Here is a 57671-nt window from a genome sequence, read left to right as displayed (position 1 = left end):
TGCTTTACCTTTACGGCGTTCAACGAAAGATGCTACCATTGCATCCATTTCTTCGTATGTAGCTGGGTCGTAAATATCAACGCCTGCTAATGTTAAATTCATGCTAGCAGCTTTTGCGCTAATTTCTTCCTTATTACCAACTAAGATTGGTTTTACTAACTCTTCTTTTGCTAAACGCTCTGCAGCGCCTAAAATTCTTTCATCAGTTCCTTCAGGAAGTACGATAGAAATGCCTTTTCCTTGAACTTTTTCTTTTACTGTTGTAAATAAGTTGCTCACGAATAACCCCTCCTACATATGTTAAAAAACTCTATCTTTAAGAATACTGCTTTTCTTCTATATTTTAAACTTATAGCTCCCAAAAAATAGATAAAATAAAAATGATTATATTTTCATAAAATTCAGACGTTAAATTCACCTCGCTTAAACACTTAAATGTGACAATTTTATGCGCCAAGGTTTTATATAGATGATTTTAAAACTATATATGCTATAGTTAACGTGTAAAACTATCATTAACTGAGGTGAATAGAATGAGTGAAGCAACAACAACGTTAGATGGCTGGTATTGTTTACATGATTTACGTTCTATTGATTGGGCTGCATGGAAAACATTATCTAGCGACGAACGCGGACAAGCAGTGTCTGAATTTTTAAATGTCGTTGAAAAATGGAACGAAGTAGCTACTGCGAAAAAAGGTAGTCACGCAATGTATACAGTTGTTGGTCAAAAAGCTGATATTATGCTTATGATTTTACGTCCAACAATGGAAGAGTTAAATGAAATTGAGACAGAATTGAATAAAACAACATTAGCTGAATATATGGTTCCTGCATATTCTTACGTATCTGTTGTTGAACTAAGCAACTACCTTCCAGCTGATGAGGATCCATATCAAAATCCACAAATTTTAGCTCGCTTATATCCTGAATTACCGAAAGCAAATCATATTTGCTTCTATCCAATGGATAAGCGTCGCCAAGGTGATGACAACTGGTACATGCTTCCTATGGAAGAGCGTAAAAAAATGATGTACAGTCACAGCAAGATTGGTCGCCAATACGCAGGGAAAGTACGCCAAGTTATTTCAGGATCTGTTGGATTCGATGATTTCGAGTGGGGCGTAACATTATTCGCTGACGATGTTCTTCAATTTAAGAAACTTATATATGAAATGCGATTTGATGAAGTAAGTGCTCGTTATGGTGAATTCGGAACATTCTTCGTTGGAAACATCTTACCAGACGAAAAAGTAGAGAAATTTTTACACATATAATATTGAAAAAGGGACGAAATTCGTTCCTTTTTTTATTTCCCTCTATATTTCTCCTCAAAAAACTCCTTTTTCCCGCAAATTCGAACAAAAACCGACAAATCCCTTACAAAATTGTAACTTTTCTATATCCAAATTCATGCTAAAATGGTACGAGCTATATGCTAATAACGATGCGAAGGTGATAATTTATATGAAGAAAATCTTGTCTATTTTACTAGCGCTTCTATTGTCAATTTTTTCCTTAGGAGTAACAACATCCCATGCGGAAGAAAAAATACAAATAGAAGCTGCTGCTGCACTTCTATTTGATGCAGATACAGGGAAAATACTGCATGAACAAAACCCAGACGAACTGCTAGCTATTGCTAGTATGTCAAAATTAATTGTTGTTTACGCTGGTTTAGAAGCAATTAAAGAAGGGAAAATTACTTGGGATACGAAAGTAAATATTTCCGATTACGCTTATGAAGTCTCACGTAATAATGAATTCTCTAACGTACCATTTGAGAAAGGACGTCAATATACTGTAAAAGAATTATATCATTCTATTGTTATCTTCTCTGCAAACGGGTCTAGTATTGCTTTAGCAGAGCTACTTGCAGGAAGTGAGAAAAACTTCTTAAATCTTGCAAATGAACATGCAAAAAAACTAGGGTTAAAGAAATATAAATTTGTAAACGCTACTGGTTTAAATAACGCTGACTTAAAAGGGAAACATCCCGAGGGTACTGATCCAAATGCAGAAAACTCTATGTCAGCTCGCGATATGGGTATACTTTCAAAAGTAATGATTACAAAGTATCCAGAAATGCTAGAGGATACAAAACAAAGATTTAGAAACTTCCCAGACAATCATCCAAAACCAATTCGTATGGAAAACTGGAACTGGATGTTACCAGGAGCTGCCTTCGCTTATGAAGGTACTGATGGTTTAAAAACAGGAAGTTCTGATACAGCTGGATATGGATTTACTATTACTGCGAAACGCGGTGATTTACGTCTTATCTCGGTTATTATTAAAACGAAATCAATGGACGAGCGCTTCACAGAATCTCGTGAATTAATCGAATATGGATTTAATAACTTCGAAAAACAAAAGCTCAAGGTTGATAAAAATAACACAATCTCTGTAGTAAAAGGGAAAGAAGATCAAGTAACGGTTGCACCTGAAAAAGAAATAACAGTAATTGCGAAAAAAGGTAGCAAAGATCCTTATAAAATTGGGACTGAATTAGATAAATCTCTTGCTGAAGATGGACATTTAGTTGCTCCTGTTAAGAAAGATGCTAAAGTAGGCTCAATTACTTTAGCATCAACTGATAAATATGGTTTCTTAGACGGTAGTAAAAGTATGAAAGTTACTGCAAAAACAACAGAGGAAGTTGAAAAAGCAAATTGGTTTGTGCTAACAATGCGCTCTATTGGAGATTTCTTCTCAAACTTATGGTCTAAAGTATTTTAATGATGAAAAGCTAGCTCACGCTAGCTTTTTTTATTTTCCTCTCTCAATGTAAAACTTCGTTTGGTTGTCATATCTGAGTCCTTTTTCTCATACGTATGAACTAGTAATTGTTCCACACTTCATCTAGAAATAAACCTCTTTCCAAAAGGTATTACAAAAAGAGAGGTGACACATAATGGGTGTTATTGCTTATAACGAAGCAGATGTAAAGTTGTTAGCTAGACTGATGCGTGCTGAAGCCGAAGGAGAAGGGCAACAAGGAATGTTAATGGTCGGAAACGTTGGGGTAAATCGTGTCCGCGGAAATTGTTTAGACTTTAAAAGTATTCGTAATTTACGTCAAATGGTGTATCAAAATCCTGGTGGTTTTGAGGCAACACAAAAAGGATATTTTTATCAAAGAGCCCGTGAACAAGATATCGCCTTAGCAAGGCGAACTATTCAAGGACAACGTTTTTGGCCCGCTAACTTTGCCTTATGGTTCTTTAGACCTGAAGGTCCTTGTCCACCAACTTGGTATAACCAACAAAACTCTGGTCGCTTCAAAAAGCACTGCTTCTTCCAACCATCTGGTGAAGACTGTCCTAGCGTATATTAAGAGATGAAAATGAGGAGGGATTTTTGAATGGCACAGCAACAAAATCCGTACTATGGAACAGGTTTTTATCAACCATCTGGAACTTATGTCCAACCACAACAAATGACTCAACAACAACAGCAAGCAATGCAACAACAAACAGCTCAAGCTGCGCAAGCTCAATATGCAATTTCTCAAGGCATGTTACCTCTAGAGCAATCCTATATTGAAAATATCCTTCGTTTAAACAAAGGTAAGCAAGCTACAGTTGTAATGACTTATGAACGTGGCAGTTCCCTTGGTACACAATCTTATACAGGTATTATTGAAGCAGCCGGCCGTGACCATATCGTTATTAGTGAACCGCAATCAGGAAAACGCTATTTACTATTAATGATCTACTTAGATTACGTAGAATTTCCAGAAGAAATTACGTATTTACCTAGTCAACAAGCAACTTATACTCCAAGACCATAAAAAAAGCTGGCAAATGCCAGCTTTTGTTTTTTATAATCCTTTTACAACTGCAGTCCCTACTAGAATCCACGCCACAATAAACGCTACACCACCAAGAGGTGTAATTGGGCCAAAGAACTTAATGCCTGTCGTACTTAATGCATACAAACTACCTGAGAACATAATAATCCCAGCTACCATTAGCCAACCAGCAGTAGTTAAAAGTGATGATTGAACCTTATCCATCAATAAAGCAACTACGAATAATCCACCTGCATGAAACATCTGATATGTAACGCCTGTTTTCCAAACTTCTAACATTTTCGCAGAAATTTTATTTTCTAAACCATGTGCTCCAAAGGCCCCTAACGCAACAGATAGCCCCGCTGCAATACAACCTAGTAAAAAGAAAATTTTCATCTTAATTCCCCTTTTTTACCTTTATCATAAGCAATTTTTTCATATAAGCCAAACGATTTAATTCTTAAAAATCAAATAAAGAATTACCATTTGCACCTTCTTCTTTTATATACACAGGCTCTCCAGAAACTGGTATAACTGGTTGAACTGTTGTTATAGGCTGTGATCCAATTACTTGCGATTGAATTTGCGGCTCCCTATACGTAGAAGATTCAACCTGTTCATCTAATAGTAAATCGCATAAAGCACGCACAACTAATAAATGTTCTTTTGACTTTTGTCCTTCGCTACTTTTTGCCTTCGCAATTTCATTCGCCATTTTATTTAAAATCTTGTCACTAGATATTTGCATTCCTTATCACCTCGTACTTTGTAATTCTTTCTCAAATTGTCCCAGTTTCTCTACTGAACCAAATACTATTATCATATCATGTTCTTGTAGTTTTTCCTGCCCTGTTGGATTATGTATAATATTCCCATTTCTTGAAATCGCTAATATCGTTACATCAAACTGATTCCTTACATTACTCTCTAGTAACGATTTACCGACTAGTATTGAATCTTTGCCAACTAGAATTTCTTCAATGACAAATGACTGTTCTACTCCATACAACACTGTATCAATATAATGAACGGTTAATGGATTTGCAATACCTTTTGCTATATGAATACCTGCCATACTAGATGGATTAATAACCTTATTTGCACCAGCACGCCTTAATTTCTCTTCAGTTTCTGGCTTTTCAGATCTCGCCACAATTTTAATCGTATCGTTTAATCCTCTTGCTGTTAATGTAATAAATACATTTTCGGCATCATTTGCAACAATAGCAACTAAACCAGCTGCTTTTAAAATTCCGGCATTATGTAATACTTGATCTTCCGTTGCATCTCCATGTACAAATAAAAGCTTTTCCTGCTCCAATATACTTTCATCTTTATCAACAACGACAAATGGAATGTTCTTTTCTTGCAATTCATGTACAACTTGAAGCCCCACTCTACCGCAACCACATACTATAATATGATTTTTCAACTGCGCTATTTGTTTATCCATCTTCTTCCTCCGTACTGCATGAAATAAATTCCCTTCAATAATCATAGCTGCCACTACCCCAATTGCATACGTAACAATACCTACACCAACAGGAATAATAAGGAGCGCAAATACTTTCCCTGCTTGCGTTACAGGAACAGCATCTCCGTATCCAACAGTCAATACAGTAATCATCGTCATCCAAAATGCTTGAAACAAACTAATCTCTTCAATTGTCATAAATCCTATCGTTCCTAGAATTACAACAAAAGTCATACATATAACTGCTATCCATAATTGCTTACGTGCATTCATACCGTGTTTCAACTCTTTTCTCTATCTACAATCTTTGCCAGTGGAAATAAAATACGTATATACTAGATACGGAATCTATGAAAGAGGTTGATATAATGAAGACATTTCTTTCCGCCTTACAATGGGCACTATTTATTTTAGCTGGAAGCCTTATTGTACCAATTAGTGTCGCAACTAGTTATGGTCTTGCTGGCGCTGAAGCCATTGCATTCGTACAAAGAACATTATTTGTTCTAGGCTTTGCAGGTCTCTTGCAAGCTATATTTGGGCATAAACTTCCTATTCAAGAAGGTCCTGCTGGCCTTTGGTGGGGAATTTTCTCCCTTTACGCAAGTTTAGGCGTCGTATTATTTGGATCAAGCAATGAGACACTTAAAGTTCTTCAATATGCTTTCTTATTAAGCGGTATTATTTGTATTATTCTTAGCGTTTTTGGACTTATTGATAAACTCGTTCGCTATTTTACACCGACAGTCATTGGAACGTATTTATTTCTTCTTGTCGCGCAACTCAGTGGCTCCTTCTTAAAGGGAATGTTTGGCCTTGATGGAAAACATACAGAAGTACAACCTAACGTATTTATTCTTTCACTCATTGTTATTTTACTATCCTTTTTCATCATGAAGCTACCTATTATTGGACAATATTCCGTTCTTTTCAGTATCATATGCGGCTGGATATTATTCGCATGCTTCGGATTATCTAATCCAATAACACCAGTGACAGACATAATCCGTTTTCCGTCCTTATTTGTTTTCGGCATGCCTCGTGTTGAATGGAATATGGTAATTACGGTCATATTTGTTACACTCTTACTTCTAACAAATATGTTAGCAAGTATTCGCGTTGTACAAAAGGTTGTCTCTAAATATGAAGAAAATGCTGCATCAGATCGTTTTAAACAAGCCGGCATTATAACAGGAATCAACCAATTGCTAGGTGGCCTGTTTTCAGCTATTGGGCCTGTCGCTATTTCTGGATCAGCAGGTTTTATTGCAACGACTAATATTTATAAACGTCTCCCTTTTATATTAGGATCAAGCTTTATTATTGTCGTTAGTATATTCCCAAAGATCACTTCATTCTTTGCAGCAATCCCTGTTGCAGTTGGTTATGCCGCTATTTATCCTGTATTCGCAAGCATGATTGGCCTCGCCTTTCGAGAATACGAAACTGTCCAGGATAAAGAACAATTATTTAAAGTAGCCGGTCTTTCAATCTTCACAGGAGTCGGAGTTATGTTTGTTCCAGCAGGAGCATATTCCACACTTCCACCATTTCTAGCATCGTTTTTAAGTAACGGTCTCGTTCTTGGATCTGTAATGGCCATTTTGCTAGAAATACTATTTTCTCGTTCCACAGCAAAACAAATATCGTAAATTGGAAAACTTCCATTATTGCACTCTACCTTTAGAGTTGTTACGATAAAATCAAACTTGAATCATTGGGGTTTTATCCATCCCCAATGATTATTAACCGATATTATGAGCAACACACTCATAATGATTTATCTACTTCTTTTCAAAGAGGTTTGATGTCTTACTATTATTCCTCAACATCTTCATGAACATGTATTTTGATTTCAATTAAAGAAAGGAATTTTCTATATGACTTATAAAATGATTGTTTTAGATTTAGATGATACTTTATTACGTGATGACCATACTATTTCACCTCGTACGAAAGAAGCGTTAATGACTGCACAAGAGCAAGGGGTAAAGGTTGTACTTGCTTCTGGACGTCCAACGTTTGGTATGCGCAATGTAGCCAAAGAACTTCGCTTAGAAGAATACGGCAGTTTCATTCTATCTTTTAATGGCGCAAAAATTATTAACTGTAAAACAAACGAAGAAATCTTTAGTAGTACACTATCTCCTGAAATCGTTCACAACCTATTTGAAATTAGTAAAACTGAAGATGTATGGATTCATACTTATATGGGCGATGATATCGTAACGGAAGAAAATAATCCTTATACTGAAATTGAGGGCGATATTACTGGTATGCCAATTGTTGTAGTAGATGACTTTAAAGCCGCAGTTAAAGAGCCTGTAGTAAAAGTATTAATGAATAAAGAAGCTGAACGCCTTGTTGAAGTTGAAAAGAAACTACAAAAACAACTAGAAGGCCAATTAAGTGTGATGCGTTCGAAACCATTCTTCTTAGAATTTACTGAAGCCGGTGTTACAAAAGGAACGAGCTTAAACAAACTGATTCAAAAGCTTGGCATTAAGCGTGAAGAAGTTATCGCAATGGGCGATAGCTATAACGACCAAGCAATGATTGAATTTGCTGGTCTTGGTGTTGCAATGGGCAATGCACCTGATGATATTAAAGAAATTGCAAACTACGTAACAGATACAAATATGAATGATGGTGTCGCAAAAGTTGTAGAGAAATTCGTTTTAAAAACGGATGTACTTGTTTAATATTTTCATTCACAAAACCTATTTGAAGTCAAATACTTCAAATAGGTTTTTATTTAAATTCTCATGCTTTTGTGACTATATTTTGAACTTTGCACTATTCTCGTAGTGTAAACTTTCTTTTTGTATATAATGAAACAAAATAGACTATTTTATTTTGAAAAAGAATACAAATTTACTATATACAAGCATACGTTAAAGGAGGCTACTTTATGTTATCTACACCAATCGGACGATTAAGAGCAATTGGACTAGTTGAGGGTATTTCTTTCCTATTACTATTATTTGTAGCAATGCCATTGAAATATTTCGCAGGATTTGCAACAGCTGTTAAAATTACAGGAATGGCTCATGGTGTTCTGTTTATTCTATTCATCTTTGCAGTAATTCAAGTAACAATCGTACACCGTAAATCAATTTTATGGGCACTTGGAGCATTTGTTTCATCAGTTATCCCATTTGGTACTTTTGTACTAGATGCAAAATTAAAGAACGAACAACAATAATAAAAAGGTAGTTAACGACTGTTAACTACCTTTTCTATTTATAAATTTGGAATTTCCCAATCAATTTCTCTTTCTCCCATATTAGCTAAAATCGTATTTACTTTAGAGTATGGCTTACTACCAAAGAAACCACGTCTTGCCGATAATGGGCTTGGATGTACAGATTCGATAATATGATGATTCGGATTCGTAATTAACTTCTTCTTCGCCTGCGCATGGCGCCCCCACAATATGAAAACAACTGGCTTTGCACGTTCGTTCAACAGTTCAATCACACGATCTGTGAAGTGCTCCCATCCTTTTCCCTTATGAGAATTTGCTTCGCCTTGACGAACTGTTAATACAGTATTTAGTAGTAATACTCCTTGTTCCGCCCATTTTACTAAATAACCGTTATTCGGGATTTCATAACCATATTCATCTCGAAGTTCTTTGTACATATTTAACAATGATGGTGGTGTTTTAACATCAGGTTGTACAGAAAAACTTAAACCATGCGCTTGATTCGGTCCATGATATGGATCTTGTCCTAAAATAACAACCTTTGTATTTTCATAACTTGTATACTGAAGAGCGTTAAAAATATCTTCTACCTTCGGATAAACAACATGCGTGCTGTACTCTTCTGTCAAAAAACTGGATAGAGTACGATAATACTCTTTCTCAAATTCTGGTGCCAATAATGGTCCCCAATCATTCTTTAAAACATTTTCCATACTGTCACTTCCTGTCTAATTAATTCAACATATCCTGTTTTGTAAATACTAAGAACGAAATAATAAGGGAAACAACTGCCCAAACAGTTAAATTCATCAAAGAAAATCCCATTGATAAGCCTTGTAATGCAGGTAATTTTCCTGATAAATAATCCGTTAATGATAAGTTCACGCTAAAAATATATTTCGCACCTTCCCAAGATGTTGCGAATGAGCTTAAGATACCGCCTGCAATTAATGCAGCTAGCATAACGCCCATACCAGCTGGTGTATTACGAATTAAAACAGAGACCATAAATGATATAGTTCCGACAACGATAGCAACAAACCAGGCTAGTCCATACGCCATTAAGATGTATTGCCACTGCGGAATAAGATGCACAAAGTTCGTATTTAACGTTTCCTTATCAATGACGAATCCTGTTAAAACAGGTAAATTCCATCCCGAGTATCCAAATACAAGCCCTGATAATATGTAAGCAAACAAACCTACAAGAAACAGTATGAGCGAAATGAAAAATAACATCGTCACGTATTTACTAAGGAGTATTTTCCAGCGCCGAATCGGCCGCGTAAGTAACATCTTCATTGTCCCATCACTTCGTTCTCCTGAAACGATATCAATAGCGACAATCATTACGAGAAGCGGAATAAACAATGTAATTCCTTGTTCAATAAATGCTCTGACAAAAGTCGGTGCACCCGGTGCCATCGGGTTAATATCATGATCTAAATAATATTGTTGTTGCTCAACTCTTACCTTTAACCAATCACGCCATTCTTCTGGCAACCTAGAATTGTTCAACCGGTTCTGAGAATCAACAATTTGCTGTTGCAATGAAACCTTCCAATCAGTTGTACCGAGTCTTTTTTGTGTCGTTTCTATTTCACGATACTGCGCGTACACAAAAAGCGGGATCAAGATTGCTAAAATAAGCATCACAACAAAAATACGTTTCTTACGGTAAATCTTTTCTGATTCATTTAAAACTAGATTCGCAAATTCACGCATGCTGCTCACCCCTTGTGAGTTCAATAAATAAATCTTCTAGCGTAAATACAAGCTCCTTAACGCTATGTACATCTATTTCATTTTCTACAAATTTTTTATTCCAACTACTTATAGATGCAATATCCATGCGGCATAGTAATCGCTCGCCTTTTACACTCACTTCTCTTATTTCCTCGGCCGCTTCTAGCATATCTTTCGCCTTAGAAATTGGTGTAACAATCCATTCTACACGATCACTTGCTGTTTTAATTAATTCTTCAACCTTGGCAACTGTTATCATCTTTCCTTTATGAATAATAGCAACGCGATCGCATATCATTTGCACTTCACTTAGCAAGTGACTTGAAATAAACACGCTCATATTTTCTTCTTTCACAAGCTTATGTATAAATTCCCTAAGTTCTCTAATCCCTGCTGGATCTAAACCATTCGTTGGCTCATCTAATATAAGCAATTTAGGATTCCCAAGGAGCGCCTGTGCAATTCCAAGGCGTTGTTTCATACCAAGTGAGTACGTTTTTACCTTGTCATGAATTCTTTCATCTAAATGAACCATTTCAGCAATTTCAATAATACGTTCATCTGATATATCACCTAACATACGAGCAAATTGCTTTAAATTTTCCCATCCTGTTAAATATGTATACAACTCTGGGTTTTCAACGATACTCCCAATTTGACGCATCGCTTCTCTGAAATTTTCCTTAATCGAATAACCACCGATAGAAATCTTACCTTCTGTCGCCTTAATCAATCCGACTAACATTCGAATGGTAGTCGTCTTTCCAGCACCGTTTGGTCCTAGGAACCCGAACACTTCTCCTTGCTTTACATCAAAGGAAATATTCTCTACAAGAGTCTTGTTTCCAATTACCTTCTTCAAGTCTCGTACGGAAAGTATCGTCGTCATTTTACCCCTCCTTGTTCTAGTTTTAATTTACTTACAACATTTTGAACTAAACGTTCTGCCATATACGTATAACCTACTTCATTCGGATGAAAATGATCAGAGTATAATAAATCTTTCCCGCGGTTTTGGAATAAATCAAATGTCGGTGTAATATACACATTTTTATCGTTTAGCGCTAACTTCTCTAAAGATGCATTCCAGTCCACAACAATGTTTGAAGACCCTTTTAAATCTTCTACATCTTCAAAAGGATTGTATAAACCAAGCCAAAAAATCGGACTATCTGTATTTAATTTACGAATTTCTTCTATAATTTTCTTTGCTTCATTTTGAAACGTTTCTGTATCAGGACGATACGTCTCTAAATCTATTTTCCCGAGCGATTCCCAGCCTGGGAACAAATCATTCCCGCCAATCGTTAACACGATTACATCTGCTTGCTTAATTGAATATTGAGCGCCACTACTCTCAATTTGTTTTAATAAATCGGGCATTTTTGCACCACTAACTGCTAAATTTGTTAATGCAATTTTTTGCTTATAATCTTTTTGTAAATCCTCTTTCATTCGCCCAACATAGCCAATTCCTTCTTTATCACCAACGCCACGCGTTAATGAATCACCTAAACTAACGATTTGTAACGTTCCCGTTTTCTTTTTCTCTTTTGCCACTACATCGGTCTTTTTAATTAAATTTGAAGCTTTCGGATTTAATACATCATTTACACCTGAAACAAAGCCATATGCAAATAAACAGAAAGATGCAATTGTAATGAGTAGAATTACTTTTACTACTTTTGATCTCATATCAAAACCCCTTTTAGCCCTCATAGATTGTCCATAATTATACCAAACGAAATTTTGAAAAGCGATTTTCACACCTTCTCAATTATGTCGTTTCTCTATCTACTAACTCTGGTAATAACTCTATATGCTTCACATCTAATTTCTCTTCATTAATCTTTTCATATAATAATTCGAACGCTTTCACTCCAACGTTTTTACTAGAATGCGAAATCGTCGTTATACCCAATATATCTGCCACCTCTTGATCATCACACCCGATAATCGTAATATCCTCTGGAATACGAACTCCTTGTTTTTTTGCTTCTGTAACCATCCCCGCTGCAATATGGTTACAAGATACAAGGAACGCCGTCGGTTTTACTGACATATGAGCCCATTCTCTAATTACATTGCGTCCATCTTCCACTGTAAAACATCCCTCAAATTTCCAGGTCTCTAACGATGTTACGATACTCTGTTGAAGCGAATCTTCGTACGCCTTCTTTCGTCTTTGGCTATTAACGCTATTACTTCTTCCAATACAATATCCAATACGTGTATGACCGGCATCTATTAAGCTTTTCATCCCACGTGAAAATACTTTGTAGTAATCGATATGGACACTTGAAATATACTTCGAATCTATTTCTTCACACATAACAATTGGGCCGAATTTCGTATATTCTTCAAGCTTCTCCTTATTATTTGTCCGAGAACAAATAATAACCCCATCAAGCTTTTTCATTTTTAACATATTTAAAATTTCTAGTTCTCTTTCTTCGCTATAATTTGTCTGGCAAAGCATCATATTATAATTATTCTTTGCTGTTTCTTTTGATATCCCCTCGATAATAGCACTATAATATTGATCATTTACGTGTGGCAATAAAACGCCAATTACATTCGTTTTTCCTTTCACTAAATGAATTGCATTCACGTTTTGCGTGTAATTTAATTCTTCTATAATTGCTAAAATTTCTTTTCGTTTCTGTTCATTTACGTACGGATGATTATTTAGTACACGTGAAACAGTTGAAACAGATACTCCAGCAAGTTCAGCAATCTTTCTTATATTTGTCATCTCATTTTCCCCTTCTCACAAAAATTCTCCCTTGACCTGGTAAGCTTTCCACAATATATCCTTTCCTAGCAAATACATTTAGAAAGGATATACAACTATGCTTCGATTCAAATTAAAATATATATTTTTCATTGGCGGTTTACTCATTCTTGCCATCGGTATTAATATGATGACAACAATTACTTCCTTTGGACTTAGTCCTTATGATTCCTTCTTTATTGCACTATATCAAAATTTTGGGATAAGTATTGGTTTTTGGATTTTCATGATTAACTTTGCCTTTACACTTATCGTACTCTTTTGGAATAAAAAACAAATTACAATCGGTACAATTGTAACGATGATTCTTATTTCTCTTTTTGTTGATTGGATTGGTTCCATTACAACTATTATGGACGCTATCCGCTCTCTTCCAAAATATATAACACTTATTTGCGGAAATCTATTCGTTGGAGCTGGAATTGGTCTTTACGTCTCTACAAACCTTTGCGCAGCGCCTCAAGAAGCTTTCGTTTTAACGGTTGCTGAAAAGAAAAAATGGACGTTTAGAAGAACAGAGATTTCATTAGCCTTTTTATTTTTAACGTTAAGCTTTTTATTAGATGGACCTATCTATTTTGGAACAATCATCTTATCCTTTACAACAGGCTGGATTATCCAAGCATTTATTCAAGTTGGTACGCAGATTTTAAATAGAAAAGAGCCTATTAAGCAAGCTGCTTAATAGGCTCTTTCTGTTTTATGGTAAGAGATACTACTTAGCATCCCCTTCAATTCGATAGTTCGCTTTCAAACAATCGATTTCTTCATACCCTTGCAACGTATGTAGAATATAATCATAATCAGCAAGAGACGCACGATGCGTTACAATTACAATTTCAGCCTTTCCTTTCTCTTCAAGCGGCATTTGAATAATCTTTTCAAAGCTAACGCCACGCTCAGAGAACAGTGAAGTAATTTTTGCAAATACACCAATTTCGTCTTTTACATGAAGTCTTAAAAACTTTTTCACGACAATTTCGTCTGGCTCTTTTAATACTTTTTGATATTGTGGGACTACTGCACTATTTCCTGTTACCCCTAATCTAATATTTTGCATTACAGCAACTAAATCCGAAACAACAGCTGTCGCTGTCGGTAAACTTCCTGCGCCTGGTCCATAAAACATCGTTTCTCCAACTGCTTCACCGTACACATACACAGCGTTATATTCATTTTGTACTGCCGCAAGAGGATGTGTATTTGGAAGTAAAGTTGGTTCAACTGTAACCTCCAATTTTTCACCATCTCGTTTTGCAAGACCGATTAATTTAATTGTATAACCTAAGCTCTTACTGTATTCAATATCTTCCTCTGTAATAGAGGTAATCCCTTTTACTTTCACATCTCCAAGCTCTACATTTGTAGAGAAACCGAGAGTAGCTAAAATCGTCATTTTTCTTGCTGCATCTAAACCTTCTACGTCTGATGTTGGATCTGCTTCTGCAAATCCAAGTTGTTGGGCTTCTTTTAACACGTCGTTATATGCTCTCCCTTCGTCTGACATTTTCGTCAAAATAAAATTTGTCGTTCCATTTACAATTCCCATTACTTTCGTAATAAGATCTGAAGAAAGTCCTTCTACGATACTGCGTAAAATTGGAATTCCTCCTGCCACACTCGCCTCATAGAATAAATCAGCCTTATTATCTTTTGCTGTCGCTAATAATTCAGCTCCATGTAATGCCATTAAGTCTTTATTTGCAGTTACAACATGCTTTCCGCTTTTTAAAGCTTGTAAAATATATGATTTTGCATCATCAATGCCACCCATCACTTCGATGACAACATCAATATTTGGATTATCTAAAATTTCATTTGCATCTTGTGTTAATAGAGTAGAAGGTACCTCTACCTCTCTCTCTTTCTCAATGTTTTGCACTAATACTTTCGTTACCTTAACTGGACAACCTACTTGGTGTATGAGTCGTTCTTGATGATCCGTAATAATACGAACCACACCACTGCCAACTGTCCCAAGACCTAATAACCCAACTTGAATTTCTTTCATAGTACTGTCCACCCCTCAAAAATTGTGTTTAGATGAAATTATATGAGTAAAAAATCTGAAAAACAATGTATTTTGAACATTCGGAAAAATATAAGTTAATCTTTACAAGGAAAACGTTGCCACGTGTTACACAATCTTTCTTTACAATATATAAGGGGTTTCTTGATACACGTAATAATTCAACCAATTAGAAAACAATAAATTACCATGACTCCTCCACCTAACAAGCGGCTTTTCATCTGGATTATTATGTTTAAAATAGTTTTTTGGCACATCAATATTTAATCCCTTGTCACGATCTCGTTCGTATTCTTGTTTTAACGTCTCACAACTATATTCGCTATGTCCAAGGGCAAAAACTTGCCTTCCTTCTGGCCCAATAACAAGGTGAACACCTGCTTCTTCAGAGTTTGCTAACAATGTTAATTCTTTCACTTCTCTAATATCATTCTCTCGTACTTCTGTATGACGAGAATGCGGAGCAAAAAACAATTCATCAAATCCTTGTAACAATTTCACATGTTGCTCGCAAACCTCATGTTCAAATACACCGAACATTTTTTCCTTAAGGGGATACTTTGGAACACCATAATGATAGTACAAACCAGCCTGTGCCCCCCAGCAAATATGGAGCGTAGATGTTACATTCGTTTTTGAATACTCCATAATACGTTTAAGCTCTTCCCAATAATCTACTTCTTCAAAAGAAAGAGTTTCAACTGGTGCTCCTGTAATAATGAGCCCATCAAATTTTTCATTTTCAATATCACGAAACGTTTTATAAAAGCTCGTTAAATGGTTCTGCGCTACATTACGAGACAGATGTGATTCCATATGAAGTAAATGAACATCTAATTGCAACGGTGTGTTTCCAATTAAGCGAAGTAATTGTGCCTCTGTATCTTGCTTCGTTGGCATTAAATTTAATATAGCAATTTTCAAAGCGCGTATATCTTGTGTTTCTGCTCGCTCCTTCGTCATTACAAAAATATTTTCTTTTTGCAACACTTTGCGAGCCGGTAAATCTTTATCAATTATGATCGGCATGTGTTTTGCCTCCAACTAGAGCTGCTTCCAAATCTGCAATAATATCAGAAACATCTTCTATACCAACCGATAAACGAATTAAATCAGATGTAACACCAGCTAAACGCTGATCTTCAGCATTTAATTGTCTATGCGTCGTACTAGCGGGATGTATAACGCAAGTTCGTGCATCAGCTACGTGCGTTACAAGAGTTGCTAGTTTTACATTTGCGATAAATTCTTTTGCTGCTTCTAATCCCCCTTTAATACCAAATGTTAAAACCCCACTAGCACCTTTTTTCAAATACTTTTGTGCTAACGAGTAATTTTCATTACTATCTAATCCCGGATAATTCACCCATTCAATACGTTCATGATTAGCAAGCCACTTAGCAACTGCCAGAGCATTTTCGCTATGACGCTCCATTCGTAAATGCAAAGTCTCTAAGCCAATATTGCTAATATATGCATTGAATGGGCTCATACAATTTCCATAATCTCTTAATAGTTGAACACGTGCTTTCACAATATATGCTGCTGCACCAAAGTTTTGAACGTAACTTACACCGTGATAACTTGGATCTGGTTCAACAAGCTCAGGATATTTTCCATTTGTCCAATCAAAGTTTCCACCGTCAATTACAATACCGCCTAAAGAGCTCGCATGCCCATCGATATATTTAGTCGTAGAATGAACAATAATATTTGCCCCATATTCAAACGCTTGGCATAAATAAGGAGTTGCTAATGTATTATCAACGATAAAAGGTACCTCTAATTCTTTAGCGGCAGCTGAAAATTCTTTGAAATTTAAAACATTCATCGCTGGATTTCCTAATGATTCTGCATAGATAAGTTTCGTCTTATCGTTAGCAAGTGCCGTAATTTCATCTGCCGTTAAATTTGGATTAAAGAACGTAACATCAATGCCAAGCTTACGTAAACTCACCCCAAATAAATTAAACGTTCCCCCGTAAACAGTTGAAGAGCAAAGTAAATGATCCCCACTACTACAAATATTTAAAACTGCGAGCATAATAGCTGCTTGCCCAGAAGCCGTTGCAACAGCTCCTACACCGCCTTCTAAATCTGATAACTTCTGCTCAAATGCGGCTAGAGTAGGGTTTCCAATACGCGTATAAATATATCCTTCTGCCTCTAAGTTAAATAGAGCTGCTAAATCATCCGAAGTATCGTATTTATACGTTGTGCTTTGATAAAGTGGTAAAACACGTGGTTCACCATTCTTTGGCGTATAGCCACCTTGCACACAAATCGTTCCTTTTCCCCATGATTCTCCCATCTCTCATTCTCCTTTCTTTTATACAAAATAAAAAACTGCCCCCTTCCTGAAAACAAGAAAGGAGCAGTTTGAAAACACGCTCTAAAGGCTCTTTCTTATCTCTCAGGATTACTACCTGCAGGATTTGGCACAATTCCGTTATACGGCTGTTGCCAAGGTTTCATCGGGCCTGTCCCTCCACCTTTTCTTGATAAGACTATGCAATTACCGTTGATTTTATAGCAATAATTTCCTAATGTCAAACAGTTTTTCTGAATGTTCTAAAATAAATGTTAACAGTTTCATATAAAGCAACAAAAGAAATATATTCTAGTCTATTTCAAAAAAGACCTTTAAAAAACTCAAATCAGTCTATAAAATTAAATAAGTAATTTAACCTATAAATTCAAATTCTCTAAAATTCAGCCTATATGTTGAATAGGCGGTCCTCTCAAAAAGATACTATATATATTCAATCCATTTTCCACTAGTATATTTCACTTTTTCCCTACTGAGATTTACATAACGGAGGTATAACATGACAAATAAAAAAGATATGCAGTACATACTTGCTCTATATGGCATTCTTCTAGGATCTATAGTAGGAGCTACAGTCTGGTTATTTTTAGTCACAATAAATATTGGAATCCACTTTATTTGGAGATACCTGCCTGAAGTTCTCTCTTATCCCTCTTATTACACCCTTTGCGTAACAATAATTGGCGGGGTCCTCGTTGGTCTATCACAAAAATATTTCGGTATATATCCACGCCTTATGCCTGAAGTGATGACTGAATATAAAAAAACTGGTCGAATCGAATATCGCTTTGTCCATCAGGCTACTTTAACAGCGATTATTGTTTTAATTTTCGGAGCTAGTCTTGGTCCAGAAGCCGCACTAGTTGGAATTATAGGCGGACTGTGCACATGGGTAGGGGATCGCTTTAAATTTGCCTTAAAGGGTATGAATGAGCTAACCGAGATTGGAATTGGCGCTACTTTAAGTGTCATTTTTAACGCACCATTATTCGGTTATTTAGCACCGAATGAAAATGAGGGGGAACAAATTGCTGCTTTTTCTAAAGGAAAAAAGGCAATTGTATACTTAGCTACTACTTTCGCAGGTTTTTCTGTTTATTTACTACTGAGTAAACTCGATAATCGTGGATCCTTTATTGTTGATTTCGGGGAAGGTGCACTTTCTTTCAATGAATGGATCGCATTTCTTCCACTTGCTAGTATAGGTGCTATAGTTGGTTTCTTTTATTTCAAGTTAGAATTCACATTAGAGAAGTTAATTCACCCTTTTAGGGAATACAAGCTGACACTCGGAATTATCGGTGGCATTTTATTAGGAATTGCAGGAACTTTTCTTCCGTACACATTATTTTCAGGGGAACATCAATTAAAAGAGTTAGTTGTTGAATGGAGCCATTTATCTTTTTGGATACTACTTCTTTCAGGGATTTTAAAGTTGTGTATTACTGCCGTTTGTTTGAACACAGGGTGGCGGGGTGGACATATATTCCCAATTATATTTTCCGGATCAAGTATTGGATACGCTATAGCATCTATTCTTCCTATAGATCCAGTAGCATCCGTTGCTATCGTAACGACAGCAATTTCGAGCTATGCGTTACGAAAGCCAATAGCTATAACATTACTATTACTTATGTTTTTCCCGCTTAATTTACTATTGCCAATGCTTGGTGCAGCTGCTATCGGGAATGCCTTTCCACTCCCAAAACATAACGAAAATACAAATTAACAAAAATAGACATTGGAGACGAAAGCTCCACTGTCTATTTTTTTATTACACATGCTGCTTTAATAACGCTTCTAACTCCTCAAAATTATGCACTTCATATGTCGGTATAATCCCACTATCATTTAACTTCCTTTCTGGATTAAACCAACAAGTATCAATTCCCGCTACATATCCACCTTTAATATCCGCGCTTAATGAATCCCCAATAATCAGCCCTTCTTCAGGTGCAAAGTTAGGAATCCGTTCAAAAACATAATCAAAATACTCTTTCATCGGCTTTTGAAAACCTGTATCTTCCGAAACAAAAACATCTTTAAACAATGAATGTAACCCTGCATTACGCAAACGTTTATCTTGCGTCTTAGAAACACCATTTGTCACTATATACAACTCATACTCCCCTTGAATTTGATTTATAAATTCAAACGCACCTTGCATGAGTTGATTTCCTTCTTCTAAGTAGTTACGGTAATTATTTTCGAATAATATTCCATCTACTTCTTCTCCATACTCTTTAAACAACAGAGAGAATCGTGTATTTACAACTTCATTGCGTGATAGTTCCCCTTTTTCAAAAGCATCCCAAAGACCTTTATTTATTTTTTTATAACGAGCCTCTATCTCGTCTGTTAAAGGGATTCCCTTCTCTTCAAAAAGCACCCGTAAAGCCACTTTTTCAGCCTTTTGGAAATCTAATAATGTATCATCTACATCAAATAGCAATGTTTTATATTTTTTCATAAACTCATCACACTCTCTTTTCTACAAAAACAAATTTACATAAATCGTATCATTCCTTCTTGTAAAGATAATAGGAGATATCTCATACTATAAATAGAGGTGAAAATATGAAAATCAGCAAAAATGAGGAAGAAATTTATCAATACATGCAAATCCATCAATTCCATACCCTATTTTCATTTCATGTCTTGCCATATGTAGAGCTACATTCTTTTCAAACGAAAGAGATGATATGTAGCGAAGGAAATACTCTCCCTTATCTCTATTACTTAATTTCTGGGAAGGCAAAAATATATATGAGTCATAAAAACGGGAAGGTTTCATTAATTAATTTTATTCAAGCACCATCTTTTATAGGGGAATTAGGATTAATAGGAGTAGAAAATATTACTAAGTCCGTTGAAGTACTAGAAGATTGTGTTTGTTTGGCACTTCCTCTTAAAGATTGTCAGCAACTTTTATTACAAGATGCAACGTTTTTACAGCACTTATGCAAATTTATTGGAGAAAAGACAATTACTCGCACTGAAAATTACGCAAAAAACTATAGTTATCCTTTTGAAAATCGATTAGCTGCTTTTATTTTATTAACAGAACAAAATAATTGTTATATAGAAAAGCATACTGAGGCCTCGGAATATTTAAATATCAGCTACCGTCATCTTTTATATGTATTAAATCAGTTTTGCCAACAAAATTACTTAAAAAAAGACGGAAGAACCTATTACATACGAGATCGAATTCAATTAAAAAAACTTGCTGATGAACTAAAAATATAAAAAAAGCAGCATTAACGTTTACATGTTAATGCTGCTTTTTCGAGTGACGATTATAATTTTAATTAAAATTTACTTGCTACTTTAGCTGCTTCTTCAAGACCTGTAGCAATGATTTCTTCTGCTTTATCTGGGAATTGGTTATGTCCTTCAATAATTACTGTTTCCATGTTTGTTGCGCCGAAGAAGCCCATCATACTTGCTACATACTTAACAGCCATTTCTACCTCAGCTGCTGGACCTTCTGAATATACGCCGCCTCGTGCATTTAATAATGCAATCTTCTTATCACCGATTAGGCCAACTGGACCCTCTGGCGTGTATTTGAACGTTTTACCAGCACGGTTTAAATAATCAATATACGTGTGTAGCACTGCTGGAATCGTTAAGTTCCATAATGGGAAGCCGAAAACAACTTTATCAGCTTCTAGGAATTGATTTAAATACTTATCAGCAACTGCTACTGCTTTTGCCTCTTCTTCTGTTAAATCAAATCCTTTACCTGCCTTGAATGTACCATTGATCATGTCTACACCTACATATGGTAATTCTTCTTTATATAAATCCAGTTCTACTACTGTATCATTTGGGTGTGCTTCTTTATAGTTTGCTAAAAATGCCTCATATAGTTTTACACTAACTGCTTGTTCCGCTGGACGGTTGTTTGCTTTAACGAATAAAACTGTTGCCATTATTTCTTCCTCCTAATACTCACTCTTATGTTGTTATATGCTTTCAAAAAAGGTATCCCTTGTAATTGTTGTTTTGTTGCTTACAAACATATTTTATCTTTATATCAAGACAATTTCGTCCTCACATAGACGTATTTTTCCATAAAAAAAGTCCACCTTCTAAAGGCGAACTAGGTCTTACGACTTTTGTCTTATAAAATTCCATTTTTCACTGCATATAACGCCGCTTGCGTACGATCGGATAAATTTAATTTACTCAAAATGCTACTTACATGCGCCTTAACCGTCTTTTCTGTAATAACTAAAACAGATGCAATTTCCTTATTGCTCATCCCTTTTGCTAATAGTTGCAACACCTCATTTTCTCTCGCTGTTAGCACATCCACTTGAATAGAATGTTCTTCTTCCTTTTCTTCTACAGGTAATGTTTGAGAGAGAAGAGCATTTGCTATATCCGGATGTAATTGAATATTACCTTTATATGCACTTCGAATAGCCTCAACAAGCTGATCCGGTTCTACATCTTTTAAAATATACCCACTTGCTCCAGCCCTTAATGCAGGTAACACATGCGCCTGATCAGAAAAGCTAGTTAATACAATTACTTTCACATTTGGATACTCTTTTTTAATATATGCCGTCGCCTCAACACCATCCATTTCAGGCATATATAAATCCATTAATATAACATCAGGATTTGTTTCTCCTACTTTCACTAACGCTTCTTTCCCATTATTCGCTTCTCCAACTAACTCTAAATCTTCCTGTGTACTTAAGAAAAATGCTAATCCTTTTAAAACGACTGTATGATCATCAACTAACAATACTTTTATTTTCACAAACTTCCCTCATTTTCACATCATAATGGTACATTTACTTTTACGCTCGTTCGTTTATTACTACTTACAATTTTAATTGTTCCACCAACTAATTCTACTCTTTCACGCATCGTAGTCATACCTAGTGATTTCTTTTCTTTTATATTCTTTTCCACAAAGCCCTTTCCTTGATCAACTATTTCTAATGATACATTTTTCTCATTCACTGTAAAATAAATCGTCGCTTCTTTTACACCTGCATGCTTACTTACATTGTTCAGTGCTTCTTGGCCAATGCGCCATAAAGCTTCTTCTACTACACGAGGTAAATCACGAACACCCGTAACTTGCTCCCTAATTTTCAGTCCCAAATTTTCACCGTACTGCTTTAGAGCTGGCAATAATCCTTTTTCTAATCCTGCTGGACGAAGCTGCCAAATTAATGTCCTCATTTCTTTCAAAGCTCCTTGTGCAAGTTCACGCATCTCATGCAAAGATTGATCTACCTTTTCATTTTTACCTTTTAAAACTGCCTCGGCGCCTTTTGTCATGAAGGTTAATGAAAATAATTTTTGCGAAACAGAATCATGTAAATCTCTTGCTAATCGGTTTCTTTCTTCCATTCGTACAAGTTCACGGCGCTGCTCGTTTAACCTCAAATTCTCTATTATTAACGAAACATGGTTTGATAGCGCTTGAATTACATCTATTGTATTAGCATCAAACTCTCCATTATTCAAGCTAACACATAAAACACCAAATATATGGTTTTGAATATGTATTGGCGTAGCAATAACAGTTTGATTTAGATGCACATTATGCCCTATTTGATGTTTTATTAGAACTGGTTCATCTTGCTCTAACGCCTTGTTGGCCGCCTCTTTCACTTCCTCTTGTAACTCTTCCTGAACGTAAGACGCTCGCAGAGATAATTCTTTTTCCTCCCTAATAAAAAGCGCTACTTGATTCCATTGAAATACTTCACCTACGTGATTTACCACCTTTTCAGGTAATACATTAAACTTATGAATCGTTTTTAAATCTTGAATGAAACGCTCTAATTTCACATAATAATGTGCTCTTCTTTTTTCATTTTCATATAATTTTGTTCGCTTTAAAGCCGTACCAATTTGGAAAGCAACCGATTGGAGTAATACTAATTCTTCTTCCGAAAAATGTGTTTTACCCGGACTTGCAACATTTAACAACCCAAATTTTTCTCCTCCAGCTTTTAAAGGAACCGTAGCATGATGAAGAATGCCCTCCGTATCTCCCCAATTATATTCAATTGCATTATTAATTCTTTTACATTCAATAATATTAACGGCTCTCTCTAATTTCCCATCTACAAAACCCCGTAAACACCAACACTCACCTTCGCACATCGGGCGTTTATTTTCATATGTAAGTGCCTCTGGTAATTGGTAATCAATCAACTTCGTATACTTCCCATTTTCATCTGCAAGAAAAATCCATCCTGTCGTTAAGCCTGTCACACTTAGTAATTTCTCTAGGACAGCTTGCAATACATGATACGTATCATTTGATGTATTTAATGTTTCTGCAATTTCCTTTAATATAACTAATTCATTTGTACGATTATCTCGAAACATACTCAGTCTCCTGCATACAAGATTTTAAATAGCTCTTAAAATAAATCATCTACTTTTCACTTTGTACTTATTCGTAACATTGATATAATGGTGAAAACATAGTTTTCATTATATCACTTGAGGGGGCTTTCATAATGACATTAAATAAAGCACTTACTATCGCTGGTTCTGACACAAGTGGCGGTGCTGGTATACAAGCAGATTTAAAAACATTCCAAGAACTTGGCGTATACGGAATGACATCTCTTACAACAATCGTAACGATGGATCCACATAACGGTTGGGCACATAACGTATTTCCAATCCCAGCTTCTACATTAAAACCACAATTAGAAACAACAATTGAAGGTGTTGGCGTAGATGCTTTAAAAACAGGTATGCTTGGATCAGTAGAAATTATTGAAATGGTTGCAGAAACAATCGAAAAGCACAATTTCAAAAATGTAGTAGTTGACCCTGTTATGGTATGTAAAGGTGCAGATGAAGCATTACATCCTGAAACGAACGATTGCTTACGTGACGTTCTTGTGCCAAAGGCATTAGTTGTAACGCCAAACTTATTTGAAGCTTACCAATTAAGCGGTGTGAAAATTAATTCTCTTGAGGACATGAAAGAAGCAGCGAAGAAAATCCACGCTTTAGGTGCCAAATACGTACTAATTAAAGGCGGAAGCAAACTTGGTACGGAAACTGCAATCGACGTCCTATATGATGGAGAAACATTCGAACTTCTAGAATCAGAAAAAATCGATACAACCAATACACACGGTGCAGGTTGTACATATTCTGCTGCAATTACAGCAGAACTTGCAAAAGGAAAACCTGTGAAAGAAGCAGTAAAAACTGCTAAAGAATTCATCACAGCCGCTATTCGTTACTCATTCAAAATTAACGAATACGTAGGTCCAACTCACCATGGTGCATATCGTAAATTCGTTGTATCAAAAGAACTTGTCTAATATATAAATAAAAACACTCACAAGGTTCATACATTGACTCTGTGAGTGTTTTTTATAAGCTTTATGTCTTCTGGTCATCTTATCTTTAAGATGCAGAACTAACCTTATTTCTACCATTTCGTTTCGAGTAGTATAACGCATCATCCGCCGCTTGAATAAATTGCTCTGATGACCCTTCATACTCTGAAACCCCTACCGAAACCGTAATTTTTATTTTTGTTCCATCTAACAATTGAAATGGGTGACTTTCAACAGCTGTACGAATTTGCTCGCCCATACAAATTCCGTAAGCTAATCCCTTATTCGGTATCAAAAGCGCAAACTCCTCTCCACCCTTTCGAAAAGCCAAATCTGGAAATTGTGAAGTTTCTCGTAAAATACATCCTACTTGTTTTAACACTTCGTCCCCTGCAGGATGCCCGTACGTATCATTTACATACTTAAAGTGATCAATATCTATAAGGAGTAAACAAAGCGAATCATTTTTCATGTTCTTATTACTAATATGACAATTCATCTCTAAATCAAACTGTCTTACGTTTCCTAAACCTGTCAATGCATCTATCGTTGCGTATTGTTTCATCTTTTGAAATAACTCATTAGATTGTAAAACATAGTTTGTACTTACGAATGTTATGTAACCTGTAGTAATACTTGAAATTAAATATAGTACAACTACAGATATATCATTAAATAATATATACATCGGTACTATCAAAATAGAAAGGCAGTATACGTGTAACCATACTAACTTTAACGTAATCGAAGTTTGTATTCTTGCAATAAAGATAACACCAATTCCACTTAGTAGAATTGTATAGCAAGCCAATTCGGCAGCTAAAGAGTACTCAGTAAAAATTAGCCGAGTAATTAAAATTATAGTAACTGTTATACTACTAGCTACCGGACCTCCAACTATAATTGCCAAAATAACGGCTAAATAACGTAAATCCAACATAATATCTTCAATGTGTACACCAAAATGCATTAACAGTACACCTAATATTCCAGTAAAAATACCGATTACACACTTCTGCAAAAAAGAGAATCCTTCTTTTAACGGCTTATCTCTTAAAAGCTGACCTCCAACAAAAATAAAGGAAATAATAATTGTTGTATTTACAAATAAGTCCCTTAACATAAAATAATCTCCCTACTTTTCCATCTATCCCCTTCCTCACTTTATTGTATACGAAATCCCTATAATTCCCAAAGTTTTTTGTTTATTTTTTTGCTGTTCCACGTGAAACAGCAAAAAAAATAAAAAGGGCGAAAACTCGCCCTTTTTCATTAACAACAGCGTGATATTTTTCCACCCTTTGCGTTAAATCTTGCTTCTTGTGCCTCAGCAAAAAACTGCTTTTGACATACAATCTCTTCTTCTGGATGATGCTTTTTCATATGCTCTACGTATATTTCATAACTTGGTACCCCAACGAGCAAACTAATAAAGCGCTTCCTTTCCCCCCATACTTGCCACAGCTTTTTAAGCATAGTTCCTCGACTCACTTTCATCTCTAGGAATATATGGTGCCTCTTTTAACGGCATTGGCTTATTTCTTAATACTTGTATCCAAATTCGAAGTGCTGAAATTAACACAGCGATTACAACTATCATAAAAATCCCACAAAGCGCTGCATCGATATAATCATTAAAAATAATTTGCTTCATTTGAGTAACATTTTTAGCTGGTGCTAACACTTTCCCTTCATCTAACGCTCCCTGAAACACCTTCGCGTGAGATAGAAATCCGATTTTAGGATTTTCATGAAATAGCTTTTGATAACCAGCTGTCATTGTTACAATAAGCAATCCCACAGTTGGAATAAGTGTTACCCAAACGTACGCCTTTTTCCCCATTTTGAACAAAATTGTCGTTCCAAGTAATAATGCAATACCTGCTAGCATTTGATTTGCAATACCGAAAAGTGGCCATAATGTATTAATTCCACCGAGCGGATCTATTACCCCTTGGTATAAGAAATATCCCCACCCTAATACACATAACGTTGTAGCTATTACATTAGCTAATGTAGAATCTGTTTTCGCAAACGGCTTATATACATGTCCTAAAATATCTTGAATCATAAATCGTCCTACACGAGTTCCTGCGTCAATCGTTGTTAAAATAAATAGGGCTTCAAAAAGAATGGCAAAATGATACCAGAATGCCATCATCGCCGTTCCACCTATTACTTGTGAGAAAATATATGCCATACCTATTGCTAACGTTGGTGCTCCACCTGTACGTGATAAAATTGTTTGCTCTCCAACATTTACAGCAAGTTCTTTTAATTCATTTGGTGTAATAGCAAATCCCCATGAAGAAATAACTTGAGCTGCCTGCGATACATCCGTACCAATAAGTGCCGCCGGACTATTAATCGCAAAATAAGTTCCTGGCGTTAATACACAAGCTGCAATCATTGCCATCGCTGCTACAAATGACTCCATTAACATTGCTCCGTAACCAATTGGCTGTGCATGTCCCTCTTGCTCAATCATTTTTGGAGTTGTACCAGATGAAACGAGAGCATGGAATCCAGAGACCGCACCACAGGCAATCGTAATAAATAAAAACGGGAATAAATTACCGGAGAAAACAGGACCAGTTCCATCAATAAATTGCGAAACTGCTGGCATTTGTAAATTGGGTGCTACAATTAAAATACCTATCGCCAATCCAACGATTGTTCCAACTTTTAAAAATGTACTTAAATAATCACGTGGTGCTAATAGCATCCAAACTGGTAATGCAGATGCAATAAATCCATATACAATAAGCATAATAGCAATTGTTTCACCACTAAATGTGAACATACTTGCAAGTGTTGGGTTTTCTGCTACATACTGTCCTCCAATAAGAGATAAAATAAGTAGGATAATACCAATTACTGACCCTTCTCCAACACGACCAGGCCTAATATAGCGCATATAAACTCCCATTAAAATAGCGATAGGAATCGTTGCTGCTATCGTAAACATTCCCCAAGGACTTCCGATCAGTGCCTTTACTACGACTAACGCTAATACTGCTAATAAAATAATCATAATTCCTAAAATACCTATCATTGCAATTAGTCCTGTAACAGGTCCAATCTCATCCTTAATCATTTCTCCTAACGATTTACCATTACGTCTCATCGAAGCAAATAAAATGACAAAATCTTGAACAGCCCCCGCAACAACTACCCCAACAATAATCCAAATGGTCCCTGGTAAATATCCCATTTGTGCTGCTAAAATCGGTCCTACTAAAGGTCCCGCCCCAGCAATCGCTGCAAAGTGATGTCCAAATAATACCCACTTATTTGTCGGAACATAGTCTTTCCCATCGCTTAATGTATGGGCTGGTGTTTGCCGATTATCATCTAAATTAAAAACCTTTCTCGCTATAAATCTACTATAAAAACGATAAGCAACTGCATATACACATACGGCAGCTACTAAGAGCCATACAGCATTAATGGTTTCACCTTGTGATAAAGCTATTACCCCAAAAGCACCTGCTCCTACTGCTGTAATAACGCCCCAAAGTAAGATCGATTTCAATGTCTTCACATACAATTCCCCCAATACTATTTCTTAGTGGAGATTGTACTAAATTTTCTGAATATTTAACTTGAATCCTCCTTATCATGAAGGATTTTCAGTTTATCATGTTAAAATACTCTCATTACCTACTATAATTCAATGTTATTTCGAAGGCGTTTTACATAATTACGACTGACTGGAATCGGTTGCTCATCATACCTATCTAAATACAAATTATACGTGCCATTATAATAAGGTTTCAGTTCTTTTACATATGACATATTAATTAAATAGCTTTTATGCACACGTAAAAAATCATATGCATTTAGCTTATTTTCTAATTCCTGAAGTGTATATGTTGAAATATACTGATTATTCGTTGTGTAAATTGAAACAGTTTTATTTTCTTTATTTTTACTTACATATACGATATCTTCTGGAAGCATATATCGTATACCTTCTTGACTTTCTATCGGTAGTTTCCGCAAATAACTCTTTGCTTTCTCACCTTGTTCTTTACCTATTTTATATAAAAGAAATTGTAAATCTTCTTCACGAAATGGTCGTAATAAATAATAAAATGCTTGGAAACGAAAAGCTGTAATAGATTCCTCTATGTTTTCACCTACAAAAATAAATTTTGTATAGCAATTTATTTCTCGTAATAAACTTGCATATTCAAAACCAGTACCATCTAGTAATTTGGAACTTAAAAAAACAAAGTCTGGTATATGTTTTTTCATCATAAATAAAGATTCTGTTCCTGTCTTTGCTTCAAAACATTCTACATTTCTCATATTTTCAGTGAAATTTTCAGCTAACTCTCTTCTCTCTTCTGCCTCTGCCATGATCAGTAAAATTTTCATTTCTTCAACCACCTAATTCTTTGTCCATATGTCCTGCTGTATACATTCGCTTTTATAAGAAATAATCCCTTTTTCTTACTATACCATTATTTATCTAAAAAAACAGAAAAAAGGAAACCCCTTCGGTTTCCTCTCCCCCTTTATCCTACATTAACTGCCTAGAAAGAGCCAAGTAGTGTAGGGTAATAAACGATCAGGCATACATTTAAAATTTCACTTTATACTAATTCTCGTTGCTTCGTTTCTTGTCCAAGTATTACTACAGCGAATACACCAATTAAAATTGATCCGCAGAAAATCGTAAATATTAATGATAGTGAAGCTTCTGAGGCAACTAAATACCCCACTAATAGTGGTCCAAGAATACCACCAATACGCCCAAACGCTGCTGCCATTCCTGCACCTGTACCACGAATAACGGTTGGATACTGCTCAGGTGTATAGGCGTATAATGCTCCCCAAGCACCTAAGTTAAAGAAGGATAGTAACATACCTGCCACGATTAATACTGTTAATGAATCCGCAACCCCAAACAAATAGGCACTGCAAGCTGTCCCGATTAAATACGTAACCAAAACAAATTTACGACCGAGACGTTCAATAAACCAAGCAGCGGTGAAATACCCTGGAAGTTGAGCTAACGTCATAATAAGTACGTATTGGAAACTTTTTATTAAACTAAACCCTTTTAGCACCATTACACTCGGTAACCAAAGGAACATTCCATAATAGGAAAAGACAACACAAAACCATAGAATCCATAGCATAATTGTTGCTTTACGATATTCCCCAGACCAAACTGATTTTATATTTTCAATAACAGATGGTCTTTTTTCAACTTTTTGGAACCTTGGGGAATCCGGTAAATTCCATCTTAAATATAAAGCATATAGTGCTGGAACTGCACTCAATACCATCGCAACTTCCCAACCATATTTCGGAATAACAAAATACGAGATAAGAGCTGCAATTAACCATCCACCTGCCCAAAAACTTTCTAATAACACAACAATTTTCCCACGCTCATGTGCTTCAACACTCTCTGATACTAGTGTAGAGGCAACCGGAAGCTCTCCGCCAAGCCCCATACCAATTACAAAGCGTAAAACGAGAAACATCGCGAGTGTCGTCGTTAACGCAGTTAAACCACTACCGATAGAAAATAATAATAATGTAATAATAAAGACTGATTTTCGCCCTATTTTATCTGATAGTATCCCAAAAATAAGCGCTCCTACTGCCATACCGATTGAGTTAATACTACCTATCCAGCCCATTTCCTGGCTCGTTAATCCCCAATCCTTTTGCAAGGCTACCATTACAAATGAAAGCATTCCAACATCCATTGCATCAAATAGCCATCCAAGCCCAGCTATACCAAGTAGTTTGCGCTTCGAAATTTCTTTTACCTTGCCCACTAGAAGTCCTCCTCACACAGGTGTCTTTACACATCATTTTACATGTGTGAATTGTATAAGTAAAATACTTTTGTGTAAAAAATTTCTCCTTCATCATTCCCAAAAAGTAAAACGTCTATCCCGATTGGTGAGGGCTAATAATCAGTAGGAATGCCTCACTGATTAAAGTTTCAATTTATTAAAAATGAACAAATAAAAAAAGCAGCGATATTTCGCTACTTTTTCGAACGCATTACTTCTTTTAAAAATTCCGCTAATACTAACTGACGACGCCAGCGTGTTGGATTACTGCATAATCTATAAAACCACTCTAAATGAATCGCTTGAATCCATTTTGGTGCACGTTTTACTTCTCCAGCCCATACGTCTAAACTTCCACCCACTCCAACAGCCATTTTCGTTTCTAAACGATGCTTATTGTTTTGGATAAAGTTCTCTTGTCTCGGGAAACCGAGTGCAACAAGTAATAAATCTGGTTTTGCTTCTTGAATGCGAGAAATAATATTCTCTTCGTCTTCTTGTTTAAAATAACCATCTTGTGTACCGGCGATGGATACAGCTGAATATGTCTTTGTTAAATGATCTGCTGCAGCTTGTACAACATGTGGCTTTGCACCTAATAAGAAAACAGATACTGGTTTACTATCTTCTGATAACTTCGCAAGTAAATTACACATTAAATCAAAACCTGCTACACGCTCTTTTAAAGGTGTACCAAGCATACCACTTGCCTTTACAACCCCAATACCATCAGGTGTAATTAAATCTGTATTCAATAATGTTTGATAGAACTTTTCATCCTTTTTTGCGCACATAACAATTTCAGGATTTGCTGTTACTACCTGAAACGTATGAGTTCGTTCCGCTTCTAGTTGTTCTTTTAAATATTGGACCGTTTCATCCATTGTCATTGTAGAAAAAGGAACGCCTAGAATATCAACTGTTTGTACTGCCATAGTTAACTATCCTCTCTATCATTACAAGTTTTTCGCTATTAATTGCTTATATGTTTCTTTTGTATCTTCATATAGTTTTTGAAGTGAGAAGTTCATAGTAGCATGCTCATAAATATGTTTACCCATTGCTGCTAATTCTCCCGTTTTCCACTTATCATACGCTTCTTCTAAAGCTAATGCTAATGTCTTTCCATCACCTGTTGGCACAATCCATCCGTAAGTTTCATCTACGATTAATGGCTCAATTTCTCCAGCCCTAGTCACAATTGATGGTACACGTTGGTTTGCCGCTTCTAATAAAACTAGTGGGAACCCTTCACTATGGGAAGTTAATAAATTTACATGTGACGACGCAAATAATTGTTTTACATCTTGACGATGTCCTAAAAACTCTACTTTATCGTTAATCCCTTTTTCAGTAGCTAATGACTTTAGATTTTCTTCTAATGGGCCATCGCCAACTAATAATACTTTAATTTTCTCTAATTTTGTTTGTTGTAACGCATCGAATAAAACTTCATGTCCTTTGACGGGATGTAATCGTGCTACTTGGATTGCCGTAAATACATCTTCATCAATATTGAACATTTCTTTTTTATTATAGCCTTCTGCTTTTTCCTGATCGTATTCAATTCCATTATAAATAACATGCATCTTGTCATTTGAAATGCCTAATGCTGCCAAGCTTTTTTTCAATCTATTTGTTACAACGAAAAATAAGTCTATATTTTTTAAGGCTTTCAAATTTAATTTCGTAAAAATCCAACCTTTTAAGCCCTGTTTAGTAAAGTCTTGAAATGGATCACTATGAATAGTCGTTACCCATTTTGCCTTTATTCTCTTTTTCATTAAAGAAACATAGAAATTAGCCCTAGGACCATGTGTATGAACTACATCAAATTTTTCTTTATTAATAAATTCACTTATATTCTTTAAAATGGATAAATCATAGCGCGATTTTTGTGAAAACACATGGACTTTTATCCCTAACTCCCTTGCTTCCTTCGCAACAATTCCATCTTCAAATACTGCTAATTCTACTTCACCAGTTGGAAACTGATCGAGAAGTGAAATAATATGTGTTTTCCCTCCCCCATCTTCTGCTCCTGCATTCATATGCAATATTCTCATATTTTTTCCTCCTTTAAATCCTCGCTACGTTTCCATCTATTTTTATTTTACTGTACTAAAAAATAAAAGCTAACAAAAGTTAGCTTTTATTTTTATCATTCAATTTCTAGGTCTACTATTAGATAAGCTAACACCACTACAAAGTAAATTCCAACTCCTGGTGCTGTTAAAATATGTCCTGCAATATAAGCAATACCTAACGCTAACAATAAGCTTGCTGAAATCATTCCATATTTTATATTAAATATGTCCTTAAATCTCGTAGCAAATGCTAGTAGAATTCTTAGCCCGTAATAAATAAATGGAATCATTAGTAATACAAAGCCAATAATCCCGAAATCGTAAAACCAATCATGGAAGTCCATTTCAATTAGTTTTGGATCTGGCTGCTTTTGTTCATTGTATTTAAAGTTACCTGCATAACCCATTCCTAATAACTTTTGTGACATTGGCGCTTCTTTAAAGAACTGCTTATGTCTTTCTTCATATACTTGACGTCCACTGAAAATAAGGTTTTCTTGATTTTCTTTCTTTTGCTCTTTCTCAAGTTCTTTCTTAACTTCCTCTTCTATCTTCGCCTTTTCTTCTGGCTTTTCAACTTTATGATGATTTTCTTCTTTTGCTTTAAGTTCTTGTTCTTTTTTCAACTTATCTTTAATTTCTTGTTCTTTTTGGCCTTGCTGAGCCACATTTTGCTCTGATAAATAATTATTATGAATGCCCATATTTTGTGCTAATGGTGTTTGTTTAAACGTCCCAACTACACCAGCTAATAGGACAATAGCAATTACTGCGTTAAGTGCAAGAGATTTTTTGTTCGGATTTTTTCTATTAAATAATAATTGTAGTACAATGATCCCGATTGCTGCTGCCAACGTAGCACCAATTGAGCCCATTCCTACTTTTGTACCAACTTGAATTAATGAGTAAATCATTAAAAGTGATGGAATCCAATATAAAATATGTTTCCAGCTCTTTGTTTTTTGAATAGAATATAGTACCACAATAGGGAAAATAATAGCTAAGATTGAACCTAGTTCATTCCCTGCATAGAACCAACCTCGAGAACCAACCTTCATCCATTCATAACTACCAAAGTCAGTAGATGTTGAAATAGAAATAACCATAATTGCGTTAATGATTAATGTAGAATATACAATACTATTTCGAACCTTATCACTAATATTAACTTTCGTTTTCAATGATTTTAAAGCTAAAATGTATGATCCCAGCATAATATATATATATAATGCTTTCGCAACGAATTTAACTTCTTCACTAAGTACAATAGGATCCTTAACTAGTTTGTTATTAATAAATCCTATCCCTAAAACGCCGGCTAATAATATAAGATAAATTAAAAACTTTCTATTTTCCTTCTCTTTTGCCTGAATTAAAATGTAAATACCACCAACAGCCATAATAAGGAATCTTACTAAAATTCCAACGGTAGCATTTGACTTTAATAAAGTGATGCTAAGAGACGTTAATAAATCTAAAACAGGCTGTAAAATAATAAAAAAGAGCAAAAAATGCTCAAATCTAACCCTAGCTTGATTTGCTAACATTCCAAGACCTCCATACAAAATCTTAACATTATCTTTTAATCATAATTTATTATCGTTAAAACACACCTAGCAATTATAACATAACTCATATTTAAATTGAGAACTTATTTTTATGCCGAAACTAACCAAATCCAGCTTAAGTAGTGCTAGAAAACATTATCCTTTAGCTATTCTTCCCTATCTCTATAAAAACTATCTAACACTCTTCCACTTATTATCAGCATTATAGTAACATTTGTTAATTTATTTATAAGTATATAAAATTTAATAATTACATACAAACACCCACTCGGCTATCCTACAACTAAAGATTAACCTTGCTTCGTTTTCTCCTAAGCATTTTCAAACGCTTTCTTTATGTATTTTATCCGTTTTTATACATGTAACGAAAAGTAATTGTTATTTCCAATACTTTAGTGTATATTTTTTCTCTGGAACATCTTTAAGAGAAAGGGATTAAGGCCATGTTATTAATCGATATATTTACGTTTCTTGGCATTATCGCCGCTGCCATTTCTGGTACATTAGTTGGTTTAAAAAAAGATTTAGATTTATTTGGTGTCCTTTGTTTAGCTGTAGCTACTGCGCTCGGCGGCGGTATTATTCGTGATATCATGATTGGTAACCTGCCCCCTGTCGCATTTGTAAAACCCATTTACTTTTTCGTAAGTGTATTATCAGCATTATTTACTTGTATGTTTTTTGAGCGTATCAATAAACTTCAAGTCGTTATTATGCTTTCTGATGCTGTTGGATTAGGCGTTTTTACAGCTATTGGTGCAAATGCGGCAATGTCACATCATGTTGACGCCTCATTTCTAGTTGTTTCAATGGGAGTCATTACAGGTATTGGAGGCGGTATTTTGCGTGACATTTGTGCTCAAGATATCCCTTACGTATTCCGAAAAGAGATTTACGCAATCGCTTCTATCTTAGGAGCAATTAGCTTCCTAATCACATACGCTATGGGGGCGCACGTATTAGCTTTCTATGTTTGTTTATTAGTAACATTCGTTATTCGTGTCGTCACTGTAATATATAATGTGCATTTCCCTGTTTTCTTTAAAACACATGCTAAAATTAATAAAGGCCATTAAGAGAATTCTATCTAGAATTCTCTTAATTTATATACTATTCAACGAACTAATATAGAGTAATTATATATAAGCATATATAATTACTCTATATTAGTTTTAAAATTGAAAACGTTTTATATACAGGGGGAAGAATGATGCTTGGGGTTTTCAGAAAAAATATTAATAAAACAAATGCCAGTATAATCGAATTAAGTAAGGACCAACAAATAACTTTTAATGTACCTACTAATTCTGAATTGAAAATTCAAATGGATATGCTACATATTTCAAAAGAAGATTTACAAGTTGTAAAAGTACTACAGCCTTTTATTTATGCAGAAATTGATTGGATTACTGAAAAATTCTATGCCAACATTACAAAACAACCTAATTTAATTACTATTATTGAACGTTACAGCTCTATTCCAAAACTAAAACAAACTTTAAAAACACATATTAAAGAATTATTCAGCGGCAATATGCATGAAGATTTCATTGAACAGCGTGTTAGAATTGCCAAAAGACATGTGCAAATTGGTTTACATCGAAAATGGTATACTGCTGCTTATCAAGAATTATTCCGCTCTATCATGAAGATTTTGCAAACAAAAATAACAACAATCGATGATTTTTCCTATTCTATAAATGTCATAAATAAATTATTCACTCTTGAACAAGAACTTGTTCTTGCAGCTTATGAATCTGAATATGAAAGAATGCAAAAAGAGCATGAGAAAGAAAAAGAACTAACTGCTATGACAATTACGCATATTGCAACAGAACTAGCTGCTGTATCTGAAAAGACAAGCTCTTCTATTCAAAAGCTAACCGCTAAGTCTGAAACTATTGTAGAGATTGCTAAAACAGGTACATCATTAGCTACAACATCTGAAGAAAAAGCGAATAAAGGGAAAGAACAATTAAACCAGCAAAACAAACGAATGGGATCTATTCAAATGAATATGGAAACGATTATTACAGATACTCATGAACTTCTTGATATTTCTAACAAAATTAACGAAATCATAGATATCGTTAAATCAATCGCGGAGCAAACAAATTTACTCGCACTAAATGCTGCTATCGAGTCTGCACGTGCTGGAGAATTTGGGAAGGGGTTTTCTGTTGTTGCTGGTGAAATCCGAAAATTATCAGAGCAAACGAAAGAATCTATCTTTAACGTTACAAAGCTCGTCGAAAAAACAAATGAACAAATTATCCGTGTCTCGTCTTCCGTGAAACAAATTAGCTCTCTCGTATCAGAAGGAACCGATAGTATGTCGGCAACAGATCGATACTTCCAAGAAATTGTAAAAGATATGTCTAACTCAAAAGAACAGAATAAGAAAATTGAACATGAGCTACAAGCTATTTCACAAGTAATGAAAGGAATTCAAGATGATTCCTCACAAATGGCTCTAACAGCCGATAATTTACAACTAGAACTAAATCGATAAGATAAAGTGAAACTTTAATCAGCCCTCAACAATCGGGCTTTTACAGGCAGTCCGCCCCCACCTAACTTCTTTGCTTTCGCTGATTTTGAGGTGGGGTCTGACTGTCCGGAAAATAGCGGAATAAAATTCAGGTCCGGCATACTTTCCATTTTGCACTGACTACTAAATTTCATCTTCCATCAAAAAAAAGAATCCAGAATGGATTCTTTTTATTTTCTGAAAAATATTTTTTGACAATACACATAACTCATATAAACACCAAAGCTCTGCAAAATAAACAATGCCGGCATAATTACATTGTAATATGCCATATCTACTTGGAAAAGCCTTAACAATACGTAGCCACTAATTAAAAATAAGAACAACATATACCCTTCATTTTGTTGTTTCTTAATAAGGAAGTGCAATAGAGCTATAGTCATAAACAATGTTACGGCTATATATATCAGTTTTTCACATTTGAAAAGAATAGAATTTATCCCCTCATCTGAAAACTGATTTATCATCGGTTCTAAAAGTTTAAATCTTTCTCCCTCAATCTCTTTTAACTTTTGATCAATATGCTCTGTTACACTTTGATTTTTCGATATTTTTTCCTCATGTTTCTTTTTTCCAATTAAGACAGATTGAACATACGTCTCATTCGAAATCGTATATTGTGACAATCCCATTGCCTTAATTCCATAATTCACACCAAAATGAGTACTATAAAATAGAATAAGTATCCCTACCATCTTTAGTAACACTTTTTGTTTCGTTGCTGATTGAGACACTTCAATTAATAATACATATACAGTGATAAAAATAGGAAGAAATAATCCTATCGGGAAAATCATATTACTAAATGCAAATAAAACCGCTGAAAACACCCACATATAAGGATGATCTAACCCTTTATATAAAAGTATGTAACAAGCAAAATAAAATAAAAATATTGCAAGTGACTCAGGAGTTAATACGGAACTCAGCAATATATTTGGAATATACAGAGCATAAAATATAGAAGCAATACGACCGCATTCTTCTCCAAAAACCATTGCCGCAATACGATAAATAAAAAATGCGGTTCCTGCGCAAAATAACACATTAAATAGTTGTAAAGCGAATAATGTATCACCGAATATACGAATGATTACTGACTCATATATAATAAAAGGCAAATGAGTTACAGTCCCTATATTATTACCAATTGCAATCTGCTTTGCAGACTCATACATCACTTTCATATCACCAATTATTGGAGCATCTACAAATAACAGCATACTAAGCCTCACAACTATAGATATACTTATAAGAAAAATAAGAAATTGTTTATCTGTAAAACGGTATTGTAGAATTGATGCCACTAACAAAATAAGTATGACGAAAATTGCCAATATGATTGTTACACTTGTTGTACTTCCTCCAAAGAATTGCTTACTTGTCTCAAATGCTACCCAACAACTATAAGCGAAAAATGCGAGCATCGCACCGATCGTAATTTTATTGAAGAAAGATGAAAAATTTGTTTGTATATGATTCATATGTCCATTGCACCTCTATTTCCATTCATAACAAAATGATTCTATCATGAATGGGTACACGGCTGATAGGGAATTTCTATGACGAATACATAGTCATTACTTTTTACTTGCAATGTAAGCGAATCCTCTTTTACACTACATTTTAGATAAAATAAATTTTCTTTCAGTTACATGAATACAAATACAGAAGTTTAAATAATCCTCTTTTGGAATACACTTTACTTCATTAAATATCTAATATGAGTACTCCACTTACACATATTATTCTGATTGAAAACAGACTATAGGGGCTGAATATATGGAAAAGAAATTCATGCGAGAATCTAAAGCAATTAAGACAACACGTGTTTTTCCTAACGATTTAAATAATCACCAAACACTTTTTGGAGGGAAATTATTAGCAGAAATTGATAGTATTGCTTCAATTGCGGCTGCAAGACATAGTCGTAAACATTGCGTAACAGCATCTATTGATTCAGTTGATTTTTTAACTCCAATTCACCAAGCTGATTCTGTTTGTTATGAAGCATTTGTGTGTTATACAGGGAAATCTTCAATGGAAGTTTTCGTAAAAGTAATCGCAGAAAATTTATTAGCAGGCGAGCGTAGAATTGCTGCTACTTGCTTCATTACATTTGTGGCTATAAAAGATGGAAAACCTTCGTCCGTACCACAAGTACTACCTGAAACTCAGGAAGAACATTGGTTACACACAACCGGTTTAGAACGCGCGGAAAACCGAAAAAAGGGACGTTTAAAAAGTAAAGAGATGGCTGAAGTTTTAACTTTAAGTAAGCCTTGGAATATTTAACATAATCTTCTCATCATACATGCACAGGTCCTTCCTTGCATGTATTTTTTATTATAAAAAATACTATCGCTTGCTTCATCATAATGCGGAATGGATAGCGCTTCATTAAAAGATATATAAATAATAGTATTGGATATAAAGCAACTTGTAGGCGTAAGTACAATGCTAAAAAGTAGAAAATGTTTCGTTTTATGAGTATCAGCTAATTTTAAGCTCCAATATAATAATCCCAATGAAAAGAATAGAAACTGTCCTTCTGTTAAAGTTAAATTTTCCACAACAATCTCTGGAGGATACACCGCTAATAAGAAAGCACCTATTAATCCTGCAGCGGGATTCAATAAATAAGTACCAATCTTATAAGTTAGTAAAATAATAAGTACTCCTAATAGGATAATAATTAATTTAGCTACAAAAAGGCCTTTATTACCATTTCCAAAAAAGTAAAATACAGTAACTAAAAACACTGGAAAACCTGGCATAATATGAATAGGTGGTTTATCAAGCTCATGATATATTAACATTCCTGTTTCCAATAAAATAGTTTCCATTTTTTGATAACCTATATCATCGCTAGCTAGAGTCAAATCTGCACCATGTGTTTGTAAAGTTGCAAAACGAAGCGCAAATCGCCTTAACATTTCATATTTCCCCTTAAAATACATAATTTTCAAATTTTATTTATATATTTTCACAAGAAAATATATTCTATTATTGTACTTTGTATACAAAGTACAATAATAGAAAGTTGATTTACAAAGTTTATATGCGTTAAACTGATACAGATGTTCTTGTAATCCTCTTCCTTTCAAAAGGCTTGTATATATGGTGCAAGACATAAAAAATTTGAGGAGATAAAAATTCTATGATGGAACAAAAACAACTTGTTTCTGTTGTCATACCTCTGTATAACACAGAAAAATATATTGAAGACACAATGCAGTCAATACTGGATCAAACATATAAAAACATTGAAATTGTAATTGTAGATGATGGAAGTAAAGATCAATCACCTTCTATCGTAAAAAATCTTGCAGAAAAATATCCGGGGCAAGTAAAATACGTTCACCAAAAAAACCAAGGCGTTTCAGTAGCTCGTAATACAGGGATTGAAAATGCTAGCGGGGAATACGTCGCTTTCCTTGATAGTGATGACTTATGGCATCCAACTAAAATTGAGAAACAAATCGAGAGTATGCATAAAAACAACATGGATGCGTGCTATTGTGGTTATATGAATTTTTACGAAGAAACAGGCGAAAAGATTGAGCATACAACAAACTTTATTAAAGGTGATATGGCAAAAGCATTCTTAACACACCAAGTTGTTGCTCAAACAAGTACTTGGATTTTCAAACGCTCTATCGCAATGAATCATAATATCCGTTTTACACCAGGATGTAGCTGGGGAGAAGACTTGGAGTTTTTATTTAAACTAATGAGTGTGACAAATGTATGCTATGTGGATGAATATTTAACATATTATAGAATCTTATCCGAAGGAAATCTTTCTTCTAAATATAAAGATTACGAATTAAAAACAACTAAAGAACTGGAAGTATTCAATCGTATGAAAGACTGGGTACATAATAAATCTCAAGACTTCATTACGAAAGACCCTCAGTCACTTATTGAGATTCTTGAGACTTATTTATTCCCTTATACGGTTATCAATAATGCTTGTATATACATTAAAGAAAACTCTCAATTAAATAATGCCCAAGTTCAATTAATCAAAAAAGATATAAAGAAATATTGCCGTAAAATCTATTCAAAAAATGGAAAGCGTAGTAAAAAACTATATGCAATGCTTTGGTTTGTACGAATTAAATTTCTGTTTTCTTAAACTGAAAATATAGTACTCATCTCTCTTTCCGTAAACAAATCAAATTTACAAATAGGACAAACGAAAAAGGTCCTAAAGAATAGAAAGGTTTTTTCTCATGAAAACAAATAAGATTCTTAAAAATGCCTCCTACCTATTTGTAGGAAATATTACTGTTCGATTTGTACTTGCTATCGCGACGATTCTCTTCGCAAGATACGTTTCTCCTGGTGAGTATGGGATGTTTACAACTGCATTAGCAGTTTCCGCTGTTATTTGTTATTTCACAGATGCAGGTTTGACACATACGTTTATGCGTGAAGGAACGAGAAAGGATGCAAATATTAGCGTACTAATCAGTAGTTATTTACGCATTCGTTTCGTATTAGCTGTCGTAATTTCTGTACTCTTCGCTATTTTTGCTCAGTTCTTCTATACAGATGCCTACTTACGCGCCATGGTATATTGGGTTGTACTACCAACAATGTTTGGAGCAACTTTACAAGGTGTCGGGATGGCTTACTTCCAAGTAACAGAACGTATGCAATTTACAGCCATTATTTCTGTAATACAAGGTGTAACAGCCGCAGCTGCTCTTCTACTAGGAATGTCATTTAAATGGTCACTTATGATGGTCGCTGCCATGTACGGAATATCCAGTCTTGTAACAGGTGTCATCGCCTTTATAATGGTAATTCGCCATACGACAGTTCATAAGGGCTGGGACAAAGGGATTTTAGATCAACTGCTGATTTTCACAATCAATGGCATTATCATTATGCTCTTGCCACAGTTAGGGCCTATTATATTAGAAAAAGTCTCAACGTACGAGCAAGTTGGATTCTTTGGAGCTGCTTCTAAAATACCCGCTGTACTTTATCAAATACCCGGTGTAATTGCAGCAGCCTTTTATCCAAAGTTATTTGCTTTTGGAAATGAAAAAAATATTGATGAACATAGAAAACTATCTCTGTTTGAATTAAAGCTTATGTCTTTCTTAGGAATGGGGATTTCTATCCCATTCATCGCTAATCCAAGATTTTGGATTGTTACTTTATTAGGTGAAGAGTATGCCCCAGCTGGTGACGCTCTTGCAATTTTAGCCTTTATGGTCATTTTACAATCTATCAACTACCCACTTGCTGATAATTTAACGACAATTGGTCAACAGTGGAAGCGTGCGACAACGATGGGGATTGGATTAGCTGTTGCTGTCATAAGTTACATCGTATTAGGTAGCCAATTTGGAATGATGGGAGCAGCTGTAGCTGCTATCCTTACCGAGATTACATTATTAATCGGCTTTACTTTATTCGCTCGTAAAGGCTTTACATTACTATTCAAAGGAACAATATTCAATGCACTAGCATTTATAATCAGTTACGCTCTATATCGTACTGTGTTAATTAACTTACCACCACTAGTAGCTTTAACACTTACTGGTATATTGTACGGCATTATCGGTCTTGCAATTGACCCACAAATACGCAGGTTACTTTTAGGGTTTGCGAATAAAAAGCTAGGCAGATAAACAACAACGAAGCAAGTTTCTCTTCCAAATTATGAGGAGAAACTTGCTTTGTTTACTTATATACATTTTTTGAAATGATAGCATTATATCGAAGAATTTAGTATCATGATTCAAGACACTATTTAGAATTGAACGGAGGACATTATGAGCTTATTAACTGTTGAAAAATTAGGCCATACATTTGGTGATCGTACATTATTTAAAGATGTATCCATGCGCTTACTCGCAGGAGAACATGTTGGATTAGTTGGAGCAAACGGTGTTGGTAAATCAACATTTATGAATATAATTACTGGTGAACTTATCCATGATGAAGGCCGTGTCGAATGGACACCTGGCACAAATTATGGTTACTTAGACCAACATACAATTTTAACACCTGGCCGTACAATTCGTGACGTATTAGCAGATGCATTTTTACCTTTATTTAAAAAAGAAAAAGCTTTAAATGAAGTTACAGAAAAAATGGGAACTGCTACACCTGAAGAATTAGAAGAACTCCTTGAGCAAATGGCGGAAATACAAGATGCTCTTGAAGCAGGCGGTTTCTATTTATTAGATATGAAAATTGAGGAAGCAGCGCGCGGTCTTGGAATTGACGCAATTGGTTTAGATCGTGATGTTGCTGCATTAAGTGGTGGACAACGTACAAAAGTATTACTTGCAAAGTTACTACTTGAGCAACCAGAAGTATTACTATTAGATGAGCCTACCAACTATTTAGACGTTGAACATATTCATTGGTTAACAAATTATTTAAAAGAATATCCACACGCATTCCTATTAATTTCACATGATACGGAATTTATGAATAAATGTGTCGATGTTATTTTCCATCTAGAATTCACAAAGATGACGCGTTATACAGCGACATATGAAAAATTCCTAGAGCTAGCGGAAATTAATAAAAACCAACATATTAATGCTTATGAAAAACAAAAAGAATTTATAAAAAAACAAGAAGATTTTATTGCGAAGAATAAAGCGCGCTACTCAACGACAGGTCGTGCAAAAAGTCGTCAAAAACAACTCGATCGTATGGAACGTATCGATCGTCCTGAGACGGCGATTAAACCTGAATTCTCGTTTAAAGAAAGTCGCGCAAGTAGCCGATTCGTCTTTGAAGGAGAAAATGTAGAAATTGGATATACACACCCGTTATTACCAAAACTAACAATGACAATTGAACGCGGTGAAAAAATTGCAATCGTCGGATGTAATGGCGTAGGTAAGTCTACACTATTAAAAACGATTTTAGGTAAAATCAAACCATTAAGCGGAAAAACAAGCCTTGGTGATTTCTTAAACCCATCATACTTCGAACAAGAAGTGAAAGCTGATAATATAACACCGATTGATGATGTTTGGAACACGTTCCCTAGCCTAGACCAACATCAAATACGTGCAATGTTGGCAAAGTGCGGTTTAAAAAACGAACATATTTCTCGTCCTCTAAGCCAATTAAGTGGTGGCGAACAAGCGAAAGTCCGTTTATGTAAGCTAATGGGGGAAGAGAGCAACTGGTTACTATTTGACGAGCCAACAAATCACCTTGATGTTACAGCAAAAGAAGAATTGAAGAAAGCGATGAGAGCTTACAAAGGAACAATTCTTTTAGTGTGTCATGAACCAGACTTTTATGAAGATTGGATAACAAAAGTTTGGAATGTTGAAGAATGGTCGCAACACAATTCATAACTTTCCACTACATTTTTCTTACATATTAATTTCTATGTAAGAAAAATGTATTTTTATATTCCGTCCTAATAAAAATATAAAATACATCTCCTATATAGCCCCGGGCGTATTTTGATAAGTAAACTAATCATGGTATTCTTTTAGGTGATACTCTACATACCAAGAATAGAATATTCTCAACTACTAAAATATAATTGATTTGAAGGAGTGTATAAATTTAATGCCGATTACAGCATTTAATAGAATCAATTCTTTTTTGACTAAATCTTTATTAATACTATGTCTCATTATCTTGTCATGGATTACGTGGGAATCATATCTCACAATTAGCGATAAACTAGACGTTCCAAATTCAGTAAGTCTTCCTATTATGATTGGAATTGGGCTCGTTTTTCTTATAGTAGCGTGCTTAATAAATAAATATATGTCATCGCTAACATTCGTGATTTCACTTACTTTATTAGCTTTTATCGTTCGCTTAATTTGGATTCTACAAATACCAAGCGTACCTTTATCAGATTTTGCAATAATGTATAATAGCGCTATTCAAGCTGCCCACGGTGATTTTAGTTTTACAAATACTATATATTTCACTTCGTGGGTGTATCAACTTGGATTTACGATGTATGAAGCGCTCATTATAAAGATTTTTGGAGAAGGAATATTCGCTTTACAATTTTTAAATGTCCTATTTTGTACGGGAACTACAATATTTGTTTATAAAATCACTGCGAAAACATTTAATGAATGGTCCGGACGTATCGCTGGATTGATGTATGCATTATATATTCCAAGTATTATGCTAAGTTCTGTGTTAACAAATCAACATCTAGCTACTTTCTTCTTTTACTTTGGATTTTATTTATTAGTAACTAAAGGATTGCAAAGTGAATATATGTGGATTTTTATTGGTATCTTATTATCTTTAGGGGACATTATGCGACCACTTGGTATGTTAATTTTAATTGCTGTTGCTATTTACATCTTCCTACATGGAATGCTGGGGAAACCTAAAAAAATCATTTTCAATTCTTTTAAGAAATTATGTGGGATTTTTATTGTTTTCTACTTAGTTCACTACATGATAAGCTTTGCATTTATCTCTTCTGGAATTACACAATATCCATTATCGAATCGCGATCCTCTTTGGAAATTTGTAGTCGGTCTTAACCATGAAACAAAGGGTGGGTATTCCCATGAAGACGCAGGCCATATTATGTCTCTAGAGATTGGCGAAGAACGCACTTTAGAAGAAAAGAAAATTATTAAAGAACGATTAGCTGACAAGGACAAGGTTATATCATTATTTGAAGAGAAGTTTGCACTTATGTGGGGTGATACCGATTCTTCACCATCATGGAGCTTATATACACCTAACTTTGAAATTCTGGATGGGATGCAAGATTTAAAAGAGAATGCTATTCTATATGAGCGCTATATGTATACAGCTGCGATGTTCTTCGGAATAATAGCGATTCTTTACCTTATAGTAACAAAACAAGACAATCTTCATTACACATTATTCTTACTACTAATTGTTGGATATGTATTAATTCATCTATTAATTGAATACCAAACTAGATACAGGTATTTCATAATACCAAGTTTCAGCATAATACAAAGTTATGGGATATACGTATGTTTTCAATACGTTCGAAAATTCAAAAGAAATTAAGTGCAAAGTACCTCCTTTTCAACCTTGGAGATACTTTCTTATAAATAAATAATATGAAGTTCAAAAATATGTTATACTATCTACTGGTATCTTTTTTCCTATACCACCTAAATTTATATATTTTATAAAAATGAGGATAATATTATGGAGAAACTCTTAAAGTTTGGTTTAGTAGGAATCTTTAATACGCTCATTACAATTATTAGCTTTTGGATATTATTAAAATTTGGGATGAACTACCTTATTGCGAATACCATTGCCTATTTAATTGGTGTTGCCAATAGCTACTATTGGAATAAAAATTGGGTGTTTAAACCTAATAATAAAAGCACGTCAATGTTCTTTAAATTTCTAACTGTAAATTTAATTGTATTGGCTTTTAATACATTATGTTTATTTATATTAGTAGATAAACTTGCCTTTAATGCGCTAATTGCACAGATTTTCGCAATTGGTGTCGGAATGGTTATCAATTTTGTCCTTAATAAAATTTGGACATTCAACCAAACTGAAAAGGCTACTAATTAAACTTAAACAACTTATTAAAACTACGGAGGATACAACATGCAAAAATTAATTTCGGTTGTAGTTCCTATGTACTTCGAGGAAGAAGTAGCGCAGGAATGTTATAACCGTTTAAAGTCCGTTATGCTTCAAAATGATATTAATTACGAGTTTGTCTTTGTAAACGACGGTAGCACAGACCGTACAATGGAAATCTTATCTGAGATTGCATCAAATGATTACCGTACAAAAATCGTTAATTTCGCGCGTAACTTTGGACATCAAGTAGCCGTTACAGCTGGTATTGCTGCTGCAAAAGGTGATGCTATTGTAATTATAGATGCAGACTTACAAGATCCACCTGAAGTTATTCCTGAACTTATTGCAAAATGGGAAGAAGGATATGAAGTTGTTTATGCAAAACGTAAACAACGTAAAGGTGAAACTTGGTTTAAACTTTTAACAGCTAAGTATTTCTATAAATTCTTAAATTACATGTCCGATATCGATATCCCAAAAGATACTGGTGATTTCCGAATCATCGATCGTAAAGTAGCTGATGTTTTCAATCAAATGACTGAGCGCAATCGTTTCATTCGTGGGATGATGTCTTGGGTTGGCTTCCGCCAAACGTATGTTGAATATGAACGTGACGAGCGCTTTGCTGGTGAAACAAAATACCCATTGAAGAAAATGATTAAATTTGCATCTGATGGCATTATTGCGTTTTCAACAAAACCGTTACGTATAGTTATGACTTTAGGCTTATTATCAGTTCTCATTTCAATAATTGTCTTAGTATATACAATTACTGTGAAAATTATTGGCTCTGGTACGCAAACAGGTTGGGCATCTATTATGGTCGCTATTACATTCTTTAGCGGTATTCAGTTACTTGGCCTTGGAATCGTCGGTCAATATATTGCTCGTATTTATGACGAAAGTAAAAACCGTCCAATTTATATCGTGAAAGAAACAATTAACCTTGAAAAAGAAGAGACTGTACAGAAAAAAGAAATAGTGAATATATAATAAAAAGGTAACAATGAAAGCCATCATTGTTACCTTTTTATATTGTAATACTCCATAATCCGCAAGCGAAATTCCTTTAAATTTGGATATACCTCTAAGTTAGATAACATCCCTTGAATGACTGGAATTCTAGGGTTTGACCTCATTTCTGACTCTAAAACATCTAATGTAACAAGCAATTCATCATCTTCTAATTGATCAGCTAATGTTCGCTTAAACACAATGATTTCTTTTAAAAAACGTTCTTTAACTTGCTCCTTAATAAGGTCTGATTTACAAACAAACTCCCCAAGCCCTTCTTCGTGTAGAACAGGTTCTTCCAAAGATTCTATGAGCCCATCTACTAAATGATCTATCCTTTTTAAAATAAATATCGATACATAGGACAAATCAATTTCTAGTGCTTGTAAAATAATTAATTCTAAATACCCACGGCATATACCTTCTACCATAATTACTAAATCCAATAAATATGGCATAACCTTTTCACCATAAATGGACAATAAACTATTCCGATAAAATGCATGAGACTCTAACTTCATCCGCATCATAAATTCTTCCACTTCTTTATTAAACGGAATGGCATTTTCTCTTGCATGCATAATAATAAACTCTTTATGTTTTTGCACATCAGTAAACTGAAAGTATAATTGCTTTTCAAATTTTTCACGTGGTAGTAAAGACTCTTTTTCAATATCCAGCATTTTCTTTTGGATTTTTTCATAATAATATCGAAGCGTCGCTAATAAAAGCTCATCTTTCGATTTAAAGTACAAATAAAAAGCTCCCTTTGAAATACCACAAGTGGTGACGATTTCTTGTACCGACGTTGCATTTACACCCTTAGTCGCAAATAACTTCATAGCCGCTTCTATAATTAAACGCTCTTTTTCTTTCATATCTTCTCTCCTAAATTTAATCTCGCATCTTATTATAAATGTATTATACCATCTCTTTTTATTGACGATTGACCAACTGGTCAGTTATATTATGTATTAGACTGACCAGTTGGTCAATACAATAAAAAGGGAGCGCAAACATGAACAAAATCATCAATTTCTCGTTAAAAAATAAGTTCGCAGTTTGGCTACTAACCATTATTGTTACTATTGCAGGGATCTACTCTGGACTCAATATGAAGCTGGAAACAATTCCTGATATTACAACACCGATTGTAACAGTAACTACGGTCTATCCTGGTGCTACACCAGAAGAAGTAGCTGATAAAGTTTCAAAGCCGATGGAAGAACAACTACAAAATTTAAGCGGTGTTAACGTTGTAAGCTCATCATCTTTTCAAAACGCATCTTCTATTCAAGTAGAATACGATTTTGATAAAAATATGGAAAAAGCAGAAACAGAAATTAAAGAAGCTCTCACAAATGTAAAACTCCCAGAAGGTGTTAAAGATCCTAAAGTTTCACGAGTAAACTTCAATGCTTTCCCAGTTATTTCGTTAAGCGTAGCAAGCAAGAATGAATCTTTAGCTACCTTAACTGAAAATGTAGAAAAAAATGTTGTACCAGGATTAAAAGGACTTGATGGTGTTGCATCTGTCCAAATTGCTGGCCAACAAGTAGATGAAGTACAGCTTGTCTTCAAGAAAGATAAAATGAAAGAACTAGGACTAAGTGAAGATACTGTAAAAAATGTGATTAAGGGATCGGATGTATCTTTACCACTTGGCTTATACACATTTAAAGAAACGGAAAAATCAGTTGTTGTAGATGGCAATATTACAACGATTAAAGCATTAAAAGAACTTAAAATCCCAGCTATACCTTCCTCACCTAACGGTCAAGGTAGTCAAAATGCTGGCGCTGGTGCACAAACGCCGCAAATGAATCCAACTGCTATGAACGGGATTCCAACAGTTACATTAGACGAAATTGCTGACATTAAAGAAGTTGGGAAAGCAGAATCCATTTCTCGAACAAATGGAAAAGAAGCAATTGGAATTCAAATTGTGAAGGCCTCTGATGCAAATACAGTTGATGTTGTAAATGCAGTAAAAGATAAAGTAAAAGATCTTGAGAAAAAATATAAAGATTTAGAGATCATTTCAACATTCGACCAAGGTGCACCTATTGAAAAATCAGTTGAAACAATGCTAAGCAAAGCAATTTTCGGTGCTATCTTTGCGATTGTTATTATTATGCTGTTCCTACGAAATATTCGAACAACGTTAATCTCTGTCGTTTCAATACCACTTTCTTTATTAATTGCTGTTTTAGTCATAAAGCAAATGGATATTACGCTTAACATTATGACACTTGGAGCAATGACCGTTGCTATAGGCCGCGTTGTCGATGACTCAATTGTTGTTATTGAAAATATTTACCGACGTATGTCGTTATCAGAAGAGAAATTGCGCGGAAAAGATTTAATTCGTGAAGCTACGAAAGAAATGTTTATCCCAATTATGTCTTCTACCATTGTAACAATTGCTGTATTTTTACCACTTGGACTAGTAAAAGGTATGATTGGTGAAATGTTCTTACCATTTGCCTTAACTATCGTCTTCGCTTTATTAGCATCATTACTAGTAGCTGTTACAATCGTACCGATGCTAGCTCACTCTTTATTTAAGAAAGAGAGTATGAGGGAAAAAGAAGTACATCATGAAGAAAAGCCAAGTAAATTAGCAAATGGTTATAAACGCATACTTGCATGGGCTTTAAATCACAAAATTATTACATCAAGTATCGCTGTCCTTCTATTGGTTGGTAGTCTTGCACTTGTACCAGTTATCGGTGTAAGTTTCTTACCTTCTGAAGAAGAAAAAATGATTATTGCAACATATAATCCTGAACCAGGTCAAACGTTAGAAGACGTTGAAAAAATTGCAACAAAAGCTGAGAAGCACTTCCAAGATAATAAAGACGTCAAAACAATTCAGTTCTCATTAGGTGGAGAGAATCCAATGAGTCCTGGTCAATCAAACCAAGCAATGTTCTTCGTGCAATATGATAACGACACGAAAAACTTCGAAAAAGAGAAAGAACAAGTCGTTAAAGATTTACAGAAGATGTCTGGCAAAGGCGAATGGAAAAACCAAGACTTCGGAGCAAGTGGCGGTAGTAATGAAATTAAACTATACGTTTACGGAGATAGCTCAGAAGACATTAAGCCTGTCGTAAAAGATATTCAAAATATCATGAAGAAAAATAAAGACTTAAAAGATATAGATTCTAGTATTGCAAAAACATATGCAGAGTACACTTTAGTCGCAGATCAAGAAAAGCTAAGTAAAATGGGCTTAACGGCTGCTCAAATTGGAATGGGACTTTCTAATCAACATGATCGCCCTGTTCTGACAACAATTAAAAAAGACGGTAAAGATATCAATGTATATGTAGAAGCTGAAAAACAAAATTATGAAACAATCGATGACTTAACAAATCGCAAAATTACAACACCACTTGGTAATGAAGTAGCTGTGAAAGATGTTATGACTGTAAAAGAAGGTGAAACATCGAATACAGTAACACACCGAGATGGACGCGTTTATGCAGAGGTTAGTGCAAAACTAACATCTGATGACGTTTCAAAAGCATCTGCTGCAGTCCAAAAAGAAGTAGATAAAATGGATCTTCCTTCCGGTGTAGATGTTTCTATGGGCGGTGTTACTAAAGATATTGAAGAATCATTCAAACAACTGGGCTTAGCGATGTTAGCTGCGATTGCCATTGTATACTTCGTTCTTGTCGTTACATTTGGCGGTGCTCTTGCACCATTCGCAATTTTATTCTCGCTACCATTCACAATTATTGGGGCTCTTGTTGCCTTATTAATCTCTGGTGAAACATTAAGTGTATCTGCAATGATTGGTGCGCTTATGTTAATCGGTATCGTTGTAACAAACGCAATCGTGCTTATCGACCGCGTTATTCATAAAGAAAATGAAGGTCTATCAACACGTGAAGCTTTATTAGAAGCTGGTGCAACACGCCTTCGTCCAATTTTAATGACTGCAATTGCAACAATCGGTGCTCTTATCCCGCTTGCATTAGGATTTGAAGGTAGTGGCTTAATTTCTAAAGGACTTGGTGTAACAGTAATTGGTGGATTAACAAGTTCAACGTTATTAACACTTCTTATTGTTCCAATCGTTTATGAAGTATTAAGCAAGTTCAAAAAGAAAAAAGCAAAATAACAAAAAAATAACCTCGCTAACTGCGAGGTTATTTTTTATTTCCAAACAAGATTAGGAAATCGCCATAGCCTTCTTTCTCTAATTCCTCTTTTGGAATAAATCGAAGAGCTGCGGAATTAATACAGTAACGAAGGCCATTTGGTCCTGGACCGTCTGGAAATACGTGCCCAAGATGTGAGTCTCCTTCTTTACTTCTCACTTCTGTACGTGTCATATTATGACTCACATCCATCTTTTCTTTCACACTTGCTGACATAACTGGTTTTGTAAAACTAGGCCATCCACATCCACTATCAAATTTGTCTAGAGAAGTAAACAGCGGCTCACCTGAAACGATGTCTACATAAAGACCTTCCTCTTTATGGTTCCAATACTCATTTCGAAATGGTGGTTCTGTACCATTTTCCTGTGTTACATAAAACTGCATCTCATTGAGTTTTTCTTTTAAATGAGCATTATCCTTTGGCCAATGTTGCTTAATAAAAGCATCTCGTCCTGAGCCTTTACGATATAACTCATAGCGGAATGTGTTTTTCTTATGATATCCTTGGTGATATTCTTCAGCTGGATAAAATGTAGCTGCTGGTAGTATTTTTGTCGCAATTGGTTTTGAAAAGCGTCCACTCTGCTCAAGCTCTTCTTTTGAGGCCTCAGCTTTTTTATGTTGTTCTTCATTATGATAAAAAATCACCGTTTCATAAGACTGCCCGCGGTCGTGGAATTGTCCCCCAATATCAGTCGGATCAATTTGTCTCCAATATATATTTAACAATTCCTCATACGGCATTTTATTTGCATCAAATGTAATTTGTACTGCTTCATAATGTCCTGTTGTTTCTGAGCACACTTCTTTATACGTTGGGTCCTCTTTATGACCGCCTGTATAACCTGAAACAACCTGTATAATTCCCTCCATCTCTTCAAATGGAGAAACCATACACCAGAAACACCCTCCAGCAAATGTAGCCAATTCTACCTTTTCATTTACAGCCATTACTTCACCCCTATTCTATATTCTCCTTACAGTATGGCATAAGAAACATAATGTTATAAAAGAAAAAGCATCGAACATCGATGCTTTTTCTCTACTTCACTTTATTTTGTTCCAACATCCTTCTCAATTTCATCACTTGTCACGTCTAAAACATCTAGTAAGAAAATGAAGATTGGAATACCGATAATCAGTCCCCATACACCTAAGAAGTGCTCTGAGAAAATTAATACCATAAAAGTATAGAAAATCGGTAAATTTGTTTTTTGCGACATAAACTTCGGATTTAATACGTAACTTTCAAGCGCATGAATCACTGTTACGATAACTAAAATATAAACAACGTACATAATACCGCCAATATTGTAAGCAATCATACAAAGTGGGAATAACGAAATGATAACCCCCGCTACTGGAATTAATCCAAGCAAGAAAATCATTAATGCTAAACCTAATAATTGCGGGAATCCTAATATCCATAGTGCAATCACGGATAAAACACAGTTAACAACTGCAATTAAAAATTGTGCTTCGATTACTTTTCCGAATGAACGTGCAAATTTCTTACCGAAGTACTCAATTTCAGTATAGAAAATTGCAAGCCTGCTTTCTTTAAACTTTGCAGTAAAACCAACAATACGAGATTTTTCTAGTAAGAAAAACAAACTCAAAATTAAAGAAAGTAAAACTTGAAGACCAAATTTACCAACATTCGTAATTGATTTATACAAAATGTCTACGCCTTGTCCTACATATTTAGAAAGCTCCATATGATTGACAGCATTAACTGCATACTTAATTAGTTCACTATCTGGTGGGTTTCTTAAAAATACATTGAATTGGTAAATCAATTGTGAAATTTGTATCGTTAATACTGGTAAATATTTAAATAGTGTAATAGCAATTCCACCAATTAACATTACATATAGAAATGCTATAATAATTTTTCGATTAATAGGCATGAAATGATCTAATTTGCGGGAAATAAACTTTTGGAATCGATCCATTAAATACGTGAGAATAAACGTAATTAATATTAAATTCAACATACTTTGCAGCCCGTATAACACGAGAGCAAGTATTACTAATACGAGTAACCTCTGAAATCCTTTGCTTTGAAACAGGTTTTTTATTTGCATAATCGACGAATACTCTCTCCTGTCCTATAAACTAAAACGTTAATAAGTAGATTTCTCTCTCTTTTCTACTTTTAATTATTCATTCATATTAAGATTTTTATAAACTCATTATATGCCTACCTTAACAGGTATATAGTAGCTTACTTCTTATTTTACAATACAATGACCTAATTCAAAACGTATTCTACATAGTATTAATGAAGATTTAAGGAAACTTACATTTTTTTAAATAGGTCTTACCACTACTGTAACATAAAAAGCAAGCTATCAGTAGAAATCTGTCCTACAAATAGCTTGCTTTTCTTATTTTTTAAGTAAGTTTTACTATCCAATGAATGGCATGAACATCGGGATGACAACTACTGTTACAACCCCAACTACCGTTACAGCGATACTTGCCATCGCTGCCTCTACCTCACCCATTTCAATTCCTACTGCAACTCCTAGTGCATGGCCCGCTGTTCCAAGTGCTAAACCTTTTGCAATCGGATGTTTCACTCTAAATGTTTTTAAGAATAATGCTCCTAATGCGTATACGATAACTGCGTTGAAAATAACCGCAAACGATGTAATTGCAGGAATACCACCAATACTTTCTGAAATTGGTAACGCAATTGCTGTTGTTGCTGCTTGTGGTAGCATTGAATTCATTACTGCTGTATCTAAACCGATTGCTTTTGCAACAATGAACACGACAATTACTGAACAAATAGATCCAACCACGATAGCTGATAAAATTTGCCACCAATATTTTTTCAACTTATCAACTTGTTTATATAGCGGGATAGCGAATGCAATTGTTGCTGGCTCTAAGAAGAAACTAATCATTTTTCCACCAGTATTATATTCTTCAAAAGTAAAGTTACCTACCTTTAGAAAGACAATCCCTAATACCATCGCTACGAATAATGGTGTAAATAGGAAGAACCCTTTTGAATGCTTGAATAATAATGTTCCGATTCCGTATGCGATTAATGAAACGACGATTCCGAAATATGGAGTCATTGTGCTTGCCATGTTCATTACCTCCTAACAATATATAAATTCAATGGTTACGCAACCTTTCCGTGCTTGCGTCCTTTATTTACTATTTTCAATTCTTTTGTATCTTCTGTTTCTTTTTCATCTTTTCCTAAAATGAATTGTGCAAATAATCCTGTTACAGCGAGTAAAATAACTGTTGCTACAACAATTACAGTTAAAATTTGTACAAAGTATTGCCCCATTACACCAAGAGAATTAATAACTGAAATACCTGATGGGACGAAAAGGAATCCGATAATGCCGGTTAAAGCTGTTCCAAGTGATTCAACTTGCTCCAATTTAATTACTTTTAAACATAATAGACTAAATAAAATAACTAACCCGATTACCGATGAAGGCATTGGAATTGGTAAATGCGTTGCAATAATATTTGAAATTAACATAATAGCTGAGAATATAAATACTTGTGATAAGAAACTATATACTTTTTTCGTACTCATTTTGGCCACCTCTTTCGATTTGGTACCTTTATTGTATAGGACATAAACACTAAAGTAAGCGTTTACATAACAGAACGTCAAATATACAGAATCAGTTACAAATATAAAAGGATGAAATACAAAAGCTGCTTCTTAAATACGAAGCAGCTTCTTGAGTTCTTTTGCATATGTACGGCTAACAGGTACTTTCGATCCTTCTTTCATGATTAAATTATAAGTAGAATTGAACCATGGCTGAATTTCAGTAATATGATTAATATTCGCAATAAAGCTACGATGGATGCGCATGAAGCTTGCTTGTGGTAACTTCTTCTCTAAAATTACAAGTGTATCATGTGTTACATACGTTTCCCTCATTGTTTTTACTGTTACTTTCCCATCTACAAGCCCTACATATATAATGTCTTCAATATTCACAAGTACGATTGATTCTTCAATTGGTAATGCTAATTTATGCATCTCTGCTGCTACATCTGTCCCCTTTATTTCGTGCTTCGTTTCTATTTGCGCTTGTTTTTGTTTTTTATACTTCTTTAATGTTTGCACAATACGTTCTTCATCAAATGGTTTTAAAATGTAGTCTAACGCATCTACTTCAAATGCTTGCAGCGCATATTGATCATAGGCAGTAGCAAATACAATTGCAGGTGGATTTTTCATCTTCTTTAATATATTCGCGATTTCAAATCCGTTATCATCGGATAATTGAATATCTAAAAACACAATATCTGGTCTACTTTGCATTAGTTCTTCTAATGCGTCTTCCACACAATCAGCCTCACCAACTATCTCAACTTCTTTCGTTCTCTCTAATAAATACTTTAGTTCATCACGTGCTAACATTTCATCGTCAACTACTAATACTTTTAACACCCGGCTCTTCCTCCCCTACTTTTTTTGGAATAATAAAGGTAATCTCCGTCCCTTTATTTAATTCACTTTCGATATGAAGCATCGTTTCTTTCCCAAATAACCCAATAAGACGTTCATTAATATTATATAAAGCTGTTCCAGTCCCTTTCTTTGATGAAACTACCATCTTTCCTAATTGTTCTAAACGTTCTTCCTCAATTCCCTGTCCATTATCTTTTACTTCAAAGTGAACCATACCCTCTTTTTCAAAAACATGCACTTCCACTTCGCATATTGGTTGCTTCTTCGGAAAAGCATGTCGCAGTGCATTTTCAACCAATAGTTGAAGAACAAATGGTGGTACTAAAGTTGTCTTTAGCTCATCCTCAATATACATCTTTACCTCATACTTATTTGGGAACCTTGCTTGTTCTAATGATAAGTATGCCTGTACGTGGTTTAATTCTTGCTCTAGTGGAATCAATAACTGACGTGCCCCTTGCAAATTACAACGAAAATACACGCTCAGCTGTAATAATAACTTCCTTGCTTTTTCTACATCTGTTCGGCATAAAGCTGATACTGTATTAATCGCATTAAATAAAAAGTGCGGGTTAATTTGTGCTTGTAATGCTTTTATCTCCGCATCTTGAAGTAATTTACTTTGCAACTCAGCTTCTCCTAACTCTAACTGCGTGGAGAATATCTTTGCTAACCCCTCTGCTAATTCTTCTTCAACGCGACTTAACTGGTTAGAATTTTTGAAATACAGTTTTAATGTACCTATCGTATTTCCATGTGAAGTTAGTGGAATAACAATAGCGGCTTGTAAGGGACAGCTTTCATGTTGGCAATTAATAACCTCACGTGATTTCGCCTTCATTATTTGCCCTGTATGTAAAACTTCTTTTGATAAACCAGTTATTAAACTATGTGAAGGAATATGGTGATCTGACGCTAATCCAACGTGCGCTAATATTTTCTCTGTATCTGTTAAAGATACCGCATCCGTTCCTGTAAAGCGGTGAATAATTTGTGCCACATGCTTACACGATTCTTCTGTTAAACCTTGACGAAAATACGGTAACGTTTTATCAGCAATACGCAATACTTTATGAGTCTGAAGTGCTTTTGCATTCTCCTCCTGACGCAAAATAGCTTGTATCATAGAAAGTAAAATAAAACTTCCAAAACTATTTACAAGAATCATCGGTATCGCTATTGTTTTCACAACGCTAATTCCATCCTCTATAATTAATAAAATCATAACCATTTCTAAAGATACGATAAAAACACTTAAAACTGCTGAAAACTTAGGAGTAATTGTACGATTATATTTTTTGAAGATATATCCGATATAACCAGTTATAATCCCCGCTAAAATAGAAGAGATTGCGCAACTTAGCGCTGTCGTACCACCAAGCATATAACGATGAATACCAGCAATAAACCCTACTCCAACCCCTACGATAGGGCCACCAAGTAAGCCACTAATACCAACACCCATAATACGCGTATTCGCAATTGTACTTGACGAAGAAACACCTTGTAACCAATTTTCATTCATAATCGTATTTCCTGCTATTTCAATCCCAGTGTAATTGCTTACAATTGTAAATACCGAAAAAATACAAATAAGCTTAAGCTTATCTACATAGCCATCCTGTTTATGAAGGAGACGTCTGAAAGTTTTAATATGAGAGAGTAAAAATCCTAAAATAACTATAAGTCCGACTCGT

Annotated in this window: 53 protein-coding genes, 2 pseudogenes and 1 riboswitch (2 of these 56 cut by a window edge); of the genes and pseudogenes, 22 read left to right on the top strand and 33 right to left on the bottom strand. The window is 34.8% G+C overall.

The window, feature by feature from the left end; all coding sequences use genetic code 11:
* Positions 1–279, bottom strand: partial view of a phosphate acetyltransferase gene (gene pta / locus AC1Q8L_RS19845; protein ID WP_000067217.1) — the 5' portion only. 693 nt of this gene lie to the left of the window's left edge; 279 of the gene's 972 nt are visible here — the first part of the coding sequence; it begins with the start codon at positions 277–279; its stop codon lies beyond the left edge, outside the window.
* A gap of 254 nt (positions 280–533) precedes the next feature.
* Between pta and hemQ the strand changes: the two genes are divergently transcribed.
* From hemQ to gerQ, 4 genes are all read left to right on the top strand, one after another.
* Positions 534–1277 carry a hydrogen peroxide-dependent heme synthase gene (gene hemQ, locus AC1Q8L_RS19840; protein WP_001287595.1) on the top strand — a complete coding sequence of 248 codons (744 nt, stop codon included), beginning with the start codon at positions 534–536 and terminating at the stop codon, positions 1275–1277.
* 190 nt (positions 1278–1467) lie between these two features.
* Positions 1468–2739 (top strand): serine hydrolase, encoded by a 1272-nt coding sequence (locus tag AC1Q8L_RS19835; RefSeq protein WP_098311680.1) that lies wholly within the window; start codon positions 1468–1470, stop codon positions 2737–2739.
* A 175-nt stretch (positions 2740–2914) separates the two neighbouring features.
* Positions 2915–3337, top strand: a complete 423-nt coding sequence (gene cwlJ, locus AC1Q8L_RS19830; RefSeq protein ID WP_000538155.1) for a cell wall hydrolase CwlJ — start codon at positions 2915–2917, stop codon at positions 3335–3337.
* 27 nt (positions 3338–3364) lie between these two features.
* Positions 3365–3793: a spore coat protein GerQ gene (gene gerQ / locus AC1Q8L_RS19825; RefSeq protein ID WP_000068652.1), complete on the top strand. Its 429-nt coding sequence runs from the start codon at positions 3365–3367 to the stop codon at positions 3791–3793.
* Positions 3794–3823: 30 nt separating this feature from the next.
* On the opposite strand, the gene AC1Q8L_RS19820 is transcribed toward gerQ, so the two are convergent.
* From AC1Q8L_RS19820 to AC1Q8L_RS19810, 3 genes are all read right to left on the bottom strand, one after another.
* Positions 3824–4192 carry a DUF423 domain-containing protein gene (locus tag AC1Q8L_RS19820; protein WP_000688315.1) on the bottom strand — a complete coding sequence of 123 codons (369 nt, stop codon included), beginning with the start codon at positions 4190–4192 and terminating at the stop codon, positions 3824–3826.
* 64 nt (positions 4193–4256) lie between these two features.
* On the bottom strand, positions 4257–4544 hold the full coding sequence (locus tag AC1Q8L_RS19815; RefSeq protein ID WP_001167346.1) for a YwdI family protein: 288 nt from the start codon (positions 4542–4544) through the stop codon (positions 4257–4259).
* Positions 4545–4550: 6 nt separating this feature from the next.
* Positions 4551–5543 carry a potassium channel family protein gene (locus AC1Q8L_RS19810; RefSeq protein ID WP_000993985.1) on the bottom strand — a complete coding sequence of 331 codons (993 nt, stop codon included), beginning with the start codon at positions 5541–5543 and terminating at the stop codon, positions 4551–4553.
* Positions 5544–5638: 95 nt separating this feature from the next.
* On the opposite strand from AC1Q8L_RS19810, the gene AC1Q8L_RS19805 reads away from it, so the two are divergent.
* The 3 genes from AC1Q8L_RS19805 (at position 5639) to AC1Q8L_RS19795 (ending at position 8475) form a co-directional block, all read left to right on the top strand.
* Complete coding sequence (locus tag AC1Q8L_RS19805; protein WP_000847014.1) at positions 5639–6922, top strand: purine/pyrimidine permease; 1284 nt, start codon at positions 5639–5641, stop codon at positions 6920–6922.
* A gap of 228 nt (positions 6923–7150) precedes the next feature.
* Positions 7151–7972 carry a Cof-type HAD-IIB family hydrolase gene (locus AC1Q8L_RS19800; protein ID WP_000221382.1) on the top strand — a complete coding sequence of 274 codons (822 nt, stop codon included), beginning with the start codon at positions 7151–7153 and terminating at the stop codon, positions 7970–7972.
* A 209-nt stretch (positions 7973–8181) separates the two neighbouring features.
* Complete coding sequence (locus AC1Q8L_RS19795; RefSeq protein WP_000953396.1) at positions 8182–8475, top strand: DUF3817 domain-containing protein; 294 nt, start codon at positions 8182–8184, stop codon at positions 8473–8475.
* Between the two features lie 38 nt (positions 8476–8513).
* Here AC1Q8L_RS19795 and AC1Q8L_RS19790 read toward each other — a convergent pair whose 3' ends face one another.
* The 5 genes from AC1Q8L_RS19790 to AC1Q8L_RS19770 are packed head-to-tail and all read right to left on the bottom strand — an operon-like array spanning position 8514 to position 12979.
* Positions 8514–9191 (bottom strand): uracil-DNA glycosylase, encoded by a 678-nt coding sequence (locus tag AC1Q8L_RS19790; protein ID WP_000432541.1) that lies wholly within the window; start codon positions 9189–9191, stop codon positions 8514–8516.
* Between the two features lie 19 nt (positions 9192–9210).
* Entirely contained in the window at positions 9211–10203 is a 993-nt protein-coding gene (locus AC1Q8L_RS19785) for a DUF2705 family protein (protein WP_001206475.1), read from the bottom strand.
* A complete protein-coding gene (locus AC1Q8L_RS19780) occupies positions 10196–11113 on the bottom strand; it encodes an ABC transporter ATP-binding protein (protein ID WP_000207730.1) in 918 nt (305 codons plus the stop codon). The genes AC1Q8L_RS19785 and AC1Q8L_RS19780 overlap by 8 nt, the downstream gene beginning before the upstream one ends.
* Positions 11110–11991 (bottom strand): SGNH/GDSL hydrolase family protein, encoded by an 882-nt coding sequence (locus AC1Q8L_RS19775; protein ID WP_002094210.1) that lies wholly within the window; start codon positions 11989–11991, stop codon positions 11110–11112. The genes AC1Q8L_RS19780 and AC1Q8L_RS19775 overlap by 4 nt, the downstream gene beginning before the upstream one ends.
* A gap of 10 nt (positions 11992–12001) precedes the next feature.
* A complete protein-coding gene (locus AC1Q8L_RS19770; protein ID WP_016513277.1) occupies positions 12002–12979 on the bottom strand; it encodes a LacI family DNA-binding transcriptional regulator in 978 nt (325 codons plus the stop codon).
* 97 nt (positions 12980–13076) lie between these two features.
* On the opposite strand from AC1Q8L_RS19770, the gene AC1Q8L_RS19765 reads away from it, so the two are divergent.
* On the top strand, positions 13077–13703 hold the full coding sequence (locus AC1Q8L_RS19765; RefSeq protein ID WP_000943430.1) for a YczE/YyaS/YitT family protein: 627 nt from the start codon (positions 13077–13079) through the stop codon (positions 13701–13703).
* Positions 13704–13733: 30 nt separating this feature from the next.
* Here AC1Q8L_RS19765 and AC1Q8L_RS19760 read toward each other — a convergent pair whose 3' ends face one another.
* The 3 genes from AC1Q8L_RS19760 to AC1Q8L_RS19750 form a co-directional block, all read right to left on the bottom strand.
* A complete protein-coding gene (locus AC1Q8L_RS19760; protein WP_000659109.1) occupies positions 13734–15029 on the bottom strand; it encodes a homoserine dehydrogenase in 1296 nt (431 codons plus the stop codon).
* Positions 15030–15170: 141 nt separating this feature from the next.
* Positions 15171–16076: a homoserine O-acetyltransferase MetA gene (gene metA / locus AC1Q8L_RS19755; protein ID WP_001121532.1), complete on the bottom strand. Its 906-nt coding sequence runs from the start codon at positions 16074–16076 to the stop codon at positions 15171–15173.
* The gene (locus AC1Q8L_RS19750) at positions 16060–17358 is read right to left on the bottom strand and encodes a bifunctional O-acetylhomoserine aminocarboxypropyltransferase/cysteine synthase (RefSeq protein ID WP_000504786.1); all 1299 of its coding nucleotides are present in this window, start codon (positions 17356–17358) and stop codon (positions 16060–16062) included. Before AC1Q8L_RS19750 ends, metA begins: the two co-directional genes overlap by 17 nt.
* A 92-nt stretch (positions 17359–17450) precedes the next feature.
* A riboswitch (SAM riboswitch) is annotated at positions 17451–17555 on the bottom strand.
* Between the two features lie 320 nt (positions 17556–17875).
* On the opposite strand from AC1Q8L_RS19750, the gene AC1Q8L_RS19745 reads away from it, so the two are divergent.
* Complete coding sequence (locus AC1Q8L_RS19745; RefSeq protein ID WP_000182473.1) at positions 17876–19105, top strand: chloride channel protein; 1230 nt, start codon at positions 17876–17878, stop codon at positions 19103–19105.
* Positions 19106–19150: 45 nt separating this feature from the next.
* On the opposite strand, the gene AC1Q8L_RS19740 is transcribed toward AC1Q8L_RS19745, so the two are convergent.
* Complete coding sequence (locus AC1Q8L_RS19740; protein WP_000760188.1) at positions 19151–19846, bottom strand: YjjG family noncanonical pyrimidine nucleotidase; 696 nt, start codon at positions 19844–19846, stop codon at positions 19151–19153.
* A 107-nt stretch (positions 19847–19953) separates the two neighbouring features.
* Here AC1Q8L_RS19740 and AC1Q8L_RS19735 point away from each other — a divergent pair, with 107 nt between their 5' ends.
* The gene (locus AC1Q8L_RS19735) at positions 19954–20625 is read left to right on the top strand and encodes a transcriptional regulator YeiL (RefSeq protein ID WP_000703309.1); all 672 of its coding nucleotides are present in this window, start codon (positions 19954–19956) and stop codon (positions 20623–20625) included.
* A gap of 62 nt (positions 20626–20687) precedes the next feature.
* Here the strand turns inward: AC1Q8L_RS19735 and AC1Q8L_RS19730 are convergent, their stop codons facing one another.
* From AC1Q8L_RS19730 to AC1Q8L_RS19720, 3 genes are all read right to left on the bottom strand, one after another.
* The gene (locus tag AC1Q8L_RS19730; protein ID WP_000246722.1) at positions 20688–21314 is read right to left on the bottom strand and encodes an FMN-dependent NADH-azoreductase; all 627 of its coding nucleotides are present in this window, start codon (positions 21312–21314) and stop codon (positions 20688–20690) included.
* 191 nt (positions 21315–21505) lie between these two features.
* Positions 21506–22153, bottom strand: coding sequence for a response regulator (locus AC1Q8L_RS19725; protein ID WP_000695797.1), 648 nt, complete (start codon positions 22151–22153; stop codon positions 21506–21508).
* A gap of 20 nt (positions 22154–22173) precedes the next feature.
* Complete coding sequence (locus AC1Q8L_RS19720) at positions 22174–23745, bottom strand: GAF domain-containing sensor histidine kinase (protein ID WP_000488132.1); 1572 nt, start codon at positions 23743–23745, stop codon at positions 22174–22176.
* A 134-nt stretch (positions 23746–23879) separates the two neighbouring features.
* On the opposite strand from AC1Q8L_RS19720, the gene pdxK reads away from it, so the two are divergent.
* Positions 23880–24704, top strand: a complete 825-nt coding sequence (pdxK, locus tag AC1Q8L_RS19715; RefSeq protein WP_000174259.1) for a pyridoxine/pyridoxal/pyridoxamine kinase — start codon at positions 23880–23882, stop codon at positions 24702–24704.
* A gap of 85 nt (positions 24705–24789) precedes the next feature.
* Here the strand turns inward: pdxK and AC1Q8L_RS19710 are convergent, their stop codons facing one another.
* From AC1Q8L_RS19710 to AC1Q8L_RS19675, 8 genes are all read right to left on the bottom strand, one after another.
* Positions 24790–25845, bottom strand: coding sequence for a GGDEF domain-containing protein (locus AC1Q8L_RS19710; protein ID WP_098311682.1), 1056 nt, complete (start codon positions 25843–25845; stop codon positions 24790–24792).
* Positions 25846–25994: 149 nt separating this feature from the next.
* The gene (locus tag AC1Q8L_RS19705; protein WP_000914502.1) at positions 25995–26198 is read right to left on the bottom strand and encodes a YbdD/YjiX family protein; all 204 of its coding nucleotides are present in this window, start codon (positions 26196–26198) and stop codon (positions 25995–25997) included.
* Complete coding sequence (gene cstA / locus AC1Q8L_RS19700; RefSeq protein WP_000854318.1) at positions 26191–28266, bottom strand: carbon starvation protein CstA; 2076 nt, start codon at positions 28264–28266, stop codon at positions 26191–26193. The genes AC1Q8L_RS19705 and cstA overlap by 8 nt, the downstream gene beginning before the upstream one ends.
* 122 nt (positions 28267–28388) lie before the next feature.
* Complete coding sequence (locus AC1Q8L_RS19695; RefSeq protein WP_000698246.1) at positions 28389–29105, bottom strand: LytR/AlgR family response regulator transcription factor; 717 nt, start codon at positions 29103–29105, stop codon at positions 28389–28391.
* Positions 29106–29323: 218 nt separating this feature from the next.
* Positions 29324–30523 carry an MFS transporter gene (locus tag AC1Q8L_RS19690; RefSeq protein WP_000521106.1) on the bottom strand — a complete coding sequence of 400 codons (1200 nt, stop codon included), beginning with the start codon at positions 30521–30523 and terminating at the stop codon, positions 29324–29326.
* 215 nt (positions 30524–30738) lie between these two features.
* Entirely contained in the window at positions 30739–31479 is a 741-nt protein-coding gene (locus AC1Q8L_RS19685; RefSeq protein ID WP_000290751.1) for a WecB/TagA/CpsF family glycosyltransferase, read from the bottom strand.
* Positions 31480–31500: 21 nt separating this feature from the next.
* Positions 31501–32610 (bottom strand): glycosyltransferase family 4 protein, encoded by a 1110-nt coding sequence (locus AC1Q8L_RS19680; protein ID WP_001221224.1) that lies wholly within the window; start codon positions 32608–32610, stop codon positions 31501–31503.
* A 95-nt stretch (positions 32611–32705) separates the two neighbouring features.
* Positions 32706–34178 carry an O-antigen ligase family protein gene (locus AC1Q8L_RS19675; protein ID WP_000880753.1) on the bottom strand — a complete coding sequence of 491 codons (1473 nt, stop codon included), beginning with the start codon at positions 34176–34178 and terminating at the stop codon, positions 32706–32708.
* A gap of 464 nt (positions 34179–34642) precedes the next feature.
* Between AC1Q8L_RS19675 and AC1Q8L_RS19670 the strand changes: the two genes are divergently transcribed.
* The 3 genes and pseudogenes from AC1Q8L_RS19670 to AC1Q8L_RS19660 all read left to right on the top strand — a co-directional run bounded on the left by AC1Q8L_RS19670 (position 34643) and on the right by AC1Q8L_RS19660 (position 36711).
* The gene (locus AC1Q8L_RS19670) at positions 34643–35275 is read left to right on the top strand and encodes a trimeric intracellular cation channel family protein (RefSeq protein WP_000924377.1); all 633 of its coding nucleotides are present in this window, start codon (positions 34643–34645) and stop codon (positions 35273–35275) included.
* Between the two features lie 131 nt (positions 35276–35406).
* Positions 35407–35955: pseudogene (locus AC1Q8L_RS19665) on the top strand (protoglobin family protein); the annotation flags it as partial.
* Between the two features lie 15 nt (positions 35956–35970).
* On the top strand, positions 35971–36711 hold the full coding sequence (locus tag AC1Q8L_RS19660; protein WP_375852790.1) for a methyl-accepting chemotaxis protein: 741 nt from the start codon (positions 35971–35973) through the stop codon (positions 36709–36711).
* A gap of 209 nt (positions 36712–36920) precedes the next feature.
* On the opposite strand, the gene AC1Q8L_RS19655 is transcribed toward AC1Q8L_RS19660, so the two are convergent.
* A complete protein-coding gene (locus tag AC1Q8L_RS19655; RefSeq protein ID WP_001015628.1) occupies positions 36921–38234 on the bottom strand; it encodes an ArnT family glycosyltransferase in 1314 nt (437 codons plus the stop codon).
* 298 nt (positions 38235–38532) lie between these two features.
* Between AC1Q8L_RS19655 and AC1Q8L_RS19650 the strand changes: the two genes are divergently transcribed.
* Positions 38533–39045: an acyl-CoA thioesterase gene (locus tag AC1Q8L_RS19650; protein WP_000412126.1), complete on the top strand. Its 513-nt coding sequence runs from the start codon at positions 38533–38535 to the stop codon at positions 39043–39045.
* 61 nt (positions 39046–39106) lie between these two features.
* Here the strand turns inward: AC1Q8L_RS19650 and AC1Q8L_RS19645 are convergent.
* Positions 39107–39710 (bottom strand): annotated as a pseudogene (locus tag AC1Q8L_RS19645) (4-amino-4-deoxy-L-arabinose transferase); the annotation flags it as partial.
* A 200-nt stretch (positions 39711–39910) separates the two neighbouring features.
* Here AC1Q8L_RS19645 and AC1Q8L_RS19640 point away from each other — a divergent pair.
* The 6 genes from AC1Q8L_RS19640 (at position 39911) to AC1Q8L_RS19615 (ending at position 47310) form a co-directional block, all read left to right on the top strand.
* Entirely contained in the window at positions 39911–40891 is a 981-nt protein-coding gene (locus AC1Q8L_RS19640; RefSeq protein ID WP_000970511.1) for a glycosyltransferase family 2 protein, read from the top strand.
* 97 nt (positions 40892–40988) lie between these two features.
* Positions 40989–42401 (top strand): oligosaccharide flippase family protein, encoded by a 1413-nt coding sequence (locus AC1Q8L_RS19635; protein WP_000856145.1) that lies wholly within the window; start codon positions 40989–40991, stop codon positions 42399–42401.
* A 144-nt stretch (positions 42402–42545) separates the two neighbouring features.
* Positions 42546–44099 (top strand): ABC-F family ATP-binding cassette domain-containing protein, encoded by a 1554-nt coding sequence (locus AC1Q8L_RS19630; protein WP_000055383.1) that lies wholly within the window; start codon positions 42546–42548, stop codon positions 44097–44099.
* A gap of 220 nt (positions 44100–44319) precedes the next feature.
* Positions 44320–45774, top strand: a complete 1455-nt coding sequence (locus tag AC1Q8L_RS19625) for a glycosyltransferase family 39 protein (RefSeq protein ID WP_001122909.1) — start codon at positions 44320–44322, stop codon at positions 45772–45774.
* A 144-nt stretch (positions 45775–45918) separates the two neighbouring features.
* Positions 45919–46302, top strand: coding sequence for a GtrA family protein (locus tag AC1Q8L_RS19620; RefSeq protein ID WP_000413280.1), 384 nt, complete (start codon positions 45919–45921; stop codon positions 46300–46302).
* Between the two features lie 36 nt (positions 46303–46338).
* Positions 46339–47310, top strand: a complete 972-nt coding sequence (locus AC1Q8L_RS19615; protein WP_001170716.1) for a glycosyltransferase family 2 protein — start codon at positions 46339–46341, stop codon at positions 47308–47310.
* Between the two features lie 29 nt (positions 47311–47339).
* On the opposite strand, the gene AC1Q8L_RS19610 is transcribed toward AC1Q8L_RS19615, so the two are convergent.
* On the bottom strand, positions 47340–48209 hold the full coding sequence (locus AC1Q8L_RS19610) for a TetR/AcrR family transcriptional regulator (RefSeq protein WP_000659599.1): 870 nt from the start codon (positions 48207–48209) through the stop codon (positions 47340–47342).
* Positions 48210–48349: 140 nt separating this feature from the next.
* Here AC1Q8L_RS19610 and AC1Q8L_RS19605 point away from each other — a divergent pair, with 140 nt between their 5' ends.
* The gene (locus AC1Q8L_RS19605) at positions 48350–51466 is read left to right on the top strand and encodes an efflux RND transporter permease subunit (RefSeq protein WP_086387487.1); all 3117 of its coding nucleotides are present in this window, start codon (positions 48350–48352) and stop codon (positions 51464–51466) included.
* A 28-nt stretch (positions 51467–51494) separates the two neighbouring features.
* On the opposite strand, the gene msrB is transcribed toward AC1Q8L_RS19605, so the two are convergent.
* From msrB to lytS, 6 genes are all read right to left on the bottom strand, one after another.
* A complete protein-coding gene (gene msrB, locus AC1Q8L_RS19600; protein ID WP_000290179.1) occupies positions 51495–52460 on the bottom strand; it encodes a peptide-methionine (R)-S-oxide reductase MsrB in 966 nt (321 codons plus the stop codon).
* Positions 52461–52561: 101 nt separating this feature from the next.
* Positions 52562–53596: an AI-2E family transporter gene (locus AC1Q8L_RS19595; protein ID WP_001166009.1), complete on the bottom strand. Its 1035-nt coding sequence runs from the start codon at positions 53594–53596 to the stop codon at positions 52562–52564.
* Between the two features lie 324 nt (positions 53597–53920).
* A complete protein-coding gene (gene lrgB / locus AC1Q8L_RS19590) occupies positions 53921–54613 on the bottom strand; it encodes an antiholin-like protein LrgB (RefSeq protein WP_000168869.1) in 693 nt (230 codons plus the stop codon).
* A 35-nt stretch (positions 54614–54648) separates the two neighbouring features.
* Entirely contained in the window at positions 54649–55080 is a 432-nt protein-coding gene (gene lrgA, locus AC1Q8L_RS19585) for an antiholin-like murein hydrolase modulator LrgA (RefSeq protein WP_000104913.1), read from the bottom strand.
* 132 nt (positions 55081–55212) lie between these two features.
* Positions 55213–55953 (bottom strand): LytR/AlgR family response regulator transcription factor, encoded by a 741-nt coding sequence (locus AC1Q8L_RS19580; protein WP_000921848.1) that lies wholly within the window; start codon positions 55951–55953, stop codon positions 55213–55215.
* Positions 55931–57671: the 3' portion of a two-component system sensor histidine kinase LytS gene (gene lytS / locus AC1Q8L_RS19575; protein ID WP_000933592.1), read on the bottom strand. 29 nt of this gene lie beyond the right edge of the window; only the last 1741 of its 1770 coding nucleotides appear in the window; the start codon falls outside the window, past its right edge — the gene reads right to left on this strand; it ends in the stop codon at positions 55931–55933. Before lytS ends, AC1Q8L_RS19580 begins: the two co-directional genes overlap by 23 nt.

This window comes from Bacillus sp. GW823-FHT06A11 (genome assembly GCF_058795355.1).
Note: the sequence above shows the minus strand (reverse complement) of the source record. Positions and strands in the feature narration are given on the sequence as shown.

Coding starts and splice junctions, on each gene's coding strand:
- hemQ (WP_001287595.1), top strand. CDS start 534: ATGAGTGAAGCAACAACAACGTTAGATGGCTGGTATTGTTTACATGAT.
- AC1Q8L_RS19835 (WP_098311680.1), top strand. CDS start 1,468: ATGAAGAAAATCTTGTCTATTTTACTAGCGCTTCTATTGTCAATTTTT.
- cwlJ (WP_000538155.1), top strand. CDS start 2,915: ATGGGTGTTATTGCTTATAACGAAGCAGATGTAAAGTTGTTAGCTAGA.
- gerQ (WP_000068652.1), top strand. CDS start 3,365: ATGGCACAGCAACAAAATCCGTACTATGGAACAGGTTTTTATCAACCA.
- AC1Q8L_RS19820 (WP_000688315.1), bottom strand. CDS start 4,192: ATGAAAATTTTCTTTTTACTAGGTTGTATTGCAGCGGGGCTATCTGTT.
- AC1Q8L_RS19815 (WP_001167346.1), bottom strand. CDS start 4,544: ATGCAAATATCTAGTGACAAGATTTTAAATAAAATGGCGAATGAAATT.
- AC1Q8L_RS19810 (WP_000993985.1), bottom strand. CDS start 5,543: ATGAATGCACGTAAGCAATTATGGATAGCAGTTATATGTATGACTTTT.
- AC1Q8L_RS19805 (WP_000847014.1), top strand. CDS start 5,639: ATGAAGACATTTCTTTCCGCCTTACAATGGGCACTATTTATTTTAGCT.
- AC1Q8L_RS19800 (WP_000221382.1), top strand. CDS start 7,151: ATGACTTATAAAATGATTGTTTTAGATTTAGATGATACTTTATTACGT.
- AC1Q8L_RS19795 (WP_000953396.1), top strand. CDS start 8,182: ATGTTATCTACACCAATCGGACGATTAAGAGCAATTGGACTAGTTGAG.
- AC1Q8L_RS19790 (WP_000432541.1), bottom strand. CDS start 9,191: ATGGAAAATGTTTTAAAGAATGATTGGGGACCATTATTGGCACCAGAA.
- AC1Q8L_RS19785 (WP_001206475.1), bottom strand. CDS start 10,203: ATGCGTGAATTTGCGAATCTAGTTTTAAATGAATCAGAAAAGATTTAC.
- AC1Q8L_RS19780 (WP_000207730.1), bottom strand. CDS start 11,113: ATGACGACGATACTTTCCGTACGAGACTTGAAGAAGGTAATTGGAAAC.
- AC1Q8L_RS19770 (WP_016513277.1), bottom strand. CDS start 12,979: ATGACAAATATAAGAAAGATTGCTGAACTTGCTGGAGTATCTGTTTCA.
- AC1Q8L_RS19765 (WP_000943430.1), top strand. CDS start 13,077: ATGCTTCGATTCAAATTAAAATATATATTTTTCATTGGCGGTTTACTC.
- AC1Q8L_RS19760 (WP_000659109.1), bottom strand. CDS start 15,029: ATGAAAGAAATTCAAGTTGGGTTATTAGGTCTTGGGACAGTTGGCAGT.
- metA (WP_001121532.1), bottom strand. CDS start 16,076: ATGCCGATCATAATTGATAAAGATTTACCGGCTCGCAAAGTGTTGCAA.
- AC1Q8L_RS19750 (WP_000504786.1), bottom strand. CDS start 17,358: ATGGGAGAATCATGGGGAAAAGGAACGATTTGTGTGCAAGGTGGCTAT.
- AC1Q8L_RS19745 (WP_000182473.1), top strand. CDS start 17,876: ATGACAAATAAAAAAGATATGCAGTACATACTTGCTCTATATGGCATT.
- AC1Q8L_RS19740 (WP_000760188.1), bottom strand. CDS start 19,846: ATGAAAAAATATAAAACATTGCTATTTGATGTAGATGATACATTATTA.
- AC1Q8L_RS19735 (WP_000703309.1), top strand. CDS start 19,954: ATGAAAATCAGCAAAAATGAGGAAGAAATTTATCAATACATGCAAATC.
- AC1Q8L_RS19730 (WP_000246722.1), bottom strand. CDS start 21,314: ATGGCAACAGTTTTATTCGTTAAAGCAAACAACCGTCCAGCGGAACAA.
- AC1Q8L_RS19720 (WP_000488132.1), bottom strand. CDS start 23,745: ATGTTTCGAGATAATCGTACAAATGAATTAGTTATATTAAAGGAAATT.
- pdxK (WP_000174259.1), top strand. CDS start 23,880: ATGACATTAAATAAAGCACTTACTATCGCTGGTTCTGACACAAGTGGC.
- AC1Q8L_RS19710 (WP_098311682.1), bottom strand. CDS start 25,845: ATGTTAAGGGACTTATTTGTAAATACAACAATTATTATTTCCTTTATT.
- AC1Q8L_RS19705 (WP_000914502.1), bottom strand. CDS start 26,198: ATGCTTAAAAAGCTGTGGCAAGTATGGGGGGAAAGGAAGCGCTTTATT.
- AC1Q8L_RS19695 (WP_000698246.1), bottom strand. CDS start 29,105: ATGAAAATTTTACTGATCATGGCAGAGGCAGAAGAGAGAAGAGAGTTA.
- AC1Q8L_RS19685 (WP_000290751.1), bottom strand. CDS start 31,479: ATGGCAGTACAAACAGTTGATATTCTAGGCGTTCCTTTTTCTACAATG.
- AC1Q8L_RS19680 (WP_001221224.1), bottom strand. CDS start 32,610: ATGAGAATATTGCATATGAATGCAGGAGCAGAAGATGGGGGAGGGAAA.
- AC1Q8L_RS19675 (WP_000880753.1), bottom strand. CDS start 34,178: ATGTTAGCAAATCAAGCTAGGGTTAGATTTGAGCATTTTTTGCTCTTT.
- AC1Q8L_RS19670 (WP_000924377.1), top strand. CDS start 34,643: ATGTTATTAATCGATATATTTACGTTTCTTGGCATTATCGCCGCTGCC.
- AC1Q8L_RS19660 (WP_375852790.1), top strand. CDS start 35,971: ATGCAAAAAGAGCATGAGAAAGAAAAAGAACTAACTGCTATGACAATT.
- AC1Q8L_RS19655 (WP_001015628.1), bottom strand. CDS start 38,234: ATGAATCATATACAAACAAATTTTTCATCTTTCTTCAATAAAATTACG.
- AC1Q8L_RS19650 (WP_000412126.1), top strand. CDS start 38,533: ATGGAAAAGAAATTCATGCGAGAATCTAAAGCAATTAAGACAACACGT.
- AC1Q8L_RS19640 (WP_000970511.1), top strand. CDS start 39,911: ATGATGGAACAAAAACAACTTGTTTCTGTTGTCATACCTCTGTATAAC.
- AC1Q8L_RS19635 (WP_000856145.1), top strand. CDS start 40,989: ATGAAAACAAATAAGATTCTTAAAAATGCCTCCTACCTATTTGTAGGA.
- AC1Q8L_RS19630 (WP_000055383.1), top strand. CDS start 42,546: ATGAGCTTATTAACTGTTGAAAAATTAGGCCATACATTTGGTGATCGT.
- AC1Q8L_RS19625 (WP_001122909.1), top strand. CDS start 44,320: ATGCCGATTACAGCATTTAATAGAATCAATTCTTTTTTGACTAAATCT.
- AC1Q8L_RS19620 (WP_000413280.1), top strand. CDS start 45,919: ATGGAGAAACTCTTAAAGTTTGGTTTAGTAGGAATCTTTAATACGCTC.
- AC1Q8L_RS19615 (WP_001170716.1), top strand. CDS start 46,339: ATGCAAAAATTAATTTCGGTTGTAGTTCCTATGTACTTCGAGGAAGAA.
- AC1Q8L_RS19610 (WP_000659599.1), bottom strand. CDS start 48,209: ATGAAAGAAAAAGAGCGTTTAATTATAGAAGCGGCTATGAAGTTATTT.
- AC1Q8L_RS19605 (WP_086387487.1), top strand. CDS start 48,350: ATGAACAAAATCATCAATTTCTCGTTAAAAAATAAGTTCGCAGTTTGG.
- msrB (WP_000290179.1), bottom strand. CDS start 52,460: ATGGCTGTAAATGAAAAGGTAGAATTGGCTACATTTGCTGGAGGGTGT.
- AC1Q8L_RS19595 (WP_001166009.1), bottom strand. CDS start 53,596: ATGCAAATAAAAAACCTGTTTCAAAGCAAAGGATTTCAGAGGTTACTC.
- lrgB (WP_000168869.1), bottom strand. CDS start 54,613: ATGGCAAGCACAATGACTCCATATTTCGGAATCGTCGTTTCATTAATC.
- lrgA (WP_000104913.1), bottom strand. CDS start 55,080: ATGAGTACGAAAAAAGTATATAGTTTCTTATCACAAGTATTTATATTC.